49 protein-coding genes (2 of these 49 cut by a window edge) are annotated in these 57,671 nt (G+C 70.9%); 24 read left to right on the top strand and 25 right to left on the bottom strand.

The genetic code is table 11. The features are described from left to right. The 8 genes from G515_RS22635 to G515_RS0108680 all read right to left on the bottom strand — a co-directional run. Nucleotides 1–2,819 carry the 5' portion of a glycosyl hydrolase gene (locus G515_RS22635; protein ID WP_028659844.1) on the bottom strand. 106 nt of this gene lie to the left of the window's left edge, so 2,819 of the gene's 2,925 nt are visible here — the first part of the coding sequence; its start codon is at nt 2,817–2,819; its stop codon lies beyond the left edge, outside the window. Then, nucleotides 2,816–4,114 carry a C-glycoside deglycosidase beta subunit domain-containing protein gene (locus G515_RS0108710; RefSeq protein WP_028659843.1) on the bottom strand — a complete coding sequence of 433 codons (1,299 nt, stop codon included), beginning with the start codon at nt 4,112–4,114 and terminating at the stop codon, nt 2,816–2,818. The genes G515_RS22635 and G515_RS0108710 overlap by 4 nt, the downstream gene beginning before the upstream one ends. A 1-nt stretch (nt 4,115) precedes the next feature. Next, nucleotides 4,116–5,684, bottom strand: coding sequence for a GMC oxidoreductase (locus tag G515_RS0108705; protein ID WP_028659842.1), 1,569 nt, complete (start codon nt 5,682–5,684; stop codon nt 4,116–4,118). Then, on the bottom strand, nt 5,681–6,802 hold the full coding sequence (locus G515_RS20335) for a Gfo/Idh/MocA family protein (RefSeq protein WP_036554994.1): 1,122 nt from the start codon (nt 6,800–6,802) through the stop codon (nt 5,681–5,683). The genes G515_RS0108705 and G515_RS20335 overlap by 4 nt, the downstream gene beginning before the upstream one ends. After that, complete coding sequence (locus tag G515_RS0108695; RefSeq protein WP_028659841.1) at nt 6,799–7,647, bottom strand: ATP-binding cassette domain-containing protein; 849 nt, start codon at nt 7,645–7,647, stop codon at nt 6,799–6,801. Before G515_RS0108695 ends, G515_RS20335 begins: the two co-directional genes overlap by 4 nt. Then, nucleotides 7,644–9,434 (bottom strand): dipeptide/oligopeptide/nickel ABC transporter permease/ATP-binding protein, encoded by a 1,791-nt coding sequence (locus tag G515_RS0108690; RefSeq protein ID WP_028659840.1) that lies wholly within the window; start codon nt 9,432–9,434, stop codon nt 7,644–7,646. Before G515_RS0108690 ends, G515_RS0108695 begins: the two co-directional genes overlap by 4 nt. Beyond that, on the bottom strand, nt 9,431–10,372 hold the full coding sequence (locus G515_RS0108685) for an ABC transporter permease (protein ID WP_028659839.1): 942 nt from the start codon (nt 10,370–10,372) through the stop codon (nt 9,431–9,433). The genes G515_RS0108690 and G515_RS0108685 overlap by 4 nt, the downstream gene beginning before the upstream one ends. 74 nt (nt 10,373–10,446) lie before the next feature. Beyond that, a complete protein-coding gene (locus G515_RS0108680) occupies nt 10,447–11,976 on the bottom strand; it encodes an ABC transporter substrate-binding protein (protein ID WP_028659838.1) in 1,530 nt (509 codons plus the stop codon). A 249-nt stretch (nt 11,977–12,225) separates the two neighbouring features. Between G515_RS0108680 and G515_RS0108675 the strand changes: the two genes are divergently transcribed. Continuing rightward, nucleotides 12,226–13,527, top strand: coding sequence for an ROK family protein (locus tag G515_RS0108675; RefSeq protein ID WP_036554991.1), 1,302 nt, complete (start codon nt 12,226–12,228; stop codon nt 13,525–13,527). Here G515_RS0108675 and G515_RS0108670 read toward each other — a convergent pair. Next, nucleotides 13,524–14,741, bottom strand: coding sequence for an FAD-dependent oxidoreductase (locus G515_RS0108670; protein ID WP_028659836.1), 1,218 nt, complete (start codon nt 14,739–14,741; stop codon nt 13,524–13,526). The genes G515_RS0108675 and G515_RS0108670 overlap by 4 nt on opposite strands. A 136-nt stretch (nt 14,742–14,877) precedes the next feature. Here G515_RS0108670 and G515_RS20330 point away from each other — a divergent pair, with 136 nt between their 5' ends. Continuing rightward, nucleotides 14,878–15,501 (top strand): TetR/AcrR family transcriptional regulator, encoded by a 624-nt coding sequence (locus G515_RS20330; RefSeq protein ID WP_051218042.1) that lies wholly within the window; start codon nt 14,878–14,880, stop codon nt 15,499–15,501. 187 nt (nt 15,502–15,688) lie between these two features. Here the strand turns inward: G515_RS20330 and G515_RS0108660 are convergent, their stop codons facing one another. Beyond that, complete coding sequence (locus G515_RS0108660) at nt 15,689–16,630, bottom strand: NADP-dependent oxidoreductase (RefSeq protein WP_028659835.1); 942 nt, start codon at nt 16,628–16,630, stop codon at nt 15,689–15,691. Between the two features lie 194 nt (nt 16,631–16,824). Between G515_RS0108660 and G515_RS20325 the strand changes: the two genes are divergently transcribed. The 4 genes from G515_RS20325 to G515_RS0108640 all read left to right on the top strand — a co-directional run bounded on the left by G515_RS20325 (nt 16,825) and on the right by G515_RS0108640 (nt 21,344). Continuing rightward, nucleotides 16,825–17,766, top strand: coding sequence for an RNA polymerase subunit sigma-70 (locus G515_RS20325; protein ID WP_051218041.1), 942 nt, complete (start codon nt 16,825–16,827; stop codon nt 17,764–17,766). Between the two features lie 54 nt (nt 17,767–17,820). Further along, nucleotides 17,821–18,624 (top strand): YybH family protein, encoded by an 804-nt coding sequence (locus G515_RS0108650; protein ID WP_028659834.1) that lies wholly within the window; start codon nt 17,821–17,823, stop codon nt 18,622–18,624. Between the two features lie 243 nt (nt 18,625–18,867). Then, nucleotides 18,868–20,244 (top strand): C39 family peptidase, encoded by a 1,377-nt coding sequence (locus G515_RS0108645; protein WP_028659833.1) that lies wholly within the window; start codon nt 18,868–18,870, stop codon nt 20,242–20,244. Further along, nucleotides 20,241–21,344 carry a hypothetical protein gene (locus G515_RS0108640; protein ID WP_157571052.1) on the top strand — a complete coding sequence of 368 codons (1,104 nt, stop codon included), beginning with the start codon at nt 20,241–20,243 and terminating at the stop codon, nt 21,342–21,344. The genes G515_RS0108645 and G515_RS0108640 overlap by 4 nt, the downstream gene beginning before the upstream one ends. Before the next feature lie 23 nt (nt 21,345–21,367). On the opposite strand, the gene G515_RS0108635 is transcribed toward G515_RS0108640, so the two are convergent. Beyond that, the gene (locus G515_RS0108635) at nt 21,368–21,970 is read right to left on the bottom strand and encodes a hypothetical protein (RefSeq protein ID WP_028659831.1); all 603 of its coding nucleotides are present in this window, start codon (nt 21,968–21,970) and stop codon (nt 21,368–21,370) included. 178 nt (nt 21,971–22,148) lie between these two features. Between G515_RS0108635 and G515_RS0108630 the strand changes: the two genes are divergently transcribed. Both G515_RS0108630 and G515_RS0108625 read left to right on the top strand, forming a co-directional pair. Further along, nucleotides 22,149–22,781: a DUF2461 domain-containing protein gene (locus tag G515_RS0108630; RefSeq protein ID WP_028659830.1), complete on the top strand. Its 633-nt coding sequence runs from the start codon at nt 22,149–22,151 to the stop codon at nt 22,779–22,781. Nucleotides 22,782–23,017: 236 nt separating this feature from the next. Beyond that, nucleotides 23,018–24,880, top strand: a complete 1,863-nt coding sequence (locus G515_RS0108625) for an acyl-CoA dehydrogenase (RefSeq protein ID WP_028659829.1) — start codon at nt 23,018–23,020, stop codon at nt 24,878–24,880. A gap of 51 nt (nt 24,881–24,931) precedes the next feature. On the opposite strand, the gene G515_RS0108620 is transcribed toward G515_RS0108625, so the two are convergent. Continuing rightward, nucleotides 24,932–25,801 (bottom strand): ArgP/LysG family DNA-binding transcriptional regulator, encoded by an 870-nt coding sequence (locus G515_RS0108620; protein ID WP_028659828.1) that lies wholly within the window; start codon nt 25,799–25,801, stop codon nt 24,932–24,934. 79 nt (nt 25,802–25,880) lie between these two features. Between G515_RS0108620 and G515_RS0108615 the strand changes: the two genes are divergently transcribed. The 7 genes from G515_RS0108615 (at nt 25,881) to G515_RS0108585 (ending at nt 32,634) form a co-directional block, all read left to right on the top strand. Then, nucleotides 25,881–26,477, top strand: a complete 597-nt coding sequence (locus tag G515_RS0108615; protein WP_028659827.1) for a LysE/ArgO family amino acid transporter — start codon at nt 25,881–25,883, stop codon at nt 26,475–26,477. 158 nt (nt 26,478–26,635) lie between these two features. Next, entirely contained in the window at nt 26,636–27,472 is an 837-nt protein-coding gene (locus tag G515_RS0108610; protein ID WP_245565304.1) for a maleylpyruvate isomerase family mycothiol-dependent enzyme, read from the top strand. 40 nt (nt 27,473–27,512) lie between these two features. After that, a complete protein-coding gene (locus G515_RS0108605; protein WP_028659825.1) occupies nt 27,513–28,424 on the top strand; it encodes an oxidoreductase in 912 nt (303 codons plus the stop codon). Nucleotides 28,425–28,539: 115 nt separating this feature from the next. Next, nucleotides 28,540–29,367 (top strand): hypothetical protein, encoded by an 828-nt coding sequence (locus G515_RS0108600; protein ID WP_028659824.1) that lies wholly within the window; start codon nt 28,540–28,542, stop codon nt 29,365–29,367. A gap of 103 nt (nt 29,368–29,470) precedes the next feature. Next, nucleotides 29,471–31,126, top strand: a complete 1,656-nt coding sequence (gene pgm, locus G515_RS0108595; protein ID WP_028659823.1) for a phosphoglucomutase (alpha-D-glucose-1,6-bisphosphate-dependent) — start codon at nt 29,471–29,473, stop codon at nt 31,124–31,126. Nucleotides 31,127–31,195: 69 nt separating this feature from the next. After that, nucleotides 31,196–31,612, top strand: coding sequence for a PNPOx family protein (locus G515_RS20320; protein ID WP_051218040.1), 417 nt, complete (start codon nt 31,196–31,198; stop codon nt 31,610–31,612). Nucleotides 31,613–31,827: 215 nt separating this feature from the next. Beyond that, nucleotides 31,828–32,634 carry an alpha/beta hydrolase gene (locus tag G515_RS0108585; RefSeq protein ID WP_028659822.1) on the top strand — a complete coding sequence of 269 codons (807 nt, stop codon included), beginning with the start codon at nt 31,828–31,830 and terminating at the stop codon, nt 32,632–32,634. Nucleotides 32,635–32,872: 238 nt separating this feature from the next. On the opposite strand, the gene G515_RS0108580 is transcribed toward G515_RS0108585, so the two are convergent. Then, nucleotides 32,873–34,483, bottom strand: a complete 1,611-nt coding sequence (locus tag G515_RS0108580) for a flavin monoamine oxidase family protein (RefSeq protein WP_028659821.1) — start codon at nt 34,481–34,483, stop codon at nt 32,873–32,875. Nucleotides 34,484–34,830: 347 nt separating this feature from the next. Between G515_RS0108580 and G515_RS0108575 the strand changes: the two genes are divergently transcribed. Next, entirely contained in the window at nt 34,831–35,496 is a 666-nt protein-coding gene (locus G515_RS0108575) for a Rid family hydrolase (RefSeq protein WP_028659820.1), read from the top strand. 197 nt (nt 35,497–35,693) lie between these two features. Here the strand turns inward: G515_RS0108575 and G515_RS0108570 are convergent, their stop codons facing one another. Both G515_RS0108570 and G515_RS0108565 read right to left on the bottom strand, forming a co-directional pair. Continuing rightward, the gene (locus G515_RS0108570) at nt 35,694–36,914 is read right to left on the bottom strand and encodes a fatty acid desaturase family protein (protein ID WP_028659819.1); all 1,221 of its coding nucleotides are present in this window, start codon (nt 36,912–36,914) and stop codon (nt 35,694–35,696) included. A gap of 26 nt (nt 36,915–36,940) precedes the next feature. After that, on the bottom strand, nt 36,941–38,107 hold the full coding sequence (locus G515_RS0108565) for a ferredoxin reductase (RefSeq protein ID WP_028659818.1): 1,167 nt from the start codon (nt 38,105–38,107) through the stop codon (nt 36,941–36,943). A 151-nt stretch (nt 38,108–38,258) separates the two neighbouring features. On the opposite strand from G515_RS0108565, the gene G515_RS0108560 reads away from it, so the two are divergent. After that, nucleotides 38,259–39,422 (top strand): PucR family transcriptional regulator, encoded by a 1,164-nt coding sequence (locus tag G515_RS0108560; RefSeq protein WP_051218064.1) that lies wholly within the window; start codon nt 38,259–38,261, stop codon nt 39,420–39,422. A gap of 352 nt (nt 39,423–39,774) precedes the next feature. After that, nucleotides 39,775–40,722: a serine protein kinase RIO gene (locus G515_RS0108555; protein ID WP_051218039.1), complete on the top strand. Its 948-nt coding sequence runs from the start codon at nt 39,775–39,777 to the stop codon at nt 40,720–40,722. A 45-nt stretch (nt 40,723–40,767) separates the two neighbouring features. On the opposite strand, the gene G515_RS0108550 is transcribed toward G515_RS0108555, so the two are convergent. Continuing rightward, a complete protein-coding gene (locus G515_RS0108550) occupies nt 40,768–41,913 on the bottom strand; it encodes an acyl-CoA dehydrogenase family protein (protein WP_028659815.1) in 1,146 nt (381 codons plus the stop codon). 71 nt (nt 41,914–41,984) lie between these two features. Continuing rightward, nucleotides 41,985–43,457, bottom strand: a complete 1,473-nt coding sequence (locus G515_RS0108545) for an amidohydrolase (protein WP_028659814.1) — start codon at nt 43,455–43,457, stop codon at nt 41,985–41,987. Between the two features lie 43 nt (nt 43,458–43,500). Here G515_RS0108545 and G515_RS20315 point away from each other — a divergent pair, with 43 nt between their 5' ends. Further along, complete coding sequence (locus G515_RS20315) at nt 43,501–44,919, top strand: M1 family metallopeptidase (protein ID WP_169570508.1); 1,419 nt, start codon at nt 43,501–43,503, stop codon at nt 44,917–44,919. A 164-nt stretch (nt 44,920–45,083) separates the two neighbouring features. On the opposite strand, the gene G515_RS0108535 is transcribed toward G515_RS20315, so the two are convergent. The 8 genes from G515_RS0108535 to G515_RS0108500 all read right to left on the bottom strand — a co-directional run bounded on the left by G515_RS0108535 (nt 45,084) and on the right by G515_RS0108500 (nt 53,824). After that, nucleotides 45,084–46,550, bottom strand: a complete 1,467-nt coding sequence (locus G515_RS0108535; protein WP_028659813.1) for a dihydrolipoamide acetyltransferase family protein — start codon at nt 46,548–46,550, stop codon at nt 45,084–45,086. A 9-nt stretch (nt 46,551–46,559) separates the two neighbouring features. Continuing rightward, entirely contained in the window at nt 46,560–47,546 is a 987-nt protein-coding gene (locus G515_RS0108530; RefSeq protein ID WP_028659812.1) for an alpha-ketoacid dehydrogenase subunit beta, read from the bottom strand. 1 nt (nt 47,547) lies between these two features. Beyond that, the gene (pdhA, locus tag G515_RS0108525) at nt 47,548–48,681 is read right to left on the bottom strand and encodes a pyruvate dehydrogenase (acetyl-transferring) E1 component subunit alpha (RefSeq protein ID WP_051218037.1); all 1,134 of its coding nucleotides are present in this window, start codon (nt 48,679–48,681) and stop codon (nt 47,548–47,550) included. Between the two features lie 240 nt (nt 48,682–48,921). Beyond that, nucleotides 48,922–49,857, bottom strand: coding sequence for a cation diffusion facilitator family transporter (locus tag G515_RS0108520; protein WP_028659810.1), 936 nt, complete (start codon nt 49,855–49,857; stop codon nt 48,922–48,924). A gap of 27 nt (nt 49,858–49,884) precedes the next feature. After that, complete coding sequence (locus G515_RS0108515; protein WP_028659809.1) at nt 49,885–50,859, bottom strand: glutathione S-transferase C-terminal domain-containing protein; 975 nt, start codon at nt 50,857–50,859, stop codon at nt 49,885–49,887. A 154-nt stretch (nt 50,860–51,013) separates the two neighbouring features. Then, on the bottom strand, nt 51,014–51,856 hold the full coding sequence (locus tag G515_RS23045) for a DUF2510 domain-containing protein (RefSeq protein WP_036554983.1): 843 nt from the start codon (nt 51,854–51,856) through the stop codon (nt 51,014–51,016). A gap of 157 nt (nt 51,857–52,013) precedes the next feature. Then, the gene (gene hisC, locus G515_RS0108505) at nt 52,014–53,102 is read right to left on the bottom strand and encodes a histidinol-phosphate transaminase (protein WP_028659808.1); all 1,089 of its coding nucleotides are present in this window, start codon (nt 53,100–53,102) and stop codon (nt 52,014–52,016) included. Nucleotides 53,103–53,224: 122 nt separating this feature from the next. After that, complete coding sequence (locus G515_RS0108500; protein ID WP_169570505.1) at nt 53,225–53,824, bottom strand: VanZ family protein; 600 nt, start codon at nt 53,822–53,824, stop codon at nt 53,225–53,227. 49 nt (nt 53,825–53,873) lie between these two features. On the opposite strand from G515_RS0108500, the gene G515_RS0108495 reads away from it, so the two are divergent. The 5 genes from G515_RS0108495 to G515_RS0108475 all read left to right on the top strand — a co-directional run. Beyond that, nucleotides 53,874–54,557: a GntR family transcriptional regulator gene (locus G515_RS0108495; protein ID WP_028659806.1), complete on the top strand. Its 684-nt coding sequence runs from the start codon at nt 53,874–53,876 to the stop codon at nt 54,555–54,557. 119 nt (nt 54,558–54,676) lie between these two features. Beyond that, nucleotides 54,677–55,066, top strand: a complete 390-nt coding sequence (locus tag G515_RS0108490) for a phage holin family protein (RefSeq protein ID WP_028659805.1) — start codon at nt 54,677–54,679, stop codon at nt 55,064–55,066. Next, nucleotides 55,066–55,641 carry a low molecular weight protein-tyrosine-phosphatase gene (locus G515_RS20305; RefSeq protein WP_051218034.1) on the top strand — a complete coding sequence of 192 codons (576 nt, stop codon included), beginning with the start codon at nt 55,066–55,068 and terminating at the stop codon, nt 55,639–55,641. Before G515_RS0108490 ends, G515_RS20305 begins: the two co-directional genes overlap by 1 nt. After that, nucleotides 55,638–56,510 (top strand): fructosamine kinase family protein, encoded by an 873-nt coding sequence (locus G515_RS0108480; protein ID WP_028659804.1) that lies wholly within the window; start codon nt 55,638–55,640, stop codon nt 56,508–56,510. Before G515_RS20305 ends, G515_RS0108480 begins: the two co-directional genes overlap by 4 nt. Nucleotides 56,511–56,585: 75 nt before the next feature. After that, nucleotides 56,586–57,671, top strand: partial view of an alkyl sulfatase dimerization domain-containing protein gene (locus G515_RS0108475; protein ID WP_028659803.1) — the 5' portion only. Its footprint extends 225 nt past the window's final position; 1,086 of the gene's 1,311 nt are visible here — the first part of the coding sequence; it begins with the start codon at nt 56,586–56,588; its stop codon lies beyond the right edge, outside the window.

The following is a 57,671-nucleotide window of genomic DNA, read 5'->3' as shown; positions in this document are numbered from 1 at the left end:
GTGCCCCGGTGGAGGGTGACGGCGTTGCGGAGCACGGTGGCCACGACGACACGCAGCGTGTTGGCTCCCGGGTGGAGGTGCGGAGTGACGTCGACGCGTCGCCCCCCGCCGACCCAGGTGCCGGCGTCGTGGCCGTTGACCTCGATCCGGGCGCTGCCGGCAACGTGGCCGAGGTCGAGCTCGACGCCGCGATCGGCACCCAGCCACGCCTCGGGGATGGTGAAGGCACCCTCGTAGGTCCCGGTCCCGGCCGCGCCCGCCAGCTCCCCGAGGGCCCGCCAGTCGGCGAGGAGGGGTAACTCCTCGACCGTCACCGTCGTGTTCTCCCCGCTCGAGGAGATGGTGGCGACCTCGAGGCGCCAGGTGTAGGGGCCCACGGCGGCGACCGTCCGTTCCGCAGGCCGTGCAAGGACGCGCACCTCCGTACCGTCCGAGAGCCGGAGCCGCCGCGTGCCGGCACTCTCGGCACGGAGGGTGAGGCGCCCGTCGGCACGGTGGAGACGGTGCGGCTCGTCGTTGAGGACGTGGAGCGGCGCACTCTCCGGCGTGCGCGAGAGATCCAGGGTGAGGACGGCGCAGGCGCGGGCGGGAACGACGATGGGGACACTGGTGCGCCGCCCCTCCGAGCGGTACTGCGCGCACTCCGTGAGGGTTCCGGACCACAGGTCGACCACCGACGGGACGCCGGATCCCTCGATGCTGACCCGGGCCGATGCGGGCTGGTCGGCGGGGTTGTAGAGCAGCACCACGCGGCGGTCGCCCACGTCGCGGACCTGGGCCAGCAGGTGGTCTCCACGGGTCGCGACTCGGGGAGTTAGCCCGAGATCAGCCAGAGCGTCCGCGGCGTCGCCCGGCGTGGCGACCTGCGCGACATGTGGGAGTCCGAGGAGCTCGGAGAGGAGGTCTCCGAGGTCCAGGTGAGCGTCCTCCCGCGACGCATTCACCGCAGGGAGGTCACCCACGAGAACGACCCTGAGTCCCGCGCGCGCCGCACCCACCAGTCGCGCCAGGGCCCGGACGGAGACCACGCGGTCGGCGACGATCACCGCGCGATAGCCCGCAGCGCCCGGCAGCAACGTCCCTGCCTCGTCGTACTCGACCTGCTCGAGAAGGGCAGGATCGACGAACTGGACGACGTGGCCGTCCTCCTCGAGACGCTGGGCATCGAAGAGGTGGCGCGGGCTCATGCCCTCGGTGTCGGGGGTGGCGAAGCCGCGGGCGGCGGAGGTGAGGAAGCCGTCGCGGTAGACAGCGACGTCCGCGCGGGCGATGCCGGTCTCGAGGAGTTGCGTTCCGCGGGCCCAGTAGTCGGTCAGCGCCGACCAGGACGACCACTGCGGGAAATGCAGGTCGTTCCAGCTCTCGCTGGTGAAGTCCCCGAAGCGCTGCTGACCCGGCCACTCCGCGTGGGGCGGCTGGTAGGCGAAGCCGTGCACGTAGGGACGCGAGACACCGACCGACCACGCCTTGTCCATCAGCTCGCGGTAGTCCTCGAGGTCGAGCTCGTAGGTCTTGAGGAACTGGGCGCCGAGCTCGGTGGAGACGCGAGTGTGTCCAGCCTGGTGGACGCCGCTGACCAGGCAGCGCTGGTGGTCCAGCGCGAACCGCCAGGTCGGGTGGGTGCTGCGCACCGGTGCCCGGTCGCCGGAGTTGAGCGACTCGGTCTCGACGTGGCCACCGGCCTCGGCGAGGCTTCGGGCGCTGCGCATCGGCTCGAGGTTCTGCCCGTAGGAGACCTGCGCCTTGAAGGTCCGGCAGTGCTTCTCCGTCCACTCCTGGTACGCCGTCAGGTGCTCATCGACGTAGAGGTCGGTCAGGGTGCGGTAGTAGTCGCGGCGGACCGCCTCCGCCGAGCCGGAGGTCGGGCCGTCGGCGAGGGTGAAGTCGGGGGCCGGCTCGGTGTCGGGGACCCAGTAGTTCGACATCCCGTGGACGTAGAGCAGTGGGAGCAGCGGCGCGAGGTCGTAGCCGCGCCGGGCCGTGAACTCCTCCAACAGGCGCGGCGTCCAGAAGACCGAGACGGCGTTGAGCTCGAGGGAGTCCTCGAAGAAGTCTCCCTCCGAGGTGTCGACCAGACCGGTCGCCTCCGGCCCGAGCTGGTGCTCGTCGAGGTACGTCGTCACGGCGCGTGCCGCCGCGGCGTCGAACGGATTGGCGTTGTGCTCGCGATTCTCCCGGGACCAACTGGCGATGAGGACCCAGTGGCCCGCGTCGGTCGGCGTCCACGCGACATGCTCCTCGGTGGCATCGCCGACCACCACGAGGGAGCCGGGATCGAGGACGGTCGAGGCGACCGTCGGCCGGACCGGTGACCCCCACCGCGGCCGCTCGGCGGTCGGAGTGAGTGCCGGTCGCGAACCGTCCTCCAGCACCCGGACGGCCACGACGTTGACCAGTCGGCGCGGCTGGTCGAACTCGTCGGCGTCGAATGGTGCCGGCGCCGGCCCGGACCATCCGTCCCCCTCGGGGAGATCGAGTCGGCCGTACTGCAGCTCCTGGGCGGCGTACCCCGTGCCCTCGCCGGAGTTGGGCGTGCGGACGGGCCACGAGGCACCCATGGTCATCGAGACGACGACGCCCAGCGCCTCGGCCTCGGCGAGGACCGCGGTGAGCGTCGCTCGTTGCCCGGGGGTCCCCCAGGCATCGGGTGAGAAGGCGATCTCGACCTCGCCGAAGCCGACCTTCGCGATGGCGCGAACCTCGCGCACCGCCTCCTCGGAGGAGAGGGGGGCGGCCCACCACCACCGGATTCCGGGCCGGTGGTGGCGGGAGGGTCGCCGCAGCTGCTCGGCGAACGGGTCGAGCGGGGACGCGCTCATGACGTGGCGGCACCGACCACGCGTCGCAGGAGGGCGTGCTGGCGGCGGACCTGGTCGGCTCCGCGGTACGGGTCGCGGACGCCTTCGTACTCGCTCGAGAGCCAGCCCGACCAGCCGGCCTCGCGCAGCGTGGTGAGGATCGGCTCCCACGGGATGTGCAGGTCGTACAGGTCGTCGTCGATGTCGAAGAACTTCGCCTGGATGAAGTGGACGTGCGGCAGCACCTCGCGCAGGTCCTCCATCGGGACGTTGAGCGGACGGAGGTGCTCGGGGATGTCACCACCGTCGCTGACCTCGATGTCCTCGGCGTTCTCCAGCACGGGTGCGGTCTGGAAGATGCCGGTGTCGATGAGCAGCTTGAAGTGCTCGCTGCCGGTCTCCTCGATCAGGTCGATGTAGCCCTGGGTGACCGGGTTCTTGATCGGCGTGGGTGCGTGGATCTCGGGACAGATCACGACGTCGAGCTCCGCGGCGAGGTCGAGCGAGCGGAGTACGGCGTCACGCCAGACCGGGTGCGGGTCGAGCTGCCAGGAGGTGACACCGAACTTGGGGCGCACCGAGGTGAAGCCGAGCTGGTGGGCCAGGCGCAGGTCCAGCTGGAGCTGCTCGGCCGCCTCCTCGGCGGTGAGCGCGCGGTCGTGCCAACGGGTGGTGTCGACCCAGGAGCCGAAGTTGGTGGGCGTCAGCCCGAAGCGCTGGACGAGGCCGTGCCAGTGGTCGATCCACGCGGCGTCGGGCGCTGGGTAGCCCGGCACGTTGCCCTCGCCGAGGATCTCGATGCCGGTGGCACCGAGGTCGGCAACGTCGGCGAGCACATCTTCGAGCGTCATCAGGGTGTTGATGTCCTGGGCATAGCTGTAGGTGGAAACGCACCACTTCAGGGGGCCCTCCGGAGCGGGCGGCACGATGACCGTCTGGCGCTCGGCAGGGAAGGTGGAGCGCTCGATCATCGGCGGGAAGTAGGAGCGGCGGATGAAGACCGTCACCTCGATCCGGTGCACACCGGTGCTCAGCCCGCCGGGCTTGGGCACGGTGATCCGGGCGAGCTCGTCCAGGCTCCAGCGCACGTCGCTGGCACGGAGCTCGTCGCGGGTGAAGGTCCGGCCCTGCAGGGTCCACAGCGGGACGTGGCTCTCGATCTTCTCGCCGTCGACGATCACCTCGACCCCGTCGACGAGACTGGCCCAGCCGCCGCGGTAGTTCGGGTTGCGCAGGTCGAACTGGAAGCCCGTCACCTGGCCGCCCTCGACGACGTTGCTGAAGCCGCGTCCCTGGATGACGTTCCGTTCGAGCATGTCAGTTCCTTTCCTCGCCGGAGCGAGCGGTGAGTCGGCTGGCGATGTCGCGGGCTCCGCCGACGGCGAGGGCGACAGCCAGGAGGGTGGGGTTGCAGGCGATCGAGGTCGGGATGACCCCGTTGCCCGCGACGAAGAGGCCGGGGGCCGCCCAGACCTCGGAGGTCGGTCCGCACACGGAGGTTCCGTCGTCGACGGCGCCCATCCGGACACTGCCCTGGTAGTGCAGGGAGGCACCGGGCGGGAAGGTCAGCGGCGCGGAGTCGTCGAGCGGCTCACCCAGGGCCGCCGCAGCACGCAGGATGGAAGCACGGGAGGCCTCGAGCGAGCGGTGGTCGGCCTCGCTGAGCGTGTAGTGGATCCGCATCTTCGGCATCCCGTAGGGGTCGACCGCGTCGTCGTCGAACTCGACCCGGTCGGACTCCTGGAGGTCCTTGGCGCAGAACCAGCCCAGTCCGACGATCGTGCCCCGGCCGGGCTCATCGCCGGCGAGCGGGACCGGCGAGGCGTCGAGCTGCATCACTTGGCCGTGGAACGGCTCATCGTCGGTGAACGGGACCCAGTTGACCCCGCTCTGCTTGGTGATCTCGGCCGCCTCGGGGATGTCGTCGGCGACCTCGTCGGGCTCGACATCGCGCAGGCGAACGGCGTAGACGGTCTGGGGCTGATCGTTGAGGTATCGGCCGAGGGCGCGGGGGCGGACGTTTGAGGCCCAGAGCAGTTGCGGGGTACGGAGACTGTCACCGGCGACCACGACAAAGCGGGCGGCGACCTCGTGCTCCTCGCCGGTCTGCAGGTCGCGGACTCGGACGCCGCGCGCCGCGCCGGTCCCGGCGTCGGTCAGCACCCGCGCGACGAGGGACTCATCGAAGAGTTCGAAGTTCGGATTGGCCCGGGTGGAATCTCCGAAGACGGCGTCGGAACCGGACCAGGTCAGGCTGCCGTCGTCGTGGCGGACCACGGCCAAGGGCATCGAGGCGACGCGTCTGTCCTCGGCACGACCGTCGTCGACGGCGTCGGCGAGCCGCTTGCGGACCTCGGCCGAGAAGGGGGCGTCGTCGAAGGCGTGGGCGTCGACGCTGAGCAGACGCTCGGCCTCGTCGAGCAGCTCGTCGAGATCGTCGAGAAATGCGACCCGCTCCTGACCGCCGGGGCGGGGGCAGGCGCCGGTCCAGTGCGCGCCCATCCCTCCGACGTTGCTCGACATCGCCGCAGCGGGCAGGCCGTCCTCTCCCTCCTGGCGGTAACCGTCGGGCAGGAGGAACGTGCCGGGCCGGACGAGGCGTGGTGCCGCGTCGGCGTAGCCGTCCATGGTGTCGACCGGGCCGCCGGTGCTGATCTGACCGCTGGCGGCGGGGCCCTCGGAGCGGCGCTGCGCGACGGCGCGCTCGGCGAGGTCGCTGATGTTCTTGACGTGCATCCCCGGCGTCGCGGTCAGCTGCGGCCCGACCTCGAAGGTCGCGATCGTCGCCTCCGGGCTGAGCTCGCTGAGGATGCGGGCATAGGCGGCGCCGGTGGGGCCGCTGCCGACGATGGCGACGTCGACGGAGTAGGGGTAGTTCCTGGTCATGCGATGAGTTCCTGTTCGGGGGTGTGGAGTTCGTCGATGTCGACCCAGGTGCCGGTGGCGGCGGACTCGATCACCGCGGCGGTGATCCGAGCCGCGCGCAGTCCGTCGGCGAAGGTCGGGAGGCCGTCGGGTTTGCCACCACGCAGCGCGGCGTAGGTGTCGCGGACGAAGGCGTCGAAGCAGTCCTGGTAGCCCTGCGGGTGGCCGGCGGGCAGGACGTCGTACGACGCAGCGCCGGCGGCGGGTCTGGCGCCGCGGAGGAGCTGCTGGTTGACGTCGCGGCCGCCGACCCAGAGCGAGTCGGGGTTCTCCTGGTCGAAGGAGAGGCTCTCCCGGGCGGCGTCGACGGAGAACCAGAGCCGGTTCTTCCGTCCGGGGCTGATCTGGCTGACGGTGAGGGTGCCGGTCGCGCCCCGGTCGGTCTCGAGCAGGAGTACGGCGGCGTCCTCGGTTGTGACCGGCCGGCCAGCGCGCTCCGGCATCGCGATCAGGGTGCGTGCGGTGACGCGGGTGATCCGATGACCGGTGACGAACTCCAGCAGGTCGCACCAGTGCACGCCGATGTCGGCGAAGGCCCGGGAGGCGCCGCCGTGCTCGGCGGAGACCCGCCAGTTGTCGTCGTCAGTCTGGGCGAGCCAGTCCTGCAGGTAGGAGCCGTGCAGCAGCCGAACCTCACCGGAGGCGCCCGAGGCGAGCCGGGCACGGGCCTCGCGCACCATCGGGTAGAAGCGGTAGACGAACGGGACGGTGGCGACCAGCCCCGCGGCGTCTGCCCGTCGGGTGAGGTCGTCGGCCTCGTCGGCGGTGACGGCGAGCGGCTTCTCGCAGATGACGTGCTTGCCGGCGTCGAGGATGGCGCGGACGAACTCGGCGTGGGTGGCGTTGGGCGTGCAGACGTGGACGACATCGATCTCGGGATCGGCGAGCAGAGTCGCGAGGTCGTCGGTGAACCGGTCGAGGCCGAGTCGCTCGCCCGCTTCGCGGCTCCGCTCGGGGGTGGAGCCGACGACGCGGCGCAGCTCGGCACCGGAGCGACGGATCGCGCGGGCGTGGACCTCCCCCATGAAGCCGGTGCCGATGATCCCCGCGACGGTGCGCCGCGAGCGGGCTTCGGTCATCGGGCACCACCAGCGCCGGAAGAGGCGGCCTCGAGGCGCCGGGCCCGACGGGTCGCCTGGGCATCGGGGTCGGGGACGGGCGAGGCGAGCAGGAGCTTCTGCGTGTACGGGTGTTCCGGCGTCGAAGTGACGGTGTCGCCGTCGCCGAGCTCGACGATCTCGCCGCGGTACATCACCGCGACCCGGTGTGCGATGTGGCGGACGACGGCGAGATCGTGGCTGACGAAGAGATAGGCGACGCCGGTGCGCTCCTGGATCTCGACGAAGAGGTCGAGGACGCGGGCCTGGGTGGAGAGGTCGAGCGCGCTCACGGGCTCGTCGCAGACGATTAGCTTCGGCTCGCGGCACAGGGCGCGGGCGATGGCGACACGCTGACGCTGACCGCCCGAGAACTCACGCGGCAGGCGCTGGGCGGCATCCGTGGGCAGGTGGACGGCGTCAAGGAGATCCTTGACGCGCTGACGCGCCTCTCCCTTGGCAACGCCACCGACGGCGAGCGGCTCGGCGAGGATGTCCCCGACCGTCATCGCCGGGTTCAGCGAGGTGTAGGGGTCCTGGAAGACGACCTGGATGTCGCTGCTCAGCGCGCGGCGCTCGCGCTTGCCGAGACCGGAGATGGCGCGGCCCTCGAAGCGGATCTCACCTTCGGTGACGGGGGCGAGGCCGAGCACGGCGCGGCCGAGGGTGCTCTTGCCGGAGCCGGACTCGCCGACGAGGCCGAGGGTCTCCCCCCGGCGTACGTCGAGGGCGATCCCGTGCAGGACACGGACGGGTGAGCGGCGGAATCCTCGAACGTCGTACTCGACGACGAGGTCATCGACCTCGAGGAGCGGGGTCTCAGTCATCGGGTTGCTCCGATCACGGGCAGGGGCTTGCGGGCTGGCGCACCTTCGACGGAGCTTTCGAGCAGCATCCGGGTGTAGGCGTCCTGGGGGTCGGAGAAGAGGTCGTCGGCACTCGCCACCTCGACGATCCGGCCATCGCGCATCACCGCGACGGTGTCGCAGATGTCGGCGACGACGCCGAAGTTGTGGGTGACCAGCAGGACGGCCATCTCGCGCTCGGCCTGGAGTTCGCGGATCAGGTCGAGCACCTCGGCCTGGACGGTGACGTCGAGGGCGGTGGTGGGCTCGTCGGCGATCAGCAGCTCGGGATTGCAGGAGACGGCGCCGGCGATGAGGACGCGTTGAGCCATACCGCCCGAGATCTGGTGCGGGTAGGCGTCGAAGACACGCTCGGGGTCACGGATGCCGACCCGCTCGAGGAGCCGGAGGGCCTCTGCCCTGGCGTCCTTGCGGGAGAGCCCGAGGTGGTGGCGCATCGGGTCGACGAGTTGTGAGCCGACCCGGAACGACGGGTCGAGGTTCGACATCGGCTCCTGCGGGATGTAGCCGATCCGGCGGCCGCGGAGCCGGTTCATGGCCGCGCCGCTGAGAGTGGTGAGGTCCTCGCCATGGAACTGGATCCGGTCCGCGCTCATCGAGGCGGCGCCGGGTAGCAGGCCGAGCACGGAGAAAGCGGTCTGCGACTTGCCGGAGCCCGACTCCCCCACCAGGCCCAGCACCTCACCCCTGCGGATGGCCAGGGAGACGCCGTGGACGACCTCGCGGTCACCGGCCGCTCCTGGGTAGGAGACGACGAGGCTGTCGATCTGGAGGGCGACGTCGTCCGCGACGTCCGGCGACGTGGACACGGTCACCGAGCCCGTGTCGGACAACTCCTTCCGCCGGCGGCGTCGCCGGGCGGCGGGGGCGCCTCCGAGCGCGTCGCGCAGCGCGTTGCCCAGTAGGGCGCACGCGGTGACGGTGAGGATGATCGCCAGAGCGGGCCAGACGAGCAGGCGGGGCGCGGTGTAGATGGCCTGGAAGGCGTCGTTGAGCATGCCGCCCCAGCTGGCCTGGTTGGCCGAGCCGAGTCCGAGGAACTCCAGGCCGGCCTGGACGACGATGGCGATGCCGAAGATCTGGGACATCTGGATCACCGTCGGGGCGACCACGACGGGGAGGATGTGGCGGCGGATCAGGCGGGGGTCGGTCAGTCCCGAGACCCGGGCCGCGTCGACGAAGAGCTCCTCTCGCACGGCGATCACCGAGGCTCTGACCAGACGGAAGACGCCCGGCGCGATGACGAAGCCGAACACGAACATTGCCAGTGCGGTGTTGCGACCCACCTGCGTGAGGACGACGAGCAGGATGATGATCGCCGGCTGAGCCATGAGGAGGCTGGCGATCCAGGTGGAGATGCCATCGAAACGACCGCGGAAGTAACCGGCGATCAGGCCGGCGGGCAGACCGACGACGAGGGAGACGATCACGACGATCAGTGCGCCGACGAGGCTGGTGCGGGCGCCGTAGATGAGCTGCGCCCAGACGTCGCGCCCGACCCCGTCGGTCCCGAGGGGGTGTCCCGGACCCCGCGGAGCCAGGGCGTCGAGGATGTCGGAGGCGGTGGGGCTCTGCGACGTCAGCAGGGGCGCGAGGACGGCGGCGGCGACCACCACCACGAGCCACACCAGGGCGACGACGGCCGTGGGGATCCGGACGAGGCGCTTGACCAGGCCGGCTCGCCTGACCTCCGGGTCGATGGCGTGGCCGAGCGTGGCCGCCGTGGTCGGGTCGGTGGGGAGGCTCATGCGATGCGCACCTTGGGGTTGAGCCAGCCGAGCAGGAGATCGGCGAGCAGGTTCACGAGGACGACGAGGGTGACGACGAGGAGGACCACGCCGAGGATCAGCGGGACGTCGCCCTGGCTGGCCGCGGAGGTGGCGAGCTGGCCGATGCCGTTGAGCCCGAAGACCTTCTCGATCACGACGGCACCGCTGATCAGCGCGATGAACTGGAGGGAGAGAACCGTCAGGGAGGCTGGGGCGGCGTTGCGCAGCGCGTGCTTGAGCAGGATGCTGCGGGTCGGTAGGCCGCGGCTGCGCAGGGTCCGCACGTAGTCCTGGCCGAGCACCTCGATCATCGAACCCCGTGTCTGGGTGGAGACGGTGGCCACGGCACCGACGGTGAGCGCGACGGCCGGGAGGGTGATCGACGTGAGCCATCCGACGGGGTCGACGCTGAACGGCGTGTAGCCGATCGCCGGGAGGATGCCGAGTTGGACGGCGAAGACCACTGAGAGCAGCAGCCCGACGAGGAAGCTCGGGATCGCGAAGCCGACGATGGAGAGCACCTGGACCGCGTTGTCGAGCCAGCCGCCCCGGACGGCGGAGACCACGCCGAGCACGACGCTGATCACCGCGGTCAAGACGATCGCGCTCACCACGAGGGACAAGGTGATGGGCAGCGCTGCCCAGACCAGGGTGGTCACTGGCTCGTTGGTGAACCAGGACGTGCTGAGGTCGCCGTGCAGGACGCCACCGAGCCAGTCGAGGTACCGCTGGAGGACCGACTGGTCGAGGCCGAGCTCGGCCTGCTTCGCTGCGACCTCGTCGAGGGTCGCGGTGGGGCCGAGGATCCGGCGGGCCGGATCCGATCCGGTCATGGCCGTCAGGAAGAACGTGACCGTCGCGGTGACGAAGACGAGGGCGACGCCTGACGCGATGCGGCGAAGCAGGAAGGTGAACACGGAAACTCCGAAGGTTCGGTCTGGAGTGCCCCCTGCGTCCGCGGCCTCAGTGGGCCGCGGACGCGGGGACGTGATCAGCTGGCCGGCTGGTAGGCCGACAGCGGCGGGACGCTGACTCCCGGCACCGGCGTGACGTCGATGCCATCGGCAGTGATGGCGGCGCTCTCGACGGCGTCCCACGGGGCGAACCATGCCTGGTCGACGACGTACTTGTTGACCTCCTGAAGCGCGTCGTCCTGGGCGTCGCCGGTGGCGGCGTACGCCGCGTCGATCAGCTTGGCAAGTTCCGGGTCGCTGTTCTTGAACGGGTTGAACGGCGACTGGTCGGTCATGGTGAGGCCGATCAGCTCGTACGGCGAAGAGGTGGTGAGCGTGAAGTAGTTCAGCGGCCACTGCCCGCCCATGATGCTGCCGACGACCTGGTCACCCGTGGTCGGCTTGTACTCCACAGTGATGTTGATCGACTTGAGCAGCTCGGTCATCGCAGCCTGCTCGTCGGGATAGACCGGGGAGAAGTCCGGCAGGGTGATCGAGAACCCGTCGGCGTACCCCGCCTCCGCCATCAGCTGCTTGGCCTTGTCCAGGTCGTACGGATAGGCGTCGTCGAGGGCCTCGTCATAGCCGAGGGAACCCTCCGGGAAGACCTGGGAGGTGACCGTGCCCAGGCCGCCCTTGACGGACTCGAGGATCGCGTCGCGATTGGTGGCGTAGTTGATCGCCTGACGGACGCGGACGTCCTTGAGCGCCGGGGCGAGCTTGCCGTCGCGGTCCCACAGGTACATACCGTCGAGGCCCCCGCCGAAGAACGTCTCCACGTTGAGGTCCGCCTGCTCCGCTGCGGCGACCAGGTCACTGGTCTGCGTCGCGGTGGCGTCGATCTGGCCTGAGCGCAGACCGTTGACGGTCGCACTCATGTCCTCGAGGAAGCGGATCGTGAGCGTGTCGTAGGGGAAGGCCTCCTTGTCCCAGTAGTCCTCGTTACGGGTGTACACGTAGACGCTGCCGGCGGTGCTCTGCTTGCTGTCGAGCACGTAGGGCCCGGAACCGACGGGCTGGGTGGCCAGGTCGGCGGAGTCGAGGGCCTGGGGGCTGGCCATGTAGCCGGAACTGCGCGCCAGGGCCGCGGTCAGACCCGGGTCGGGGCGGTTGAGCTTGAGCGAGACATGGGTCGGGTCGACCACCTTGACACTCTGGACAGCGCCGAGGGCCGAGCCCGCCTCGCCCTTGGCGGCCTTGGCCTTCTCCAGGTTCGCCTTGACAGCCGCGGCGTCGAAGGCGGCGCCGTCGGTGAAGGTGACGCCCTCGCGCAGGGTCAGGTCCAGACTCATTCCGTTGTCGCCGACGGCCCACTCGGTGGCGAGGTCGGCCTGCGGCTGGCCATCGGTGCCGACGCTGAGGAGCCGGTCGTAGACCGCCTGGTAGTACGGATCCTCGGGGCCGCTCGAGGCCATCGCCCCGATGGCGAACGAGGACGGCGGCGTGATCGCGGCCAGGGTGAACGAGTCGGTGGAGCCCCCGCTGGCGGCGCCACCGGACGAGCCTCCGCAGGCCGCCGTGCCAGCAACCAGGGCCGCGACGACCGCCGCGCCAATCAACCTTCGCATGTGTGTCTCCGGGGAACTCAGGCGGCCGCGGCCGCGAGCAGAGTGGATGGAACCGGGGAGTGAGCAGGTGGCCCCGATCACCGTTCGCCCAACTTATGTTCGCTTGGAACCTATGTCAACGGTCACATCATGCAGGCCAACGATGCACCCCATCCACCGCGTGAATGGCCTCCATCGGACGCGGGCCAACCTCATGGCGCCCAAGAAATCCTTCTCTTTTGCCCCATAGGAACATTAAACTCTGCCGCTGTGACGACCACGGCTGTCTCCTCAGCTCCCTCGCCCCAGGACGCCTTCATCTACGGGAGGTTGATCAACCTCGTCCGGACCGGGCAGGCCGTGACCCGGCCCGAGCTCGAGCGCGAGACAGGACTGGGCCGCAAGGTGATCGCGCAACGGGTGCGCCAGGCGATGGAGGTGGGCCTCCTCGAGAACGGCGAGATGGCCCCCTCCCAAGGTGGTCGTCCGTCACGGACGCTGACACTGCGCAACGAAGCCGGTCACGCCTACTCCGCCGTCATCGGCGCCACCGAGATGTCGGCCGCGGTCACCACGTTGGACGGCACATTGGTCGACTTCGCCCACCAGGACTGGGAGTCCGCCGACCGCGCGGACGAGACCCTGGAACGACTCGACGCCATGTTCTCTCGACTCGCACAGCGGACGCGGACGCGACCCTGGGCCTTCGGGATCGGCGTCGCAGGACCGGTCGATTTCTCCGCCGGAGCCCTGGTGGCGCCGCCGATCATGCCGGGCTGGAACGGGTTCAACGTCCGCTCCTGGTTCCGGGAGCGGTACGACGCCCCGGTCTGGGTCGACAACGACGTCAACGTGATGGCGCTCGGCGAGTGGCACAGGGGCACGCCCTCGGACGGCAGGGACCTGCTCTACATCCTGGTCGACCTCGGCATCGGTGCCGGCCTGGTCTCCGGCGGCTCGGTCTTCCGCGGCCACCACGGGGCCGCCGGCGACATCGGGCACATCCAGGTGACCGACGACCCGGCCGTGCTCTGCCGGTGCGGCCGGACGGGGTGCCTGGAGGCGGTCAGCGGAGGATGGGGACTGGTGCAGCGCCTCCTACCGGAGGCGTCGGCGAGTCCCGCCCTGTCAGCCGTGCTCAAGCAGGGCCGAAGCCTGACCCCGCAGGACGTCGGCCTCGCCGCCGCGGCCGGCGACCCACTGGCCTCATCCGCCGTCGAGGAGAGCCTGGACGCCGTGGCTCGGACCGTGGCCACCCTGGTGAGCTTCGCCAACCCGGGCACGGTGGTGCTCGGCGGCGGTGCCCTGCGAATCGGGCCCGAGATCGTCGACCGGTTCGCCCGCACCCTCGTCGAACGGACCAGCGACCTGGCCGGGAGCGATCTCGTCGTCCGCAGCGCCTCCCTTGACTTCCGCGAGGGCGTCATCGGCGCCGCGCTGCTGGCGATCGAGCAGCTCTTCAACCCCGCGGCCGTCGGGCTGTGGATCGAGGAGGGGACGCCGGTCGGTCGCGCCGCGATGCTGCACCGCGCCGCGATCGCCTCAACCACGCGCCCTCCGCGGACCGCCTAGATCTGGGCCTCGATCAGTGCGAGCTGTTTCATGATCTCTCCCGGGCTCGCGTCGCCGACGACCTTCTGCAGGAACGGCGTGCGGTCCATCACGAAGTCACGCAGCGGCCGTAACAGGGCAGGCGTGTGGTGGAAGATCTTGCCGTTCAGGTAGGCGAGCTTCACCTGCTGGGCCGTATGCGGCTTGCGCGGCTCCTCGTACCCCCGGAGGGCCGCGGCGACCGCGGCGCCATCGGCGAGGTCGACGCCGCGCAAAGCGCGGCCGACGAAGAAGCCGTCCTCGATCGCCATGCCCGCGCCATAGGCGGCGTACGGCGACGTGGGGTGCGCAGCGTCGCCGACGAGGGTGACGCGGCCCTGTGACCACTGCGACAGCGCGGGCCGGTCGCGCAGCACCCACCGCTGCACGTGCGCCGGGTCCGTCCCCGCGATGAGACCGGGCAGGGGGGCAGGGAACTCGGCGCCGAGCCGGGTGGCAGCGGCAGGAAGGTCCTCCGGGGCCGGCGCGTCAGGGTCGACCGCCTCGAGCACCCACCACTGGTACCCGTCGCGCCCCTTCGAGCGGATCGCTGTCCAGCTGCCCTGCACCGTGCGGGAGTGGGTGAGCACCGCCTGTCCGGGGACGGCGCCGGTGGGCGAGTCGAAGGTGTAGCCACCGAAGATGTGCAGCCGGTGATCCCGCTTCGGAGCATCGCCCCAGAGGGTCCGGCGCACCAGCGAGTCGATGCCGTCGGCACCGATCAGGACGTCGTACTGCTCCTGGCTGGCGTCGTCGAAGTGGAGCGTGACGCCTGCGGCATCCTGGGTGAACGTCTCGACGTTGCGGCCGAACTGCATGACGCCGGGTGGGACCGCCGCGAGCATCCGCTCGTAGAGGTCGGGGCGGATCAGCCCGATGAAGCTGCCGTGGTACTCGGCCTGCACCTCGGGCGAGAGCTTCACGTCGGCGCGCACCTTCCCCCGCAGGTTCCGGAACTGCACGTGGCACGGTGCGCCGAGGTCGTCGGTGTCGACACCCATCGCCCGAAGCGCCTTCAGCGGCGGCGGCCACAGGTTGAGGATGTTGCCGGCGGGCCGAGCCTCGCGATAACGCTCGAAGACCCGGACGTGGTGCCCGGCCTGCGCCGCCGAGAGCGCCGCCGCCATGCCGGCCGGCCCCGAGCCGATCACTGCCACGCGCCCCACGCCCGGTGGCGTCGCTTCCTGGTGATTCATGGTGGATCCTAACGATAACTAGCATTACTATTTGCACAGTTTGTGGCGCCGGTCACCGGTTGTCAAGGAAGGAGTCCGAGGTGGGTCCCAGGTGGGTCCGAGGTGGGACGCAGCACCGATCAGGGAGACTGAAGCCATGGAGTTGACCGTCCGCCCCGCCCAGCAGCAGCGGAGCCGCGAGGCGTGGGCGCGCGTCCTCGACGCGGGTGTCGCCGTGCTCTCCGAGGGCGGCAGCGAGGGATTCACCATCGCGGCTGTCTGCCATCGCGCCGGAGTGACCCCGCCGACGATCTACCGCAGGGCCCCGAACAAGGACGCACTGTTCCTGGCGGTCTACCAACACGGCATCGAGAAGATCCGCTCTACCGAGGAGTCCCTCGACTCAGTTCAAGGATCCGATGCCGCGTCGGTCGACGAGGTCGTATGCGCCGCTGTCGATGTGGTGGCGCGAATCTTTATCGCGCACCAAGGCTTCCTTCACGCCGTGATCGTCATCTCCGCGACCAATGCGACGGTGCGGGAACACGGCGTCGAGGCGAGCAACACACTGGCGGACCTGTTCAACCGTCTGACTGACTCGGTGACACCTGAATCCCACACCGCCCTCCGAGCGGCTGTGTTCCAGATGTGCTTCGGCGCACTCGTCCTGCGCACAGGTTTCGGGGCCGACTTTGCCTCTCCCTTGCCTGTTGACGAAGAAGAGTTCATCGAGGGCTTGAAGGCCGTGGCGTTGTCGGCGTGGACTCGCGCAAGCATCTAGGTGTGCTGGGCACACACGTTGGTCGAGATCGGGTGTGAGGACACAGTCCGACGCGAAGATTCACTCCAAGGGTTTGGTCCTCGCGTCAGACCCCGGCTCGCCCCACCGGCGCCGGGGGCTCGCGCGCAGTCCGGCGCGCGAGCCCTGCCCAGACGGCCGGACCCACCAGCCTCCGGGTGAGGCGCCCTCAGGCGAAGTCGAGCACCAACCGCCCGCGCACACCGCCGGCCGCCAGCCGCTCGTGCGCCTGGCTCGCGTCCTTCGCCGGTACGACGTCCGCGACCCGCAGTTCCAGCACGCCCGCCTCGGCGAGCTCGCGCAACTCCTCCAGCCAGTCGCTGCGCTCGGCGACCTCGGCCACCAGCACCGGGTAGAAGCGCAGCTGGCGGCTGCCGTCGCCCTTCCAGAACCGCACCGTCGCCACGCCGCCGTCGTCCTTCACCGCGCCGAGCACCTTCTCGCCCTGGACGGCGCCGTCGACCAGGCCGTCGACCCCGTCGGGGAAGAGGTCGCGGATCCGGTCCGCGACGTCGTCGCCTCGTGGCACCACGTGGTCCGCACCGAAGGAGCGCACCAGCTCCACGTCCTTCTCGGCGGCGTCCGCCACGACGGTGAGGCCGGCGCGCTTGGCCAGCGGAATGACGTAGCCACCCAGAGCACCGGCGGCGCCGGTCACCGCGACCACCTCACCGGGGGCGAGTGCCAGCTTGTCCAACGCGAGCTGCGCGGTCAGCCCGTTCATCGGCAGCGTCGCGGCCTCGGCGTGCGAGACATCCCGGGGCGCACGGACGACGGAGCCGACCGGAAGCACGATGTCCTCGCGGTAGGCGCCGTGCTGGCCGGTGGGTACGACGACCCCCATCACGGCGTCCCCGACGGCCAGGTCGGTCTGCGTCTCGGGACCGACCTCGAGCAGCTCACCGGCGATGTCCATCCCGGGTACGTCGGCGACCTCACGCGGCACACCCGACCTGTTGCGGGCCCCGTTGACGACGTAGGTGTCGGTCGGGTTCACCGCGGCCGCCCTCACCCGGACGCGGACCTGGCCCGGCCCGAGCGGCTCGGTGGGCAGGTCGATCTCGTGCAGGGCCTGCGGCCCGCTGTACTCACTCACTCCGATTGCGCGCATGGTTCGTGTATACCGCCCGGCTGCAACGGGCGGCTCCATGGGTCGGATCGCGGAACCTCAACCGGATCGGTCGTCCGCATGCCCTCTGCGGGGACGTCGTTGGCCGCCTCGCAGCCGAGGATCACGTCGAAGCGGCGAGGTGGGTGAACGGCGTCCACACCCACCCGAGCAGGTCATGTGGTTGTCTGACGTGGGTGACGACGGTCGACTTCGCCACCGCGGCCGAGCAGTATCGCGCCGCGCTCGAGGTGCACTGCTACCGCATGCTCGGGTCGGTCCACGACGCCGAGGACGCGGTGCAGGAGACGCTGCTCCGCGCCTGGGCGGCGGCCGACCGGCTCGAGCCGGACAGCAACGTCCGCGCCTGGCTCTACCGGATCGCGACCAACCGTTGCCTGACCCTGATCGAACGGCGGCGGCGGCGCGAACTCCCGGTCGACCTTTCGCCCGGCGCCACCGGCGACCAGGTCGCGTGGCTGGAGCCGCACCCGGCCGGCAACGGTGCGGGACCCGTCGGACCCGAGGCGACCTACGACGCCACCGATTCGATGACGCTCGCCTTCGTCGCTCTGCTGCAGCACCTGCCCGGGCGGCAGCGAGCGGCCCTGATCCTTCGTGACGTGCTCGGCTTCAACGCGGCCGAAGCCGCCGAGGTCCTGACGGTGAGCGTGCCTGCGCTGAACTCCGCGCTCCAGCGGGCACGCGCCAAAGTGGCCGGTCGACTGCCACCGCCCGAAGGGCCCGACGACGAGGTGGCGCGGGTCGCGGCGCTGTACGCCCGAGCCTGGGAACAGGGCGATGTCGACGCGATCCTCGCGCTGCTCGACGCGGACGCGGAGTACTCGATGCCACCTCTGCCGCAGTGGTTCCGCGGCCACGACGCGATCCGCGGGTTCCTGCTCGACGGCCCGCTCGGCCCGCCCGGCCTGCGGTGGCGCTTCATCGGCGTTCGCGCCAACGAGCAGACGGCGTTCGGCACCTATGCCCGGGCCGACGAGCGCGGGGCGTACGGCGCGGTGGCGCTCGACGTCATCCGCGTCCGCGGCGGCCTGGTCACCGAGGTCGTGTCGTTCCTGACCCCCGAGGTGTTCGGTCGATTCGGGCTGCCTGCCGAGATCGCTGCTTCAGAACGATGATTCCGGGCTCCGTGGCGGGTTGTAAGGGAGACAGGACCACGAGAGGAGCCGACCATGAGCAACGACGAGCAGATCCGAGAACTGGTACGACGCTGGGCGGAGGCGGTGCACGCCGGCGACATGGACACCGTGCTGGCCGACCACGCCGACGACATCGTCATGTTCGACGTCCCGCCGCCGTACGACGGCGTCCGCGGGATCGAGGCCTACCGGGCTACCTGGCCGGGTTTCTTCCAGTGGCAGGCCTCGGGCGCACGGTTCGAGATCGTCGAGCTCGACGTCACCGCCGGCGAGGACGTCGCGTTCGCCCACGCCCTGCTGCTCTGCGGGACGCCGGAGCAACTGACCGACACACCCGAGGTGCGCCTGCGGCTCACCCTCGGTCTGCGCCGCGAGGACGGCCGCTGGGTCGTCGCCCACGAGCACCATTCCTTCGCCGATCCGACCAGCACGAACTCCGACCAGGACGTCCGCCTGGTCCACGACGCCTTCGGTGAGGGAACCCGGGCTGCGGACCTCGACGCGCTCATGGCTCACATCGCCGAGGAGGTCGTGTCCTACGAGCAGGTCCCGCCGATGGAGTACGTCGGCGTCGACGCCGTTCGAGCGGTGTGTGCCACCGGCCTCGAGGCCGCTCCGCACGGCGTCGATCTGGACACCCCCGACCTGACGGTGCGCATGGGAGGTGACCTCGCGGTCAGCTGGGGCATCGACCGGGTGCGGATCAGCCAGGAGGACGGCTCGGTCAAGGAGGTGTACAACCGGGGCACGCGGGTCTTCGCCCGTCGCGATGGACGGTGGCTGGTGGTCCACCAACACCTCTCACTGCCGCTCGAGTCACTGCCGCCCGAGGACTGAGCGGGTGACATCGGCGGAACCCACGTGATGCGGGCTGCCGAGTCGCCGACCGTTCGCCCGCCAACTCGTCGGCGCGACGAAGCACTCTTCGGCACCGCCCTGCCGGGCCCTCAGATCGCCGCTGCGCGCCGATGGGAGCCTGCCTGATCGCGACTGTGACACGCGTGATGGTTGTGGCAGTTGCGATTCAGGTTGTAGTTGTTCAGGCTGGGACGAGCCATTCCCTGGTCGAGAGGACCCACCATGCCGTCGGACCCGACGTCTCCCGAGAAGGCCGACGCCACCCCCGACCCCGGCGCCGGCCGCAACCCGCACCCCAGCACGGATGAGCCCAGCGCCGCCGAGCCCACCATCGATGAGCCCAATGCCGCCGAGTCCAACGCCGCCGAGCCCAGCACCGACGGCCACCGACGGTGGTGGCGCCGCCCGCGCACCCTGACCGTGGCCGCCCTGGCCGTGATCCTGGCCGCCGCACCGTTCGTGCCCCGCGGGGACGACGAGGAGGCCGGCCGGATCGCGCCGGCCGCGCAGCCGGCGCTCGCCTCGACCGTCGGCCCGGGCAAGGTCACTGCGGAGATGCAGGCCGAGATCGACGCGGTCCTCGCCGAAGGCCAGCAGGCACGGGTCAGCGGCCGCTCGCTCCCCGGGCAGCTCGCGACCAACCTGGTGCGTTGTGCGCTCTTCGAGGGGCAGCGCTACTGCCTCGGTAACGGCTGGACCACCTCCACCGAGGCGGAGGTGCAGGCCCGGATGGCCGCCGCCGCGCGGGTCGCCGCCCGTTCCGGGTCGCGTCGCGAGCGCACCGGCGACCTCGACGCGGCGGCGCTGCTGCGCCGGCAGGCCCGACTCAACCCGGCGCAGCGCGCCCGCAAGGAACGCGCAGAGCTGACCCAGGCCGCCCGTTCGGTCGCCAAGGTCTGGCTGCTCCGTCACGAACTGCAGGGCACGCCCCTGCCCGAGGACTTCCTGGATCTCCATCCGGAGGCCCGGGCCGACACCGGCGGAGCCGGCGGCACCGCCGCCCGCGCAGGCGCCCCCAACACGCCCGCGACCTACCCCCGCGCCGCGAAGATCCTGGACAAGCGCCAGGTGGCCGAGCAGGTCCAGAGCTACTGGTGCGGTCCGGCGACGACGGCGATGATCCAGTGGGGCTGGTACGGCAAGCCGCGCAGCCAGGCCAAGATGGCCAGCGTGCTGGGCACCACCAGCGCCGGCACCGCGATCACCGACATCGTGCGCGTGGTCAACCGGCGCAGCGGCTGGGATCGCCCGACGTACGCCGGCAAGTACGTCGCGCTCGACATCTCCGACTGGTCCTTCAACCAGTGGTGGAACCTCATCCAGCGGCACGTCGCCGACTACAAGGCCCCGGTGGTGCTGCACCCGGTGCTGCTCAAGCGGTTCTATCCCTATCTCGACGATGACGCCTCCGGTCACTTCCAGGTCGGCCGCGGCTACCACAACACCAAGAACGGACTGCGCTTCCTCGGCTACTTCGAGCCGTGGAACCAGCAGCGCTTCGACCGTTCGGAGCCGTTCATCGCCCGGGTGCAGTGGCGCCGCGCGTACCGCAGCTACCGGGCCAACCAGGCGCACTTCCAGCACAACATCGGGGTGTGATGCGGGCTCGACTCCACGGCGTCCGGTCGGCCTGGCTCCTCGCGCCGCTGCTCGCCCTGGCGCTCAGCGGCTGCCAGGGGGAGGACACGCCCGGCGACGGCCCCTCACCGGAGACTCCGGCCGCGAGCGCCACCGCGTCCGGCGGTACGGCGTCCGAACCGGGGGTACCTCAGCCGGGCAGGGACCTGCTCGACTGGAGCCCGGTGCCCGGCTCGGACGGGGCCACCGTGACCAGCAATGGCGAGTGGACCCTCGCCGTACCGGACGGCGGGCGCAGCTACACCCTCTCCCAGGGCAGCGAGGCGACCACCGTGCGCCTCGCCGGCCGTCGGGTCACCGACGCCCTGCTGGGCGAGACCTGGGCGGTGATCGCCTCCCAGGACAACGCGGAGGAGCGGCCCCAGCGGGCCGTCGCCATCGAGCTCGCCACCGGCCGACGCACCGTCATCGACGGCGGCTCGCCGATCCCCACCACGGTGGGCGGCACCTGGGCGCTCGACGGCGACCGGGTCGCCTACGCCACGCTCGCGGGCCGCGACTACTGCCTCGCCTACCGCGACCTCGCCGCCGACACCTCGCGGAAGGGGCCGTGCGTGGGCGCCAGGGAGGGGTTCAACAACGTCCACCTGGGCGCGGCCGGCGACACCCTGCTCCGCTTCGGCCTGGGCGGTGGCCGTTCCTGCCGCACCATCGCCTCGGTGGAGGGCACCTCACTCACGCCGTTCCCCTCGGTGGCGACGTGCTCGGGGGCCGAGGGTGTCCTGCTCGCCGGCGGGTCGGTCTGGTCGGTCGTCCCGCGGGAACAGCGCTTCGAGGAGGTCCGGGTACGGGCGCGCGCGGGAGACGCGCAGTACGACCTGGGCCCGGGCTCCAACGGCACCCTGGTCGCGTGCGGCGGCGCGGCGTACTTCTCGCGTGACGCCCAGACCGGCGACGGCACGGCCACCCTGCTCCGCTGGGACGGCGAGCACCTCGACGTGGTCTACGAGTCGAAGCCGGGACAGGCGGTCCTGTCAGAACCGCGCTGCGGCGGCGACCAGCTCACCGTCACCTCCCTCGCCGAGGGTGGCGACGAACAGGTCACCGCCCCACTGTCCTGAGCCGCATGTCCACGCCGGCCGGGTCAGGGTCGGAACACAGGGGTAGGGCGCACGGTGTCCTTGTACGTGAGCGTGTACTCGCCGCGGAGATCCTTGGTCCGCACCGTGACAGCCTGCACCGGGGTGTGGTCGATGAGCGCCCGACGCAGGCAGGGCCGCGGCACCTTGAACCAGAACCGGTCGATGTCGGTGCGCATCCGGGTCTTGATCCCCTGACACCCGACGAGCCCGGCGTCGTTGAAGACCAGCTTCCGGACGTGAGTCCTCAGCGGAGTGACGCGCACGGTCTTCAGGTAGCCGAGCCGGAGCACGTAGGTGGTCTGGTCTCCCGGGCGGCCCAACGTTGCCTTCCGTACCTTGAAGCTTGCCGTGAGGTACCGCTCGGGGCCGGTCCGCTTGGCCCGGATCCGGACCCTCGTCACGTCGCTGGGTGACCGCTTCACCACCTCGGCGGGGGTCCCACGGTCATCGGTGAGGACGACGTCACCCGCGGGATCCGTCCTGGTGACATCGACGTCGCCGGTGTTGGGGATCGGCGCTCCGGCGGCACCGGCCGGGGCCAGTCCGAGGGCGAGGCCGAGCGCTGTGGTTGCGGCACCGAGCGTGATCGACGGGCGTTTCACCATCTTCTTCTCCCTTCCCTGTCTCGTCCGACCACCCGTCCGTCCGACGGCCGTCGGCACCCGCCACGGTAACCCCGGCCACGCCGATGGGCGGCCCGATTTTCGCGCCCGACGTCGGCAGAGGAGCAGCGGGCCCCGGGTCACGGCGGCACCTTCCTCGGCCCCTGCCTACCCTGGCCGGGTGAGCTTCACCGGATTCCCCGTCGCCGCACTCGACTTCTACGACGACCTCGAAGTGGACAACACCAAGGCGTTCTGGGCGGCCCACAAGCACGTCTACGAGGAGAGCGTCCGGGCGCCGATGGTCGAGCTCACCGACGCGCTGGCCGCCGAGTTCGGCACCGCCAAGGTGTTCCGGCCCTACCGCGACGTCCGCTTCGCCAAGGACAAGACGCCGTACAAGACCCATCAGGGCGCGTTCGTGCGGGTCGCCGAGGCGACCGGCTACTACGTCGACGTCTCGCCCCGCGGCGTCCGCCTCGGAGGCGGTTTCTACCACGCTCCCCCGGCCCGGCTGGCGGCGTACCGGGCCGCGGCGGCGCACGACACCTACGGCGCCGAGCTCGAGCGGCTGCTCGACCGGCTACGCCGCGCTGGCTTCGATATCGGTGGCGACCGGCTGAAGACCAAGCCACGCGGGTACGACGCGGACCACCCCCGTCTCGATCTGCTCCGGCACCGCTCCCTCACGGCGGGGCGCGACCTGGGCTTCGAGCCGGTGATCCACACCGCCGAACTCGTCGAGGTCGTCCGCGCGGACTGGCGTCGGCTCACGCCGCTGGTGGACTGGGCGGCCCGTCACCTGCAGGCCTGAGGTTCGCGACCGATGACCGGGTCCTTCCGGTCGCGGCCGCGCACGCGCGGGTCTGCGTCGAGTCCACCCACCATCCCTGCCGGTGGTGACCCGCGTCGCTGATGCCGCTCTTGCGAGCGGCCGGGCGGCTTCGTATCATCGAAGTTACTGAGAAGTAGCACGCGCTGGTAACTTCCACGCGTCCCTGGATCCGGCGCCCGGCGCCCCGCCCCGACACACGAAGGATGAGTGGAGCAGTGAGCCACTACCAGAGCAACCTGCGCGACATCGAGTTCAACCTGTTCGAACTGCTCGGCCGCGACCGGGTCCTCGGCACCGGCCCGTTCGAGGAGCTCGACGTCGAGACCGCCCGCGAGATCATCGGCGAGGTGGACCGGATCTCCCGGGAGGATCTGGCCGCTTCCTTCGAGGACGCCGACCGCAATCCGCCTGTCTTCGACCCCGCGACGAACACCGCGCCGATCCCCGAGTCGTTCAAGAAGAGTTACGCCACCTGGATGGACTCGGGCTTCTGGAGCCTCCAGACCGAGCCGGCCCTCGGCGGCACCGCCGCCCCCTCGACCCTGGTCTGGGCCACCGCCGAGCTGCTGCTCGGCGCCAACCCCGCCATCTGGATGTACGGCGCAGGACCGTCCTTCGCCGGCGTCGTCTACCGCAACGGCACCGAGCGCGACCGGCGTATCGCCGAACTCATGGTCGAGCGTCAGTGGGGCGCCACCATGGTGCTCACCGAGCCGGACGCCGGCTCCGATGTCGGTGCCGGCCGGAGCAAGGCCACGCCGAACGAGGACGGGTCGTGGAGCATCACCGGCGTCAAGCGGTTCATCACCAGCGCCGAGCACGACATGAGCGAGAACATCATGCACCTCGTGCTGGCCCGCCCCGAAGGCGTCGAGGGCGCAGGCGGGCCCGGCACCAAGGGCCTCTCCCTGTTCCTGGTGCCCAAGTTCCACTTCGACCACCACAGTGGTGAGCTCAGCGGCGAGCGCAACGGCGTCTACGTCACCAACGTCGAGCACAAGATGGGCATCAAGGTCTCCAACACCTGCGAGCTGACCTTCGGTGACCCGCAGGTCGGCGGCGGCGAGGCCGCCCGGGGCTGGCTGCTCGGCGAGGTGCACGACGGCATCCGGCAGATGTTCGACGTCATCGAGAACGCCCGGATGATGGTCGGCACCAAGGCCATCGCCACGCTCTCGACCGGCTATCTGAACGCGCTCGAGTACGCCAAGGAGCGGGTGCAGGGCGCCGACCTGACCGACCCGGCCAAGGACGCCGCGCGGGTCACGATCACCCACCACCCCGACGTACGCCGCTCGCTGATGACGCAGAAGGCCTTCGCCGAGGGGATGCGTTCGCTGGTGCTCTACTGCGCCTCCTGGCAGGACGAGGTGCAGATGTCCGAGGCCGGCACCGAGCAGCGTCTGCTCGCCGAGGGCGTCAACGACCTGCTGCTCCCGATCGTCAAGGGCTACGGGTCGGAGCGCTCGTGGGTGCTGCTCGGCACCGAGTCGCTGCAGACCTTCGGCGGCTCCGGCTTCCTCCAGGAGTACCCGATCGAGCAGTACGTCCGCGACGCGAAGATCGACACCCTCTACGAGGGCACGACCGCGATCCAGGGCCAGGACCTGTTCTTCCGCAAGATCGTGAAGAACCAGGGCGCGGCACTGGCGCACGTGCAGGGCGAGATCAAGAAGTTCCTGGACGCCGAGGGCGGCAACGGTCAGCTCAAGGTCGAGCGGGAACTGCTCGCCACGGCCCTGCGCGACGTCGAGGCGATCACGGCGCACATGTTCAACGACCTGATGGCCGGCCAGCAGGACCCGCGCAACCTGTACAAGGTCGCGCAGAACACCTCCCGCCTGCTGATGGTCCTCGGCGACGTGGTCTGCGCCTGGCTGCTGCTCCGCTCCGCCGAGATCGCCCTGGTCGCGCTCGGTGGGGACGCCGCCCACGGCAAGGACAAGGACTTCTACGAGGGCAAGGTCGCCGCGGCCCGCTTCTTCGCCGCCACCGTGCTGCCGAAGATCACCGCGGAGCGGGCGATCGCCGCCTCGGTGGACAACAGCCTGATGGATCTCCCGGAGAGCGCGTTCTGATCCACCCACACCGCACCCGGTTCGACCCTCCGACGGTCGGGCCGGGTGCCGTCATCTGCCCACCAGGCCGGCCCGGGCAGCGCGGCGTACGGCGTCGGAGAGCCGCCCCAGGATCGGGGAGTCCAGCCGCCAGCGCTGCCAGTGCAGCGGCACCCGCACCGGGCGGCCGCCCGGCAGTCGCCGGAACTCCCCGGTGCTCAGCTCCGGATCGAGGATCATCCCCCAGCCGAGACCGCGGCGTACCGCCTCATTGAAGTCGGCCGTGCTCGGCACCCGATGCACCACCGCCGGCCGGGCGACTCCGCGCTCGGCCAACGCCTGGTCCTGGAGGTGGTCCTTCTCGTTGAACACCACCACCGGCATCGCGGCCCAGTCGACCCCGCGACCCCGCTGGTAGCGCTCGATCAGGGCCGGGGCGGCCGCCGGGGTGTAACGCAGGCTGCCCAGCGGCTCGACCACGCAGCCCTGAACCGGCCGCGGCTCACTGGTGATCGCACCGAGGGCCTCACCCCGGCGCAGCAGGTCGTGCGAGTAGGCCTGGTCCTCGACCGCCAACCGCAGCGCCACCCCGTCCCAGCCGGCGACCTCGCCCAGCACCTCCCGGAACCAGGTCGCCAGCGAGTCCGCGTTGACCGCGACCGGCAGCTCGACGACCGCATCACCGGCGCCGGGCACGGCCGCAGCAGCCTCGGCGCTCAGTACCCGGAGCTGCCGCCCGAGCCGCAGGAGCGGGTCGGCCGCCGGGGTGGCCGTGGCAGGCGTCGTACGCCGCAGGAGGACCTGGCCGGCGGTCCCCTCGAGGGCACGGACACGCTGACTGACCGCGCTCGGGGTGACGTGCATCGCCCGCGCTGCCGCATCGAAACTGCCCGTCTCGACGATGGTCAGGAGGGTCTCCAGATGGGCCGGTTCGAAGCGCATCGTCTGAGTGAAGCACTACTTCAGATATTGAAGAAACCTTCGTTGGACTGCATCCGCCTTCCGGGGCAGGATCGTAGCCGTGACCGCTGCCTCCGCCGGCCTCCTGACCGGCCTCTCCGTGATCGTCGCCGTGGGCGCGCAGAACGCCTACGTCCTGCGTCAGGGACTCCTCCGCTCGCACGTCGGTGTCGTGGTCCTCTTCTGCGCACTCTCCGACCTGGTGCTCATCTCACTCGGGGTCGGTGGCGTCGGCGCGGTGGTCGACCGGGCCGGCTGGCTGCTGGAGGTCGTGCGCTGGGGCGGCGTGGTCTTCCTGGTCACCTACGGCGTGATGTGCCTGCGGCGGGCCACCCGGCGTACCTCCCTCACCGCGGCGGGCGGCGAGGAGGTCACCCGCGGGGGCGCGCTCGGCCGGGCGGCCGCGCTCACCTGGCTCAACCCACACCTGTACGTCGACATCGCTATCTACGGCGTCCTCGCCAACAGCTACGGCCCCGACGGACGCTGGACCTTCGCGGTCGGGCTGATCGCCGCCAGCATGGCCTGGTTCGCGGCCCTCGGGTACGGCGCCCGCCTGCTCTCCCCCGTGCTCGCCACCCCGCGTGCCTGGCAGGTGCTCGACGTCGTCATCGGCCTGACCATGCTGGCGATCGCCACCAAACTCGCACTCGGCTGAGGTGTCGCGCCGGACCACCTGCGCCTCTCGCGTCACACGACCCAGGGAAGAGTTGCGGTATTTGGCCGATCTTCGGCCGGAAAGCGCACCTTTCCCCGGTGGACCGGGGAAACGTCTGCCCCCCTGACACCCCACTGAACGGTCGCTAAGGTGGCCGCGTGACTGAGGACACCATCCCGACAGGAGCCGACCCCCAGCTGTGGCAGCTGGTGGAGATCTGGCGGCAGGCGGCGAGCGACGTAGTGGAGCTCCTCGGCGAGTTGCCCGAGTCGGAGTGGGGCGCGGCCACCGACCTGCCGGGGTGGGACGTCAAGGCGGTCGCGTCGCACTGCGCCCACATCGAGTCGAGCACGCTGGGCCGCACCGAGCCCACCGTCGACATCGGCGAGCCCGCCCACGTCACCAACGCGATGGGGCGAAGCACCGAGACCGGGGTGGTCAACCGCCGCGACCTCATGCCGGCCGAGATCATCGCGGAACTCCGCGGGGCCGTCGAGGAGCGGTACGCCGCTCTCCGGTCCGATCCCCCGGCCGACCCGTCGGCACCGGCGACCGGACACTTCGGCTCCGCGCTCGGCTGGGACATGCGCACCCTGCTCAGGAACCGCCCCTTCGACCTGTGGATGCACGAGCAGGACATCCGTCGCGCCGTCTGCCGGCCGGGACACCTGCACTCGGGGCCGGGCGACCATGTGACGTCGTACCTTCGTGGCAGCCTCGGGATGGTGCTGGTCAAGCGTGCCGGCGGCGGGCCGGGCCAGAGTCTCGTGCTGGTCGTCGACGACCACCCCACCGCCGTCCAGATCGAGGACGACGGCCGAGCCCGTCCCACCCGCGGCATCCCGTCCGATCCGACGGTCACGCTGAGGACCGACCGGGAGAGCTTCGTCCGGCTGGCCGGTGGGCGTGGCGAGGTGGCCCCCGACCGGGTGGTCATCGAGGGCGATCAGGATCTCGGTCGGCGGGTCGTCGCCGGGATGAACGTCGTGCCGTGAGCACCGACGTCCCGACCCCGGAACCGTGGGAGCAGTGAGCATGCGCACCGACCCCTGGACCACAGCGGACCTGGAGGACCAGAGCGGCCGCCAGGTGCTCGTCACCGGCACCACGGTCGGCAGCCTCGGGCACCAGGTCGCGCTCGAACTGGCCCGCAGGCAGGCCCGCGTCATCCTGGCCGGTCGCAGCTCCACCAAGCTCGAGGACACCGCCGCGGCGATCACCGCGCAGGTGCCCGACGCCGACCTGCTCATGCTCACCGTGGATCTCGCCTCACTGGCATCGGTACGCCGGGCGGCCGATCGGGCGGTCGAGTTCGGCCCGATCGACGTTCTGGTCAACAACGCCGGACTGATGGCACCGCCGGGTCATCCGCGCAGCGTCGACGGGTTCGACCTCCAACTGGCCACCAACCACCTGGGGCCGTTCCTCCTCACCGGACTCCTACTCCCCCAGCTCGAACTGAGTCAGGACGGACGGGTCGTCATGGTCAGTTCGGACCTGCACCGGTTCGCCCGGCGGGCGCCGCTGGGCGACCCTACCCAGCCTCCGCGCGTCTCCCCGTGGCGCGCCTACGCGGCCTCCAAGCTGGCCAACCTGCTGTTCACCTACGAGCTCGAGCGCCGTCTCCGCCTCGCCGGTCGCGCGGTCAGGGCGACGGCGGCCCACCCAGGGGTCGCCCGAACCGCGCTGGTCAGCAACGGGCCAGCGTCCAGGTTGATCGGTACCTTCACCGCCGCCCTCGGACAGTCCGCCGAGCAGGGTGCCTGGCCGATCCTGATGGCGGCGGCCGCCCGGCTGCCCGGCGGTACCTTCTGCGGTCCGTCGGGTTCGGGGGGCAGGCACGGCCCGGCGGTGGTGGCCCGCAGCAGCAGGCTCTCCCACGACCGGCACGCCCAGTTGCGACTCTGGGAGATCTCCGAATCCGCCACCGGCCTCTCCTACCCCTGACCGACCCCAGACCCACCCAGCCCAGACCCACCCTGTTCAGGTCGCGACCGAAGTAGGGGTGGACCGATACTCCAGCACGATGGGCCAGGGCGAACGCCTGGCTAGTGTCGATCGGGTGAGCGAGGGAGTCGAGACCAAGTTCGAGGGGAAGCCACTCCTACAGGTCTGGGAGGGCGAGGTCGGCGGCATCACACATCGGGTGGAGCTCTACGGCCCGACCGCTCGTCGCATCCTCTGGCTCGTCGACGGCCAGGATGCCGGGCACAAGACCACGACCGCGGAGAAGGCCAAGCTCGAGCACCCGGCGTACGGCCGGCTCGTCGTGCGCATGTCGCTCTTCGGCGCACCCCGTCGCGCCACCGTGTTCCCGGCCGACTCGGAAGGTGCGTCCTCGGGTGTCACCGGGCTGGCCGGGATCGGCGGCACCGACCTGCACCCCGAGGCCGGTTCCAAGGCGGAGGCCTACGGCGAACGGATGCTCGCCCACCCCCGGCTCTACACCGCCCGCGAGACCCTGGGAGCGGCCGGCGGGGTGCTGCTCCCCATCCTGATCACCCTCCTGGTCGGGCGGATCGCGTTGGCGATCCCGTGGCCATCCTTCGACCTCCCGGCGATCCCCTGGCCCTCGATCCCCTGGCCCTCGATCGATCTCCCCTCGATCCCGTGGCCCGAGGTGGACCTACCGGACATCGCCGTGCCGGGATGGGTCACCTTCCTCGCGGAGACCGCCAAGTACGTCGTCCCGGTGATCGTCGCGTTCTTCGTGGCCCGCGCTGAGATCCGGCGGCGCCGCACCCAGCACGAACACCGTCCCTCCGTCCCCGACGCAGAGACCCGGACCTCACCCACAGTGGACGCCAGCCGCACCGGGGATGCCGAGGACACCGAAGCGGCCACCACCGAGGCCACCACGGGAGTCGAGGACGACTCCCGGTCGCGCTGAACCGCCGCTCTCGCCCGGCAAGAGCGGGCGAGAGCGGGCGGGGGCGGGCCCCAGGCAGCCCCACCCGGAGGACCGGGCGGCACTTGATGGGCATGATGGGGCCATGGCAGATCCGCGTGCAGGCACCCCCGCCACCCCCGACGACCTGATCGACGTACCGGCCCTGGTGACGGCGTACTTCAGTCTCGTGCCGGATCCGGACGTGGCCGACCAGCAGGTCGCCTTCGGCACCTCCGGACACCGCGGGTCCGCCTTCGCCACCGCGTTCAACGAGACCCACATCCTGGCGACCACGCAGGCGATCTGCGACTACCGCCGAGAGCAGGGGTACGACGGCCCGCTGTTCCTCGGTCGCGACACCCACGCCCTGTCCGCGCCGGCCTGGACCACCGCCCTGGAGGTCCTGGCGGCCAACGACGTGACCGTGCTCGTGGACGACCGCGACGGCTACACCCCCACGCCGGCGGTGTCGCACGCGATCCTGCGGGCCAACCGCGGCTCGGGCCGCGGCGGCGCCGACGGCATCGTGGTGACCCCGTCGCACAACCCGCCGGCCGACGGCGGGTTCAAGTACAACCCGCCGCACGGCGGGCCGGCCGATTCGGCGGCGACCAAGGTGATCGCCGCCCGCGCGAACGAGCTCATCCGCGCAGGCCTGGACGGGGTCAAGCGGGTGCCGTTCGCGCGGGCCCGCTCGCAGGCGACCGGCTACGACTTCCTGGGCAGCTACGTCGACGACCTGCCCCAGGTGGTCGATCTTGACGCGGTCCGGGCCGCCGGCGTGCGGATCGGGGCCGACCCACTGGGCGGTGCTTCGGCGGCGTACTGGGGCGAGATCGCCGAGCGCCACCGCCTCGACCTCACCGTGGTCAATCCGCTGATCGACCCCACCTGGCGGTTCATGACCCTGGATTGGGACGCCAAGATCCGGATGGACTGTTCCTCTCCGTTCGCGATGGCCTCCTTGGTCGAGCGGATGCGCGGCGAGCGGGCCCCCTACGACCTGGCCACCGGCAACGACGCCGACTCGGACCGGCACGGCATCGTGACCGCGGACGGGCTGATGAACCCCAACCACTACCTCGCCGTCGCCATCGACCATCTCTTCGGCGGGGCACGCCCCGACTGGCCGGCCGATGCCCGGATCGGCAAGACGCTGGTGTCCAGTTCGATGATCGACCGGGTCGCCGCATCGCTGGGCAAGCCGCTGGTGGAGGTGCCGGTCGGGTTCAAGTGGTTCGTGTCCGGCCTGCTCGACGGCTCGGTCGGGTTCGGCGGCGAGGAGTCGGCCGGAGCGTCGTTCCTGCGCCGCGACGGGTCGGTGTGGACCACCGACAAGGACGGGATCATCCTCGCCCTGCTGGCCGCCGAGATCCTCGCCGCCACCGGGCAGACCCCGAGCGAGCGGTACGCCGACCTGGTGGCCCGCCTCTCCCCCGGCGGCGCGGCCCCCGCGTACGCCCGGATCGATGCGCCCGCCACGCGCGAGCAGAAGGCCCGACTCGGCGCCCTGACCCCGACCGATGTCTCCGCCACCACGCTGGCCGGCGAGAAGATCACCGCGAAACTGACCGAGGCGCCCGGCAACGGTGCCGCGATTGGCGGCTTGAAGGTCACCACAGAGTCGGCGTGGTTCGCGGCCCGCCCCTCGGGCACCGAGGACGTCTACAAGATCTACGCCGAGTCCTTCCGCGGCCCGGACCACCTGGCCGAGGTCCAGGAGGAGGCCCGCGCCGTGGTCTCGTCGGCGCTGAACTGAGTCGCGGAGCCTGTCGGACCTGACCCCGACCCACTTGACGCCGGGCGGTGCTCGGGCAAGGGTCGGGAGATGGCGGACGAGCCGCGGCGACGCCCCCCACCGGCCGCACGACGGTTCAACCTGGTGGCGGTGAGGTTCTCCGGACGCTGGTATGCCCCGCGCTGGGTGCGGCTCGAGCACCGCGGCAGGAGGTCCGGAAGGGCCTACTCGACGCCCCTCGCGCTGGTTGCCACCCGCGGCACCGACCTGATCATCGGGCTGCCCTGGGGGCGGCGTACCGACTGGTTGCGCAACCTTCAGTCCGGTGGCGGCGAGGTCACCTGGCGCGGAGCCACCGCCGAGGTCGTCGGGGTGGACTTCGTCGGCGTGGAAGAGGTGCTCCCCCTGGCCAGCCGCCCGATCCGGGCGATCCTGGTCCGCTCCGGCCTCACCGACTTCATCGCACTGCACCGGGGCCCTCGCCGCAGCGAGCACGCGGACCCCTAGGGCATTCCCGCCTGCTGCGCGCCGCGAGGCCTTTCCCCGATCCGGCCATCCGTGGCACGACGACGGCCTGACGGAGGGGCGAGCCCACCTCCCGGCCCCGGGCCTTCCCGATGCCGACGGCACGGCGAGGGCACGGTCGGACACCCCCGCAGGAGCGGCCGCTCGCCCGAACCGCGCCGATACCCTCGCCGCACACGTCACAGGAAGGGTTGCCCATGACCACACACACCGACTTCACCCTCGCCGGTCACGCCGGGTCCCTGCACACCCGCACCTGGCGCGGGACCGACCCGTCGTACGTCGTCCTGCTCTGCCACGGGTACGGCGAACACCTCGCCCGCTACGACTGGGTCGCCGACCGCCTGGTGGCCGACGGGGCGGTGGTGCACGCGGTCGACCACGCGGGCCACGGCGAGTCGGCCGGTGAACGCGTCCTGATCCCAGACTTCGAACCCGTCGTCGACGACTTCCGACTGCTCGAGGAGCACGCCCGCGCCGCCGACCCCGGGCTCCCGGTGGTCCTCGTCGGCCACTCGATGGGCGGCATGATCGCTGCCCGCTACGCCCAGCGGTTCGGCTCGGGACTGGCGGCCGTGGTGCTCTCCGGCCCCGTCCTCGGCAAGTGGGCCGCGGCCAGTGCCCTGCTGGAGGCGGAGGAGATCCCGGACGCGCCGATCGACCCCGCCACGTTGTCACGCGATCCCGCGGTCGGAGCCGCCTACGTGGCCGACCCGCTGGTCTGGCACGGCTCGTTCAAGCGACCGACCGTGGCAGGGATGGCGGCCATGCTGGAGACCATCGACTCCGCCGGCCGGGTCGACACGTGCCCCGTGCTGTGGCTGCACGGCGAGGAGGACCCGCTGGTCCCCTACGACGGCAGCGCCGCCGGGTGGGCGACCTACGCCGGCGCGGGTGCGGAGTCGAAGAGCTACCCCGGGGCCCGGCACGAGATCTTCAACGAGACCAACCGCGAGGACGTCCTCGTCGACCTGCTCGACTTCGTCCACCGCCAACTGGGCTGAGAACCGCTCCTCGGATCGGCGTGCGCGGCGTGGGCGGCCTGGCGGCTGGGGCCGCTCGATCTGGCCCGGCGACGCGGGCGGGCTTCGTGCCGCTTGGCCTGGCCAACCCCCGGCGTACCCGTCACTCCGTTCCCACCAGACACACCACCCAGGCAAAAGGTGCACTTCCTGGCCGATCTTCGGCCGGGAAGTGCACCTTTCACCGGTGAACCGGGGAAACGTCCGCCCCCGCCCGGCGCTACTTCATGACGCGCGCGTGAAGCGCCTGGACGGCGTACCGGGCCGACCAGAAGGCACCGTGCTGCCAGGCGGAGACCTCCGACATCCAGTCGCCGGCGAAGTAGGTGTTGCCGATGCCGGTCTGGAGCTTCTTGAAGCCGGCGGACTCGGGGTTCGGGTAGGCCCACGCGCCCTCGATGTGGGGCACCTTGTGCCAGGCGATGGAGAAGGAGGTCTCCAGTTCGGTGCGGTACCGGGAGCCGAAGATCTTCTCGCCCTGGGCGACGGCGCGGGCCTCGCGCTGCCGCGGCGACAGGTCGGCGTAGGTGCGGGCATTCGTGCCGGTGTTGTAGTAGCCGACCATCAGGCCCTTGCGCGCGCCGTACCCGTAGGAGGGGTGCCAGATGTGCGCCAAGTCCATGTCCGTCTCGGTGATGCCGCCGAAGATGCGGTGGTCGTCCTCCCACCAGCGGGACTTGTACTGGAGCCCGATCTTGCCCGCGGGGGCCCCGATCGCGAACTCACCCAGGGCGGAGTCGATCTCGGTGCCCCAGTTGGTGTCCCACTTGCGCATCAGCCCGGCGGGTGCGGCGACGACCGCGAAGTCCGCCTCGATCATCTTGGCCCGGCCGTACTTGGGCTGGTAGGTCACCTTCACGCCGTTGGGGGTGTTCTGGACTCCCGTGACGGGCGACTCCAGCAGCACGTTCTGCTTGCCGATCGCGTTCACGAGGTACTGGTAGGTGGTGTCCATGCCCCCCACCGGCTGGAACATCAGCATGGCCTGTTCCCAGTTGTTCTCGAAGGAGAAGTACAGGCCCACCTTGCTCGCCAGCACCTCGGACGCCGACCCGGGCCCGGGCAGGTGGGTGCCGTGCTCGTTCCACGCACGGGGGTAGGTGGAGAAGCCACGATTGTCGCCGCCGGTGTAGCTTCCGTCGGCCTGCAGCGCACCGAAGGACTTCAGGAATCCGCGCAGGTTCTCCTTGTCCTCGGCCGTGAGCTTGGCGTCGAGTGCCCCCTGGTCGGTGGCGTAGTTCAGCAGTTCGGAGGTGTAGCCGAAGACGTCGGCCTTCGCCGTGCGGTAGCGGATCGGGTTGCCCGGGGTCGCCCCGGACTTCTCGTTGTACAGGTACGCGTCCGCGTTGGCGTTGGTGAAGACCTCGTACGGCACGCCCAGTTCACGCAGGTAGTCCATCGTGACCATCCACTGCGCGATCCGGCCGGCGCCGGCGTTCATGTAGATGCCCCGGTCGAAGCGGGCGGTCTGCTTGACCCCGTCCACGTCGGTCTCGGAGTCGCCTCCCCGGATGGTGAGGGTACGACCGCCCACCCGGTGGCGAGCCTCCAGCACCGTCACCCGGTAGCCGGCCTTGCGCAACTCGTACGCCGTGGCCAGGCCGGCCGGTCCACCCCCCACGACGACGACCTTCTTGGCGCTGCGGCCACTGAGATTGAAGTCGCTGCGCCCAGGGGGGTTCCAGCTCTCCCGGCCCGGCTGCGCGGACGCGGTCGGGGCGAGTCCGACCGATCCCATCGCGGCGAACATGACGCCGGCGCTCGTGCTGGCACCGACGGCCTGGAGCACCTTTCGCCGGGAGACGCTGGACACTGCTTCTTCGTTGACCATGGAAGTCCTCTCATCGAACGGCCTGACGAATAGCCCGAATCCGGTCCTCACCGGCGGCTTAGGTCAGCGCCCGACGAGGAACGTAGGTAGCAGTGGTGACCGCCGTGATTCGGCTCTGTTTCGGTTTCATCAACTCGTCGCTCGGGCCGGGCACGCTCCGCCGCCCGTCCAGCCGGGAGGCGCCAACAGGTCGCGCCGACGGTTCGGCCAAGCCGACCCACGGGCGACATCGTTCCGTCACACGCCCGTGACGAACCGTGCCTACGTTCTCGACCCGGACGGGCCGCCGTCCGCATCGACCCGGACACCGCAGTGGTGTCCCTTCGCCGCCGGAGGCATGGAGAAAAATGAGAACTCGAGCCAAGATCGTCACCGCTGTCGTCGCGACCGCCGCCCTGTCGGTGCCGGGCACAGCCATGGCGAACAACCACCTGTTCCAGCCGAAGGCGAACCAGGCCCACTCGTTCATCACCGGCGGGACCGCCAGCATCGCCGACGGGGTGGCGTTCGGAGACGACGTGGCCTGGTACAAGTCGTCCGGGCTCGGCCCGTCCGCGATGAACACGACGGGAGCGACCGCCGAGGAGCGTTACATCCCCACCGACGTCTTCCCCGGAGGCGCGCTGCCGGCCGGTGTCACCCTCACCGAGGCGCAGGGCATCAACGCCCTGATGCGGATCGGGGAGAACCTGAAGAAGGCCGGTCTCTCCTACGACGACGTCGTGTCCATGCGGGTGTTCCTCCAGAACCCCAAGGGCGAGGAGAAGATGGACTTCGCCGGCTGGAACCGGGCCTACCGACAGTTCTTCGCCAACACCAACCTGGACACCGGCAAGACCATGGACGTGACCCTGGGCAGCGCCACCGTGAAGCCGATGGTGGTCAACCCCGCGCGACCCTCTCGCTTCGCCCTGGAGATCGAGAACCTGCCCGTCGACGGCTGGCTGGTCGAGGTCGAGGTCGACGCGGTCTACCCGGAGACCAAGCAGCGGCCCTGGTGGCTGCTGTGGTGATCGCCGCCTCCTCCGGCCGGCGCGGGGCCGGGTGAGTCCCAGCCGCGACCGCCGCGACCGGCGTACCCGTCAGGTCGCACACAGTGGGCAGACCAGATAGGCAGACCACCCAGGCAAAAGGTGCGCTTCCTGGCCGAATTTTCGGCCGGGAAGCGCACCTTTCACCGGTCAACCGGCGAAACGTTCAGGTGACGCGCTCAGCTCGCCGCGGCGCCGGCAGCCTCGATCTCCTTGAGCATCCGGCGACGGGTGCGCAGGTCGGCCCGGGTGAGCTTGGCGAGGGCGCCGAGCTGCTTGGGCAGGTTCTTCACGTTGGTGGACTCCATCCAGCCGTTGGGCAGCGAGAGCCGGACGATCTTGTGCCAGGCGGAGAAGACCTGCTGCGGCAGCGGGGCGTCGTGGTAATTGAGGTCGTACTTGTCGAAGAGCGCCTTCACCTTCGGGGCGATCTCGGCGTACCGGTTCGAGGGCAGGTCGGGGAAGAGGTGGTGCTCGATCTGGTGGGAGAGGTTTCCGGTCATGAAGTGCATGGCCTTCGAGCCGGAGATGTTGGCCGAGCCCAGCATCTGGCGCAGGTACCACTCCCCGCGGGTCTCCTTCTCCGGGATCGCGGCCTTCTCGTAGGTCTCGACGCCCTCCGGGAAGTGCCCGCACATGATCACCGAGTGGGTCCAGACGTTGCGCAGCACGTTGGCGGTCAGGTTGGCCGCCGCGGTGTGCAGGAACGACGGGCCGGACAGGAGCGGGTGGACGACGTAGTCCTTGGTCGCCTGCTTGCGGATCTTGCGCAGCGTGTTCTTGGCGTTCTGGGCGAAGGAGGCGGGACGGCGCTCCTTGGGGATGCGCAGGTTCTTGCCGAGCTCGAGGTCGTAGGCGGCGATGCCGTACTCGAAGACCAACATGTTGAGGAAGTTGAGCGCCGGCTGGATGAGGTAGGACGGCACCCAGGTCTGGTCCTCGTCGACCCGCATGATGCCGTAGCCGAGGTCGTTGTCCTTGCCGACGATGTTCGTGTAGGTGTGGTGCACCTCGTTGTGGCTGTGCTTCCAGCCCTCGGCGGTCGACGCGTTGTCCCACTCCCATGTGGTCGAGTGGATCTTCGGGTCACGCATCCAGTCCCACTGGCCGTGCATGACGTTGTGGCCGATCTCCATGTTCTCGATGATCTTGGCGATCGTGAGGCCGGCGGTGCCGAGGATCCACGCCGGCGGGAAGATGCTGACCAGCAGCACCGCTCGGCTGCCGAGCTCGAGCTTGCGCTGGACGTCGACGACCTTGCGGATGTACGCCGCGTCGTTCTCCCCACGGGAGTCGATGATGTCTTGGCGAATGGCGTCGAGCTCGATCCCCAGCTGCTCGATGTCCTCCTCGCTGAGGTGGCTGGTGGGCGACTCGGGCTTCTTGGTGATCACGGTCATGAGATGTCCTCGCTAGCTCGGTCGGTTCAGTGACTCAGGGTGCAGTCGCCGGCGGCTGCACTGATGCAGGTCTGGATGGGAACGCCGTCGGGGTGGGTCTCCCCGGGCACCGCGACGGTGAGCTCGCCGTTGCGCAGGTCGCGCACGGCACCCTCGGTCATCGGCAGCACGCAGCCCATGCAGATGCCCATCCGGCAGCCGCTGGGCATGAGGACGCCGGCTTCCTCGGCGACGTCCAGGATCGGCCGGTCGCCGGGGGCGTCGACGGTCGGTCCGGCGGCGGTGAAGCCCACGGTGCCCCCCTCACCGGCGACGATCGTGTCGACGCGGAACTGTTCCACGTGCAGCGGCAGCCCCAGCCCCTCGTGGTGGGTGCGCACCTCGTCGAGCAGCCCCGTGGGTCCGCAGGCGTACGTCGTCCGCTCGGCCAGGTCGGGGATGACCTCGCCCAGGGTGTCGACCGCGAACCGGCCGGCCTTGTCGGTGTGGTGGGCGACCAGCCGGATGGCGCCCGCGTCGTGGAGGGCGCGCAGGTCGTGGATGAAGATCGAGACCGGCTCGCTCGGCGCCACGTGGACGACGGTGATGTCGAGGTCGTGGCTGCGGGGCAGGTCCAGCACGCCGGAGTCGGTCACCGGGAACAGGTTGCGGAGCATCCCGATCACCGGGGTGATGCCCGAGCCGGCGGTGACGAAGAGCAGCTTGCCGGGGCCCTGCTCGATGCCGCTGGGGAGCACGAACTCGCCGGCCGCCTGCTCCAGGTGGACCAGGGTGCCGGGGCGGGCACCGTGCACGAGATGGTTGCTGACGATGCCGTCGGGCACGGCCTTGACGGTGATCGAGATCCGGCCGTCCGGCCGCGGACCGTGGGTCAGGGAGTAGGCACGCCAGTGCCGGACGCCGTCGACGTCGATGCCGATCCGGATGTACTGCCCCGGCACGTGGCCGGCCCAGTCCTTGCCCGGCTGGAGCACGATGGTGGCCGCGTCCCGGGTCTCCGGGTGCACGCTGACGATCCGGGCCCGCAGGTCGGCGGAGTCCCGGCGGAGCGGGTGGAAGTGGTCGAGCACGTCCGCGAGCTCCAGCGGGGTCACGGCGGCCTCGGCGACACGGGTCAACCGTTGCCGCAGACCGGACCGGAAGGAGGCCCCGGATCCGCCTCGCGCGGGCCGGGACATGGCAGTGCTCGTCATGTACTCCAGACTGCTAGACGCCAGGCGTAAACTCCTGTCCGACCGACGTGAATATCCAGGTCACATTTGTGCGCAGGGGATAAAACGACGATCGTCCGCGGTGAGGCCAGTGCCGAACTTCCTCCCGCCCGCGCAGTTCGAAGGAGACCAGGTGGCCAGATTCCGTCCCACCCGCCAGCTCACCAGCCAGGGCCGTCTGCCACGCGAGGTGGTGGAGGCCATGCGCGCCGAACTGCCCACCGTCGCCGACGACGTGGTGGCCGCGATCATCGCCGGCGTACCCAGCTATCAGGACGCTCTGTCCGGCCCGATGGGCGAGACCATCAAGATGGCGGTCCGGATCGCACTGGACGGCTTCCTGGTCATCGCCCCTCGCGAGAACGACCCCCGCACCCCCCGCGCACCCGCTCTCGACGGCGCCTACCAACTCGGCCGTGGCGAGGCCCGCAACGGCCGCACCCCGGAGGCGCTGCTGGCCGCCTACCGGATCGGGGCGCGCACGGCCTGGCGGCTGTTGTCCGCGATCGCCCTCCGGACCGGACTGAGCTCGGAGGGGTTGGCCGACTTCGCCGAACTCGTCTTCGCCTACATCGACGAGCTCTCCGACGCCTCGGCCGCCGGTCACGCCGACGAGCGCGACTCCGCCGGGCGCGTCCGCCAGCGCTACCTCGAGATGCTCGCCGGCCAACTGCTCTCCGGAGCAGCGGCGACCGTCGTCGACGACACCGCCGAGCGGGCCGGTTGGGAGCCCCCGAGCACACTCACCGCCGTACTCCTGCCGGTCGCCCAGGTCGGCGCGGTGATCCCCTCGCTGCCCTCCGCGACGATCGAACTGCCCGAGGTGCCCGACCTCGCCGGCATCGCCCTCCTGCTGGTGCCCGACCTGCACGACGCCGGCCGCGCCGTCCTCCTCCGCACCGTCTCGGGCCGCAGCGCCGTGGTCGGCCCGTCCCGCCCCTGGCGGGAGGCGAAGGCCTCCTACGTCCGGGCCCGCCGCGCGCAGGAGTCCGGGTACGACGGAGACACCGAGCGACACCTCGTGAACCTCATCCTCAGCGCCGACCCCGAGGCGCGCGCCGACCTTCGCGCCGCCGTCCTGGCCCCGCTGGCCGGCACCCGTGCCGGCACCGCCGAGAAGCTCACCGAGACCCTGCGCGCCTGGCTCCTCCACCACGGTCGCCGCGACGAGATCGCCGCGCACCTGTTCGTCCACCCCCAGACCGTGCGCTACCGGATGAACCAACTGCGCGAGCTGTACGGCGACGACCTGGACGACCCCGCCACCGTCCTCGCCCTGACCGTGGCCCTCGGCTGACCCGTCGAGTCGGTCCTCCCGGACGGTCGAATAGGTCCCCCAGACGAATAGGTCGCCCCGGACGGTCGAGTCGGTCCTCCCGGACGGTTCAGTCGGTCCCCCCGGACGGTTCAGTCGGACGTCCGGAACTCCCCATTGAACGGTCCGGAACTACCCATTCAACGCACCACAAGGCCCAACTCAACCTCCCACCACCCCGGGGAAAGTCGGTTGCGAGGGGCGGGGGGATGGGGGAGGGTCGTGGGCATGAGCGCCCGTCTGGTGGGGCGCCCCGTCGAGAGGAGCAGTGACATGTACACGACTGTCGTCGGCCCGACCGCCGACCATCTGACCTCTCGACACCGGAGCACCCGTGACATCTCTCGAGGAACAGTCCTCACCTGACCGCCTCGCCGGCATCGACCCGGCCTTCGTCTTCGACTACGTCCCGTATGACGACGTCCTCCCCCGCGAGGACCCCGCTTCCACCGACGCCGTCCTCGGGGTCTCCGCGCCCGAGGATCCCGACGCCCTGGGGCCCGGCCGTCGCTGGACCACCTGGTACGACGTGGAGCCGCTGTGCCGGGGCCCAGAACCCCGGCCCGCCTGGGTGGTCACCTCCCAGGGCGCGATCGACACCGAGCTCGGCGTCCTCAAGACCGGTAAGGAGGCCGACGCCTTCCTGCTCGAGCGCGCGGACCCGCACGACCCCGGCCAGCAGTGCATCCTGGTGGCCAAGCGCTACCGCAGCGCCGAACACCGCACCTTTCACCGTTCGGCGACCTACACCGAGGGCCGCGGCACCAAGCGGTCCCGCGACCAGCGCGCCCTGGACCGCAAGTCGACCTGGGGCCGCGTGGTGGCCACCGCCGAGTGGGCCACCGCCGAGTGGGACGCGCTCGTACGGTGCCGGCAGCTCGGCCTGCCGGTGCCCTATCCGGTGCAGGTGGAGGGCACCGAGATCCTGATGGAGTGGATCCGCGTCGAAGGTGCGGACGGGCCGGAGACGGCACCGCGGTTGGCGCAGACCCGGCCCTCCCCAGGGCTGCTCGCCTCGTACTTCGAACAGCTCAGGGAGGCCATGCACACGATGACCCAGGCGGGCTGGGTGCACGGCGACCTGTCGGCGTACAACCTGCTGGCCGCCGACGACCGACTGGTGATCATCGATCTGCCACAGATGATCGACCTGGTCGGGCACCCGACCGGACCCGACCTTCTGCTGCGCGACTGCACCAACGTGTGTCGGTGGTTCGAGGCCCGCGGGCTGGCCGTGGATCCGCAGGATCTGTTCGCCGATCTGATGGCGCACGCCTTCTGAGGACCCGCCCCCTCCCGCCCACCGGGGGCAGGAGGGGGCGGAGGGTCAGCCCGCCATGCCGTGCATCTTGCTGAGCACCTGGAGCATGACCTCGTCGGCGCCGCCGGCGATCGAGCTGAGCCGGGTGTCGCGGTAGTAGCGGGAGGTCCAGTTCTCCTCCATGTAGCCCATGCCGCCGTGGAACTGGAGACAGGTGTCGGCGACCTCGCGACCGAGCCGGCCTGCCTTGAGCTTGGCGACGCTGGCGTAGCGGCTGATGTCCTCACCGGCGTCGAGGAGTTCGGCGCACCGGTAGTTGTGGCTGCGCAGCAGATCGACCTCCGCCCACAGCTCGGCCAGCCGGAACTGGAGGTACTGGTTGTCCATCAGCGGCTTGCCGAAGACCTCCCGCTGCTTGAGGTAGGCCACGGTGCGCTCCAGCGCGTACTCGGTCGATCCGACGACGCCGTACGCCGCGCTCATCCGCTCCGGCTGGAACTGCTGCATCTGCTGGTAGAACCCCCGGCCGATCTCGCCGATGGTGTGGGAGACGGGGACCCGGACCTGATCGAAGACCAGTTCCGCGGTGTCCGAGCTGCGGTTGCCCAGCTTGTCCAGGGTGCGGGAGACCGAGAAGCCGGGGGTGTCCGTGTCGACGATGATCTGGGAGATGCCGCGGTGCCCGCCCTCCTCGGAGGTGCGGACGAGCAAGCAGATCCAGTCCGCCTGGGTGCCGTGGGTGATGTAGAGCTTGCTGCCGCTGATCACCCAGTCGTCCCCGTCGCGCACCGCTCGGGTGCGCAGCCCGGCGACGTCGGAACCGGCATCGGGCTCGCTGACGCCGATCGCGCCGATCAGCTCGCCGGCCAGGGTGGGCCGCAGGTACCGCTCCCGCAGGTCGTCGCTGCCGAAACGTGCCAGCGACGGAGTGGCCATGTGGGTCTGCAGGTTGATCCCCATCACCACTCCGCGGGCGGCGCACCGGCCGAGTTCCTCGCACATCACCGCCGCGAACAGCTGACCCGCCCCGGAGCCGCCCCATTTCGGGTCGAACTGCAGGCCCAGCAGCCCCAGCTTGCCCATCTTCGCGTAGAGGTCGTGCGCCGGGACCCGCCCGGCGGCCTCCCACTCGTCGGCGTAGGGGTTGATCTCGTTCTCCACGAAGCTCCGCACGGTACGGCGGAAGTCCTCGTGCTCGTCGGTCAGCATCATCGGGCGCTCCTGAGCGATCGTTCAGTGATGAACGCACCGTAGTGACCGCACCGACCGGACACAACCGGGTCTCAGAGCCGGGAGTGCACGACCTCACCGGCCACCGTGGTCAGGGCGACCGGCATCGCGCGCAGCACCTCCGGCGGCGCGATCAGCGGGTCGTAGTCGAGCAGTGCGAAGTCGGCCAGCGAGCCCACGGCAACGGTGGGTCGTCCGTCCACGGAGGCGGCGAGGGCCTCCCGCACGGTCAGCGCCTGCTCGGGGTGCCAGGGAACCCGGTCGTCGCCACTGCGGTGAACGGCGGTCGCGATCGCGAGCCACGGGTCGAGCGGCGCCACCGGCGCGTCCGAGCCCAGCGCGAGCCGCACCCCGGCCGCCATCATCCAGCGGAAGGCGAAGGACCGTTCTCCGCGGCCCGGCCACACCTGGTCGGTCACGTCGCGGTCGTCGAGCAGGTGCGCGGGCTGCACGCTCGCGGTCAGACCGAGCCGGGCCATCTCCGCCACGCTCTCCCGGCAGATCAACTGGGCATGCTCGATCGACCCGCCGGCTCCGGTGTCGGCGTACGCCGCCAGCGCCTCGGCCGCCGCGCGGTCCCCGATCGCGTGCGTCGCCACCTGGAGGCCGCCGGCGTGCGCCCGTCGCAACAGTTCCCGCAGCTCGGCAGGGCTCTGATTGGCGGCACCGTGGTTGCTCGGGTCATCGGCGTACGGCGCGCAGCACCAGGCGGTGCGGGTGCCCAGCGATCCGTCGCTGATGATCTTCAGCGGCCCCATCCGCAATCGGTCCTCGCCGGGCACGAGCGGGTCACCGGTCCGCCATCCGGCGGCGAGGACGCCGTCGAGCCCGCCGGCGTACACCGCCCGCCGGATCCGCAGCAGATCACACCCCTGGCTCCAGCGTTCGATCCAGCGGTGGGGTGCGTTGTCGAACTCGAAGTCGACCATCCCGACCACGCCCAGCGCCGCCGTACGCTCCAGCATCGCGCGGTACGCCGGCGCCGAGGTGCCACCCGGGTCGAGCCGCTCCAGCAGCGGGGAGACCGCGAACCACTCCGCCTCGCTGACCACCTGCTCCTCGGTGCGCGGGGGGACGCCGAGCACGGCGAGCGCCGCGCTGTTGCACCAGCCGTGGTGGAAGTCGGCGTTGATCATCACCACGGGCGTGTCCCCGGTGACCTCGTCGAGGGCGGCGACGGTGGGCGGCTCCTCCCACTGCGCCGACCGCTGGCCCCAACCGATCAGCGCCACGCCGGGCACCATCGCGGCCCGCACCATCGCGAGCACCTCGGCGCGGCTGCCGGTCTCGCTCAGATCCAGCCGTCGCGAGGCCAGCGTCCACTGCGCCAGGTGCGTGTGGGCGTCCCACAGCCCCGGCATCAGCCAACGGCCCGCGGCATCGACCTCCGCCACCCCGGCGGGTGCGCTCAGCCGCTCGGCGATCTCGACCACCGTGCCCCGCTCGACGAGGACGTCGACCGGCTCCTCGGGGGCGGGACCGGTCAGCGGCACGATGCGCGCGGACCGGAGGAGGAGGCTGCTCATGCCCGAGACGGTAGGCCATCGGCCCGGTCGCTACGGTGTGCCCATGCAGGCGGGACACAGGAGGGTGACGCGCGTCGCCGTCGCGTCCACGATCCTGGCGATGACGCTGAGCGGGTGCGGGCAGGACGCCGACCCCGAACCCCCCGACGACGACCTGGCGATCGCGCACAGCGAGCCGCGCGAGGACTCGGTCTACCCCGAGGCCGGCGACCCCGGCGTCGACAGTCTCCACTACGACCTCACCCTGGACTGGGCGCCGGTGACACGCACCCTGACCGGGTCCCAGGAGCTCACCTTCCGGGCCACCGAGGACGCCGACCACTTCCAACTCGACCTCGGCAAGACCCTCGAGGTCTCCGAGGCCACCCTCGACGGCGACTCTGTCGAGGTGGAACACGACGGCAAGGATCTCGTGGTCCGGGCGCCAGTGACCGAGGACACCGAGTACGTCCTCACCCTCGACTATGCCGGCACCCCCGCTCCCGTGCCCGCCCCCACCACCCGCGGCGACATGTCCGGCCTCGGCCTGACCACCACCCCCCGAGACACCCTGTGGACCATGCAGGAGCCCTACGGTGCCTACACCTGGTACGCCGTCAACGACCAGCCCTCCGACAAGGCCCTCTACGACTTCACCGTGACCGCGCCCTCGCCGCTGGTGGGCATCGCCAATGGCGAGCTGGTCTCCCGCACCGACGAGGCCGGCGTGACGACCACGAAGTGGCACCTGGACAGCCCGGCGTCCTCGTACCTCACCACGCTGGCGGTGGGTGACTACGTGCTGACCGAGGACTCCTCCGGCGATCTCCCGATCACCTATTGGCTGCCCCGCAACCGGCAATGGCAGCTCGAGGACCTGAGGCGGACCCCGCGGCTGCTCAGCTGGCTGGAGAAGCGGCTGGGTCCCTACCCCTTCGACTCCCTGGGCCTGGTCGTGGTGCCGAGCGCGAGCGCGATGGAGACCCAGACGATGATCACGCTCGGCAACACCGACTACGCCACCGGCCCGGACACGATCGTGCACGAGCTGGCCCACCAGTGGTACGGCGACCTCGTCACCCCCAACGACTGGCGCGACCTGTGGATGAACGAGGGCATGGCGATGTACCTGCAGGGACTGTGGAACGACGAGTCCACCCAGTGCCCGGGCTGTTCGGTGGAGGAGTGGCAGTGGAGCGAGCCCGGCGACCGGTTCGAGTCCGGGCCGCCGGGTGACTACGACCCCGACGAGTTCGGCGAGAACAACGTCTACTACGGCCCCGCGCTGATGTGGGACGCCTTCCGCACCCTCGTCGGCGACGACACCTTCTGGCGTCTCACCCGGGAATGGCCCCAGGAGCAGGCCGACCACAGCACCGACCGGGAGACCTGGATCGCCTGGCTCGAGGAGGAGACCGGCCGGGATCTCGACGCCTTCTTCGATGAGTGGCTGATGTCGCCGGACTCCCCCGTCGACAGCTGACCCCTGCTCCGGCGTACCTCTGGGGTCGGAGGACGACGGCGCATCCGCCCCTCGCGTCACACCGCCCAGGGGGAAGTGGCGCTACCTGGCCGATTTTTCGGCCGGGTAGCGAACGTTTCACCGGTGGACCGGTGAAACGTTCACCACCCGCAGCCCGCCCCGGATCAGAAGAACAGCGCGGTGGCGGGGTCCGCCATGATGCCCGCGACGTCGGCGAGGAAGCGGGAGCCCGTCTGGCCGTCGATGTGGCGATGGTCGAAGCTGAGCGCGAGGGTGCACACGTCGCGCGGCACGATCCGCTCCTCCTCCCCCTCGCCGACCACCCACGGCCGGCGTTCGATGGCGCCGAAGCAGAGGATCGCGGACTCGCCGGGGTTGATGATCGGGGTGCCGCCCTCCATGCCGAAGGGACCGACGTTGGTGATGGTGAAGGTGCCATCGGCCTGGTCGGCGGGTTGGGTCCGGCCCTCCCGCGCGACCGCGACGAGGTCGGTGATCGCCCGGCCGAGCTCGACCAGGCCCATCGCGTCGGCCGACTTGATGTTCGGCACCAACAGCCCTCGGGGAGTCGCGGCGGCGATGCCGAGGTTGAGTTCACCTCGGATGACCACCTCATCCGCGTCGGCGTCGTAGAAGGAGTTGAGGACGGGCGTACGCCGCAGCGCCAATCCCACCGCCTTGGCCAGGACCAGCAGCGGACTGACCCGCACACCCTCGAACTCCCGGCGCCCCTTCCACTGCTCGACCAGCGATGTCGCCCCGGTGACGTCGACGGTGGTCCAGATCGTGACGTGCGGGATGGAGAAGGCGGAGGAGACCATCGCCTCGCTCATCATCTTGCGCACGCCCTTGACCGGCTCGCGCCGGTCGCCGCCCCCGAAGGCGGCCGCCGGGGGCCGCGCCGAGCCTGCCGCTGGGCCTGTCACCAGAGCTTCCTCGGTCGACGGCGAGGTGGCCGCAGCAAGGTCGTCGCGGGTCACCTCACCACGGCTTCCGGTGGGGGTCACCGTGGCCAGGTCGACCCCCAGCTCCTTGGCGAGTCCGCGCACCGGCGGCTTGGCCAGCGGGCGGGGCACTCCCGCTCCGCCGGACTCCCCGCCGGACTCCCCGACGGCGCTCGTCGGCGGGGCCGAGGTCGCCGACCCGGGTGAGGTCGAGTGCCGCGGGCGTCGGCTCACCGCCTGTTCCTTCGGGCCGTAGCCGACCAGGGTCTGCTGCGGTGGCTCCGAGGCCTCGACGGCCCCGCCGGCCGGAGCAGGCCCAGCGGGCTCAGCAGCCTCGGCCGGCGAGAACGCCGACGTTGGCTGCTCGGGGGGCGTGGGGACCTCGGTCGAGACGACGTCGGCGCCGACCGCTTCCGGTGGCGTGGCGGTCGGGTCGCCGATCCGGATGATCGGCGTACCGACCTCGACGGTGTCGTCCACCTCGACCAGCAGGGCCAGCACCGTGCCGGCGTACGGCGAGGGCAGTTCGACGACCGACTTGGCGGTCTCGATCTCGCACAGGACGTCGTTGACCGAAACCTCTTCGCCGACGCTCACCTGCCACGAGACGAGGGTGGCCTCGGTGAGTCCTTCACCGACATCGGGGAGCCGGAACTCCTGCGCGGCTCCAGGGTTGGCAGTGTCCACGCTCACCTCTCAGTACTCCATGACGCGGTCGACGGCCTCGAGCACGCGGTCGAGGTCGGGGAGGAAGTGCTCCTCCATACGGGCCGGGGGGTACGGCGTGTCGAAGCCGCCGACCCGCAGCACCGGCGCCTCCAGGGAGTAGAAGCACTCCTGGGTGATCCGGGCGGCGACCTCGGCACCCATGCCGAGATTGACGTGCGCCTCGTGCGCGACGACGGCCCGGCCGGTACGGCGCACCGAATCGGTCACGGGCCCCAGGTCGAGCGGGCTCAGGGTGCGCAGATCGACCACCTCGATCGAGCGCCCCTCACCGGCGGCGGCCTCGGCGGCCCGCAGGCAGGTCGAGACCATCGGTCCGTAACAGAGCAGGGTGAGGTCGCTGCCGCGGCGGACGACCTGGGAGCTCCACAGCGGCGGCGGGGTGGCCTCGGGGTCGATGTCGGCCTTGGCGGAGTGGTAGAGCCGCTTGGGCTCGAGGAAGATGACGGGATCGGGCGAGGCGATCGCCTGCTGGATCATCCAGTAGGCGTCGACCGGGTTGGAGCAGGCCACCACCTTGAGCCCCGGGGTGTGCGCGAACTGCGCCTCCGGCGACTCACTGTGGTGCTCGACCGCACCGATGCCCCCGCCGAACGGGATGCGGACGACGACCGGCATCGCCGCCCGTCCGCCGGAGCGGTAGTGCATCTTGGCCACCTGCGACACGATCTGGTCGTAGGCGGGGTAGACGAACCCGTCGAACTGGATCTCCACCACGGGTCGGTAGCCGGCCAGCGCCAGCCCGACCGCGGTGCCGAGGATCCCGGACTCGGCGAGCGGGGTGTCGATCACCCTGTCCTCGCCGAAGTCCTTCTGCAGCCCGTCGGTGATGCGGAAGACGCCGCCGAGGCGGCCGATGTCCTCTCCCATCAGCAGGACCTTCGGGTCATCCTCCATCGCCCGCCTCAGCCCGGCGTTGAGCGCCTTGGCGAGGGTCATCTTGGTCGTGGTCGCCATCTCAGTTCGCCCCCTCGAACGAGGCGAGGTAGCCGGCGTACTCGTCGCGCTGCGCCGCCAGCTCCTCGGTCTGCTCCGCGTAGACCCGGTCGAAACCGGCCAGGGGCGAGGGGTCGGGCAGTGCCCGGCACCCCTCGCGCAGGTGGGCGCCGAGCCCGTCGGCCTCCTGCTGCACCCGGGCGAAGAACTCGTCGTCGGCGTAGCCGTTGCGACGCAGGAGTACCTCTACCCTGGCGATCGGGTCCTTCAGCTTCCAGCGCTGGACGTCGTCGTCGAGGCGGTAGCGGGTGGGGTCGTCGGTGGTGGTGTGCGCGCCCATCCGGTAGGTGTACGCCTCGATCAGGGTCGGGCCGCCGCCCTCGCGGGCACGCTGCAGTGCCTGCTTCATCACGGCGTAGGTCGCCAGTACGTCGTTGCCGTCGACCCGCACTCCGGGGAAGCCGAAGCCCTCGGCCCGGTGGTAGAGCGGGATCCGGCTCTGCCGCTCGATCGGCTCGGAGATGGCCCACTGGTTGTTCTGGCAGAAGAACACCACCGGCGCCTGGTAGGACGCGGCGAAGACGAACGCCTCGTTGACGTCGCCCTGGCTGCTGGCACCGTCGCCGAAGTGGGCCACCACCGCGGTGTCGCGCTGGGGATCGCCCGTGCCGACGACGCCGTCGCGCTGCATGCCCATCGCGTAGCCGGTGGCGTGCAGGGTCTGGGCGCCGATGACGATCGTGTAGAGCCCGAAGTTGTGCTCCGCCGGGTCCCAGGAGCCCTGGTCGCTGCCCCGGAACAGGCCGAGCAGCTTGAGCGGATCGACGCCGCGCACCCAGGCCACGCCGTGCTCACGGTAGGTCGGGAAGACGAAGTCCTGCGGCGCGAGGGCCCGGGCGGCGCCGATCTGGGCAGCCTCCTGGCCGAGCAACTGGGCCCAGATGCCCAGCTCGCCGTGGCGTTGCAGCGCCGTCGCCTCGACGTCGATACGCCGGGTCAGGGTCATGTCGCGATAGAAGCAGCGGAGCAACTCCGGACTCGGATCCAGGGAGTAGTCGGGGTGCTCCACCCTCACTCCCTCGGGAGTGAGGAGCTGCACGTAGTCGGTGGGGTCTCCACCCAGGGTCTCGGGGCCGGTCTCCAGATGCTGGCTCATGACGCATCCTCATCAGTCGGGTGCGCTGCCGCGGGATCGCCGCGTCCTCGCACGGTTTTGGCTGGGACAGCTCGCCCACCGGGGTGGCGTGGACTGTGATCTGCCCCACATGATGCGGGTCCCAACCTACCCGCCGGATCCAGAGTGGCCGAACCGGCGGGCCCGCGTCGAGGAGGCACGTCCACACATCGCCGTGTCGCCGACCTCACCCGGCCACTCCGGCCGCGGCCGGGCGCCTTCTCAGTGCACCTCGCCGAGATCCTCGTGGGCGCGATGGGAGGCCGGCTCGACCTGGAAGGTGGCGTGGCGGACGCCGAAGCGGTCGGCCACCAGGCGGCCCAGGTCGTCCAGGACGGCGCCGACGCCGCGGGCGGCGAGGGCGGCATCGGTGACGGTGACGTGGACCGAGAGGCAGGGCAGGCCGCTGGTGATGGTCCAGGCGTGCAGGTCGTGCACCTCGGTGACGCCCTCGACCTCGCCGAGGGCGCTCTGGACCTCGTTCAGATCCAGGCCGCGGGGAGCGAGTTCGAGCAGGACCACGGCGGCGTCGCGCAGCAGGATGATCGCCCGCGGAACGATCAGGGCGGCGATCAACAGCGACGCGAGCGGGTCGGCGCGCAGCCAACCGAACGCCAGGATGAGCAGGCCGGCGGCCAGCGCACAGACAGATCCGATCAGGTCCGCCAGCACCTCGGTGGCGGCGGCCTTCAGGTTGAGCGATCCGCTCTCGCTACGCTGCAGCACGATCAGGCTGACCGCGTTGGCCGCCATGCCGACGGCCGCGAAGACGACCAGCAGGCCGGCGTCGACCGGCTCGGGGTCCGCGAGGCGCCCGACGGCGGCGTACACGATCGTGCCGCAGACCCCGAAGAGCACCAGGGCGTTGACCACCACCGCCAGGATCTCGACCCGATGGAAGCCGAAGGTCGAGCGCGGGCCCGGCCGGATCCCGGCGACGTACGACGCCGCCAGGGCCACCAGGAGCGCGATCGAGTCGGTCGCCATGTGCCCGGCGTCGGCCAGCAGCGCCAGCGACCCGGCCAGCCAGGATCCGATCAGCTGGACCACCAGCACCGCGGAGGTGAGTCCGAGGGCGAACTTCAGTCGCCGCCGGTCACTGCTCCGCCCGGCGGCGTGCCCCTGCGCGCCGTGGCCGTGGCCGTGTCCGTGTCCCACCCGTCCACGGTAGGCCCTCAGCGGGCCTCAGCCCCGGCCGTGTGGCTCCAGCCACACCGCGGGGTCGGGGCCCTGCGGGATGATCCCCGAGGGGTTCAGGTCGGAGTGGACGACGTAGTAGTGCGCCTTGATCTGGTCGAAGTCGGTGTTGTCGCCGAAACCGGGCGTCTGGTAGAGGTCGCGCGCGTAGGCCCACAGCACCGGCATCTCGGCGAGCTTGTTGCGGTTGCACTTGAAGTGGCCGTGGTAGACCGCGTCGAAGCGGGCCAGCGTGGTGAACAGCCGGATGTCGGCCTCGGTCAGCCGCTCCCCCATCAGGTAGCGCCGATCGGCCAGGCGGCCCTCCAACCAGTCCATGGCGTCCCAGAGGCGGCGGTACGCCGCGTCGTAGGCCTCCTGGGAACCGGCGAAGCCGCACCGGTAGACGCCGTTGTTGATCTCGGTGAAGACCCGCTTCATCACCGGCTCCATCTCCTCGCGGAGATCGGCGGGCCACAGGTCGGGGGCGTCCTCGCGGTGGAACTGCGACCACTCGAAGAAGAGGTCGTGGGTGATCCAGGGGAAGTCGTTGGTGACGACCTTCCCGCTGGCGACCTCCACGATCGCCGGCACGGTGATGCCGCGCGGGTAGCCGGGCTGTCGCGCGAAGTAGGCCTGCTGCAGCCGCTCGATGCCGAGCATCGGGTCGAGGCCACCGGGATCGAGGTCGAAGGTCCACGACCGCTGGTCGTGGGTGGGCCCGGGCGTGCCCAGGCTCAGCACGTCCTCGAGCCCGAGCAACTGGCGCACGATGATCGCCCGGTTGGCCCACGGGCAGGCCTTGGCGGCGATCAGCCGGTAGCGGCCCGGCTCGACCGGCCACAGCTCGACGTCCTCATCGCCCGAGCCCGGTCCGGCCTCCGGACGGCGGGCGTCGCGGGTGATGCGGTCCGAGAGGTATCGCATGTCCCGCTCGTAGGCCTTCCCCGGCTCGATGTACGCCGGCGTGAGGTCGTCGCTCATGCCTCTGAGTCTAGGCTCTCGCGGGGGTCTGGTTGAAATCTTGACCAATAGTGGGGGTTCCGGTCGCAACCGTCACTCCGCCGTGGCCGATGCATCGGCCACGGCGGAGGAGGCGAACCGCCCAGAGCCCGCCCAGAGCCCGCCCAGAACCCGCTCAGAACCCGCTCAGCAGCCCGACCTCGCCACCGATCCGCCACTCGCCGTCCTCCTCCACCAGGGGCAGCGTCTGACTCCCGGACTCCGACTCGAAGGCGGACTCGAAGGCGGAGGCGAGCATCTGGTTGTCGCCGGTGTACTCGACGGTCTGGGTGTAGTCCACCGACGCGGTGTCGCCGTCGACCGAACTGTCGGTGATCTCGTAGTCGATCTCGAGGTCCTCGAGGATGTCGCTGAAGGAGACCCCCAGCGCCTCGGTGCCCAGGGCCTCGTCCATGGCGGCCCCCAGCCCCGCGCAGTCGGAGGCCTTGATCTCATCGAACAACTGTTCCTGGGCTTCGGAGGACATCAACTCGCACACACCCTCCAGGTCGCCGTCGGCCATGGCGGACAGCGCCTCGTCGGCGACGTCCTCCGGGTCGCCCGGCCCGCCTCCCCCGGCCAGTGCGAACACCAACACCGCGATCGCGGCCACGACCGCGACACCGCCCACCGCGATCAGGCCGATCATCAGCCCCTTGCGCCCCTTCGGCGGCTGCCCCGGACCGGCGTACCCCGCTCCCGCGACGCCGTAGGGAACACCCGGCGGCGGGCCCGAGGGACCGGCGTAGGGGTTGCCCGGCTGCTGCGCGGGCTGCTGCGAGGGCTGATGGGGAGCCTGCTGGGCGTAGGGGTTCTGAGGCGGGCTGCCCGGCGGCGGACCGGTGGGCCCGCTCGGCGGGAGCGGAGGCTGTGCAGGGGGCTGCGGCCGGGTCTGGTCGCTCCAGGCGCTGCCGTTCCAGTAGCGCTGCTGGCCGGAGCCGTCGGGGTACCACCCCGGGGGTGGAGTGGGCTGGGACACGGGAGGACCTCCGGGAGCGGGACGAGCACTGGGTTCGAGCACAGGCTTCGAGGACAGTTCATCACGCTCGCGCGCGCGGGCGCAGGCGTGCCCGTCCCGCGGCTTCCCGCGGCGTCCGGGGCTGTCGGGGGTCTGGCCGGGCTGTCAGGCCGGGCTGTCAGGCTGACGGAGCGCGGAGGTCGCCGGCCAGCGCGAGCAGGCGGTCGTTGGCCTCGGGTTCGCCGATGGTGACCCGGAGGCCATCGGTGCCGAGGGGCCGGACCATCAGTCGGCGTTCCTCGGCGGCGGTCGCGAAGGCGGCGATCGCCGCCGACTCGCCCGGGAATCCGAACCATACGAAGTTGCCCTGCGGGTCGGGGACCGGCCAGCCCAATTCGCGCAGGCCCGCATGCACCCGGGTCCGCTCCGCCACCAGCGCCTCGACCCGCTCCAGGAGTTCGTCCCGGGCGGCCAGCGAGGCCACCGCGGCCGCCTCCGCCACGGCGGACACCCCGAACGGCAGGGCCACCGCCCGCAGCGCCGCGGCGATCGGGGCCGGACCCACGGCGTACCCGACCCGGAAGCCGGCCAGCCCGTAGGCCTTGGAGAAGGTACGGGTGAGCAGCACGTTGTCGTGGGCGCGGTAGGTCGCCAGTCCGTCGACCGCTCCTTCCAGCCGGACGAACTCGACGTAGGCCTCGTCGATCACCACCAGCACCTCGGGCGGCACCGCCGCCAGGAAGTCGTCGACCTCCTGCTGGGTCAGGGCGGGCCCGGTGGGGTTGTTCGGTGTGCACAGCAGCACCACCCTGGTGCGCTCGGTGACTGCCGCGGCCATCGCGGCCAGGTCGTGCCGTCCGTCCGGCAGCAGCGGCACCTGCACCGAGGTGGCTCCGCCGGCGAGCACGGCGATCGGGTAGGCCTCGAACGAACGCCAGGCGTAGACCACCTCCTCGCCCGGCTGACAGAACGCGGCGATCAGCCCATAGAGCAACCCCACCGACCCGGTGCCCACCGCCAGGTCCTCGACCGGCACGTCGAAGGTCTCCGAGAGGGCGGCGAAGAGGCGGGCGTTACCCATGTCCGGATAGCGGTTCATGGTGGCCGCCGCCCTCTCGGCGGCCTCCAACACGCCTGGCAGCGGCGGGTAGGGATTCTCGTTCGAGGAGAGCTTGTACGACACCAGACCCGGGCGTTCCACCGGCGCCTTGCCCGCGACGTAGGGCGGGATGTTCAGCACGGTGGGACGGGGCTGGGGCGCGGTCATGGCCACACCCTAGAGGGCGTGCGAGTGGGGCGTATCCCTGCTCCGCGGCACCCCAGAACACGCAGCACCGGACAGCATCACACTGACGCCTCCCGTGGCGTGATGGCGTCTGTTCATCCCGTCTAGAGGCGTCCTGGCGAGTCCTTCGCGGGCAGCGCCTCCTTGCCCTCCACCGGCCTCCGCCAGGGGCGCAGCACCGGCAGCAGGGCCAACCCGAGGAGCAGGCCGAGGGTGGCACCCAGGACGTTGTCGACCCAGTCGGTGAGGTCGCAGGCCCGGTCCAGCCGGGCGAGTTCGAGCTGGACCAGCTCGATCAGGAACGAGTACGCCGCCAGCCCCAGCCAGCAGGCCGGCGCGAGGAGCACAGCGACCCGCCATCGCCGGGTCACCGCCGCCACGGCAAGCACCGCGAGGGCGCCCGACGGGGCGAAGAGGACCATGTTGAGCAGACGCTGGCCGCTGGGGAAGATCCAGAATCCGTCCGGAGCCGGGCCCCCGATGTCGGTCGAGCAGTACGGCAGGCGGTCCTCGGCGAACACCCACCCCGGCGCGCCGCCGTAAGGGATCAGGGTGACCAGGGCGACCACGGTCAGCGACCAGACGAAGCCCGTCACGACCAGGGCCGGCACCCAGCCCCAGCGCGGGGCGAGCAGCCGAGCGACGCCGAGGCAGACCAGTCCGGACACGACTGCCCCCAGCAGCATCACGCCCACACCACCCACCGGAAACACCCCGGAGACGCTACCTGCCCGGCAGCGCAGAATGGGGCTCATGTCCGACCCGCACAGTCCGCTCCCAGCACCTCTGACCGTGGAACCGCCGTCGACCGTGGCCAAGGTCACCGCCGAGCTCCGCCGCAGGATCTTCGAGGGCGAACTGGAGGGCGGCAGCCCGATCCGCGAGGTGGCCCTCGCCGACGCCCTCGGCGTGGCCCGGTCCACGGTGCGGGAGGCACTGACGGTGCTCGTCGCCGAAGGCCTGGCCACGCGGGCCCCGCACCGGGGCGTCACCGTCGCGCGCCCCGAGGCCGGATCGGTCCGCGACGTCTGCCGGGCCCGACTCGTGCTCGAGGGCGCCGGCGTGGGCCGGTGGGCCAGCGCCCCGGAGGCGTCCCGCGCGGCGGTGCGCGAGGCGCTGACGGCGTACACCCGGGCGGTTGCCGATGGCGGGAGCTACCAGGAGCTCAACGAGCGCCACCTGGCCTTCCACGTCTCGCTCGTCGGACTCACCGGGTCTCCCCGGCTGGTCGCGATGGAGGAGTCGCTGGTGGGAGAACTGAAGGTCGCCCTCGCCCAGGTGGCCCGGCTGCGCCGCAACGCCCACGACCAGGCGGACACCCACCTCGCCCTGCTCGACCTGCTGGAGGACGGCGACACCGAGTCCGCCCAGGTGTTCCTCACCGACCATCTCGCGGGGGCCGAGATGGACATCCTGGAGGCCCTCGACCTCTGCTGACCAGCCGCTGGATCCTGCCACCGTCGGCTGTCCGGGCCAGACCCGGGCCAGGTCACAGTCCCCGGCCTCGGGGTCGCGGACCCGGCGCTCGGCGTGGGCCGCTCTGCTTGACTGGAGCAATGCGCTTGATCGCCTGGCTCCTCACCAACGTCATCGCCCTCGCCGTGGCGACCTGGATGCTCGACGGCATCTGGTTCGCCGGGCCGACCGGGGACTTCCAGGCCGAGTTCGAGGAGAAGTGGCTCCCGCTGGTGATCGTCGCGCTCATCCTGGGCCTGGTCAGCGCGGTGGTGAAGCCGGTGGTCAAACTGCTCTCACTGCCGCTCATCGTGCTCACCCTGGGCCTGTTCCTGGTGGTCATCAATGCGCTGATGCTCCAGCTCACCGACTGGCTCTCCGACCTCTTCGACCTCGGCTTCGAGGTCGACGGCTTCTGGACCGCCGTCGCCGGCGGCCTCATCATCAGCCTGGTCACCTGGGGCGTCGACGTCCTGCTGGGCGACGACTGATGCCGGTCCTCCCCCACCCGCACCGGCCCGGTCGGTACGCCGTGATGCTGGTCTGCCTGGGCAACATCTGCCGCTCGCCGATGGCCGACGTGGTGCTGCGCGCCAAGGTCGCCGCCGCCGGGCTCGCGGACCGGGTCGAGATCGGCAGCTCGGGGACAGGCAGTTGGCACGTGGGTGAGCCGATGGACTCCCGCGCCGCGGCCACCCTGCGCGCGGCCGGCTACGACCCGTCCCGGCACCGGGCCCAACACTTCGAGCCCGACCGCCGCGACGGTTTCGACCTGGTGCTCGCCATGGACGCCGCCAACCTCGCCGACATCGGCGGGCACAGCGAGCGGGTGCACCTGTTCCGCGACTTCGATCCGATCGGCACCGGCGACGAGGTGCCCGACCCCTACTACGGTGGTGGCGACGGATTCCAGGAGGTGCTGGCCATGGTGGAGCGCACGACCGACGCGCTCGTCGACGCCCTGTCCGAGTCGCAGCACCGACCCGGCTCCGCCGCGGCGGAGTCGCAGCGGCAGTCGCAGCGGCAGTCGCAGCGGCAGTCGGAGGCGGAGGCGGACCTCTCATGACCCGGCAGCCCACCGTCGCCCGCCGCGCGGAGGAACTGCTCGGCCGAGCGGTCGTGTCGACCGCCCCGGTCGCCGGCGGCGACATCGCCACCGCCACCAAACTCCGGCTCAACGACGGCACCACCGCACTGATGAAGACACTCACCCCCGCACGCCCGGGGCTCTTCGCCGCGGAGACGGCCGGCCTGCGCTGGCTGGCCGAGGCTGGCGGCGTACCCACCCCGGAGCTGCTCGGTGACGCCGAGGACTGCCTGATCCTGGCCTGGGTCGAACCCGGCAAGGTCACCGCGGAGGCGGCCGAGGGCTTCGGTCGGGCGCTGGCCGCGACGCACGGGGCCGGGGCGGCCGCGTTCGGTGACACCGGTCTCGGGCCCGGGCAGGACGGGTTCATCGGTTCGCTGCCGCTGCCCAACCGCACCGCCGACACCTGGGCGGAGTTCTACGCGGTCCGGCGGGTGCTGCCTTACCTCAAGCTGGCCCGCGACCGCGGTCACGTCGACGATGCCGATGCCGCCACCGTCGAACGGCTGATCGGGCGGCTCACCGAACTCGTGCCCGTCGAGCCCCCCGCGCGCATCCACGGCGACCTGTGGAACGGCAACGTCCTGTGGGGAGCCGACGGTGTCGTCCGGGTGATCGACCCGGCGGCGTACGGCGGCCACCGGGAGGTCGACCTGGCCATGCTCGCCCTCTTCGGCCTCCCCCAACTGCCCAAGGTGCTGGCCGCCTACCAGGAGGCCGCCCCGCTCGCCGAGGGCTGGGAGGAGCGCACCGCACTGCACCAGGTCTTCCCACTGCTCGTCCACGCCGCCCTCTTCGGAGGCGGGTACGGCGCCAGGGCCGCGGCCATGGCCGGCCGGTTCCTCTGAGGTCGCGGCCGCCCTTCCCAACGGGACCCAGAGCAGGCAGGATCGCGATGCTCTCGTTCCCGACCCGGAGGTCTCATGTCCCAGCGCTCCCTGCTCGAACTCGCCGACGACTGCTGGCAGGGCCGGGCCACGGCCTCCGAGATCGGTCGGTACGGCGTGGGTCACCTCGAGGAGGTGGCCGACGGGGTGGCGATGGTGCCGGGCTTCGGCAGCGCCTTCCCGATCCGGCACGAGGGTGGCGTCTCGCTCTTCGACACCGGTCCGCGGCCGACCGCGCGGGCCTTCTTCGACGCCGTCCGCCGCTGGACCCCCGAGCCACTGCACTACGCCGTCTACTCGCACGGCCACATCGACCACGTCTTCGGCCTCGGGCCCTTCGACGAGGAGGCCGACCAGCAGGGCCGGTCACGGCCGGTGGTCGTCGCCCACGAGAACGTGCTGCCGCGCTTCGAGCGCTACCAGCGCACGCTCGGCTACAACGGCATCATCAACCAGCGCCAGTTCGGCAACGCCAGGCTCCGCTGGCCCTCGACGTACCGCATCCCCGACGTCACCTACCGGCGCGAGCACCTCATCCGGGCCGGCGAGCGCGAACTCCGGCTCACCCATCAGCTCGGCGAGACCGACGACGCCACCGTCGGCTACCTACCCGACGCGAAGGTGCTCTTCCCGGGCGACCTGTTCCTCTGGGTCACACCCAACGCCGGCAACCCGCAGAAGGTGCAGCGCTACCCCGTGGAGTGGGCCCATGCACTGCGCTGGATGGCCGACCTCGGCGCCGAGGTGATGCTCGGCTCTCACGGCGTTCCCGTGGTGGGGGCCGACCGGATCCGGCAGGCGCTGGAGGAGACGGCCGCCTACCTGGAGACGTTGGTCGAGCAGACCCTCGAGGTGATGAACCGCGGCGGCACCGTGCTCGAAGCCATCCACGAGGTACGCCCGCCGGCCGGACTCGCCGACCGCCCCTACCTGCAGCCCGTCTACGACGAGCCCGAGTTCGTCGTCCGCAACACCTGGCGACTCTACGGCGGCTGGTACGACGGCAACCCCGCCCACCTCAAGCCCGCACCCGAGTCGGCGGTGGCGGCCGAGATCGCCGCCCTGTGCGGAGGTGCCGCCGCTCTCGCCGACCGGGCCGCCGTCCTCGCCGAGGCCGGGGAC

Source organism: Nocardioides insulae DSM 17944, from assembly GCF_000422825.1.
Classification (GTDB): Bacteria; Actinomycetota; Actinomycetes; order Propionibacteriales; family Nocardioidaceae; genus Nocardioides; species Nocardioides insulae.
This window is presented reverse-complemented; position numbering and strand designations above follow the sequence as displayed.

Bases quoted from the DNA above. Each gene is read 5' to 3' on its own strand.
- G515_RS0108515 (WP_028659809.1), bottom strand. From the start codon at position 50,859: ATGAGCGACGACCTCACGCCGGCGTACATCGAGCCGGGGAAGGCCTAC.
- G515_RS20320 (WP_051218040.1), top strand. From the start codon at position 31,196: ATGGCGGACGAGCCGCGGCGACGCCCCCCACCGGCCGCACGACGGTTC.
- G515_RS20315 (WP_169570508.1), top strand. From the start codon at position 43,501: ATGCAGGCGGGACACAGGAGGGTGACGCGCGTCGCCGTCGCGTCCACG.
- pgm (WP_028659823.1), top strand. From the start codon at position 29,471: ATGGCAGATCCGCGTGCAGGCACCCCCGCCACCCCCGACGACCTGATC.
- G515_RS0108490 (WP_028659805.1), top strand. From the start codon at position 54,677: ATGCGCTTGATCGCCTGGCTCCTCACCAACGTCATCGCCCTCGCCGTG.
- G515_RS0108635 (WP_028659831.1), bottom strand. From the start codon at position 21,970: ATGGTGAAACGCCCGTCGATCACGCTCGGTGCCGCAACCACAGCGCTC.
- G515_RS20335 (WP_036554994.1), bottom strand. From the start codon at position 6,802: ATGACCGAAGCCCGCTCGCGGCGCACCGTCGCGGGGATCATCGGCACC.
- G515_RS20305 (WP_051218034.1), top strand. From the start codon at position 55,066: ATGCCGGTCCTCCCCCACCCGCACCGGCCCGGTCGGTACGCCGTGATG.
- hisC (WP_028659808.1), bottom strand. From the start codon at position 53,102: ATGACCGCGCCCCAGCCCCGTCCCACCGTGCTGAACATCCCGCCCTAC.
- G515_RS20330 (WP_051218042.1), top strand. From the start codon at position 14,878: ATGGAGTTGACCGTCCGCCCCGCCCAGCAGCAGCGGAGCCGCGAGGCG.
- G515_RS0108705 (WP_028659842.1), bottom strand. From the start codon at position 5,684: ATGACCAGGAACTACCCCTACTCCGTCGACGTCGCCATCGTCGGCAGC.
- pdhA (WP_051218037.1), bottom strand. From the start codon at position 48,681: ATGAGCCAGCATCTGGAGACCGGCCCCGAGACCCTGGGTGGAGACCCC.
- G515_RS0108645 (WP_028659833.1), top strand. From the start codon at position 18,868: ATGCCGTCGGACCCGACGTCTCCCGAGAAGGCCGACGCCACCCCCGAC.
- G515_RS0108620 (WP_028659828.1), bottom strand. From the start codon at position 25,801: ATGCGCTTCGAACCGGCCCATCTGGAGACCCTCCTGACCATCGTCGAG.
- G515_RS0108660 (WP_028659835.1), bottom strand. From the start codon at position 16,630: ATGCGCGCAATCGGAGTGAGTGAGTACAGCGGGCCGCAGGCCCTGCAC.
- G515_RS0108605 (WP_028659825.1), top strand. From the start codon at position 27,513: ATGCGCACCGACCCCTGGACCACAGCGGACCTGGAGGACCAGAGCGGC.
- G515_RS0108565 (WP_028659818.1), bottom strand. From the start codon at position 38,107: ATGACGAGCACTGCCATGTCCCGGCCCGCGCGAGGCGGATCCGGGGCC.
- G515_RS0108585 (WP_028659822.1), top strand. From the start codon at position 31,828: ATGACCACACACACCGACTTCACCCTCGCCGGTCACGCCGGGTCCCTG.
- G515_RS0108650 (WP_028659834.1), top strand. From the start codon at position 17,821: ATGAGCAACGACGAGCAGATCCGAGAACTGGTACGACGCTGGGCGGAG.
- G515_RS0108480 (WP_028659804.1), top strand. From the start codon at position 55,638: ATGACCCGGCAGCCCACCGTCGCCCGCCGCGCGGAGGAACTGCTCGGC.
- G515_RS0108550 (WP_028659815.1), bottom strand. From the start codon at position 41,913: ATGATGCTGACCGACGAGCACGAGGACTTCCGCCGTACCGTGCGGAGC.
- G515_RS0108710 (WP_028659843.1), bottom strand. From the start codon at position 4,114: ATGCTCGAACGGAACGTCATCCAGGGACGCGGCTTCAGCAACGTCGTC.
- G515_RS0108670 (WP_028659836.1), bottom strand. From the start codon at position 14,741: ATGAATCACCAGGAAGCGACGCCACCGGGCGTGGGGCGCGTGGCAGTG.
- G515_RS0108575 (WP_028659820.1), top strand. From the start codon at position 34,831: ATGAGAACTCGAGCCAAGATCGTCACCGCTGTCGTCGCGACCGCCGCC.
- G515_RS0108695 (WP_028659841.1), bottom strand. From the start codon at position 7,647: ATGACTGAGACCCCGCTCCTCGAGGTCGATGACCTCGTCGTCGAGTAC.
- G515_RS0108570 (WP_028659819.1), bottom strand. From the start codon at position 36,914: ATGACCGTGATCACCAAGAAGCCCGAGTCGCCCACCAGCCACCTCAGC.
- G515_RS0108495 (WP_028659806.1), top strand. From the start codon at position 53,874: ATGTCCGACCCGCACAGTCCGCTCCCAGCACCTCTGACCGTGGAACCG.
- G515_RS0108680 (WP_028659838.1), bottom strand. From the start codon at position 11,976: ATGCGAAGGTTGATTGGCGCGGCGGTCGTCGCGGCCCTGGTTGCTGGC.
- G515_RS0108530 (WP_028659812.1), bottom strand. From the start codon at position 47,546: ATGGCGACCACGACCAAGATGACCCTCGCCAAGGCGCTCAACGCCGGG.
- G515_RS0108545 (WP_028659814.1), bottom strand. From the start codon at position 43,457: ATGAGCAGCCTCCTCCTCCGGTCCGCGCGCATCGTGCCGCTGACCGGT.
- G515_RS0108690 (WP_028659840.1), bottom strand. From the start codon at position 9,434: ATGAGCCTCCCCACCGACCCGACCACGGCGGCCACGCTCGGCCACGCC.
- G515_RS0108580 (WP_028659821.1), bottom strand. From the start codon at position 34,483: ATGGTCAACGAAGAAGCAGTGTCCAGCGTCTCCCGGCGAAAGGTGCTC.